This window comes from Bacillus sp. BS98, assembly GCF_008432245.1.
Taxonomy (GTDB): domain Bacteria; phylum Bacillota; class Bacilli; order Bacillales; family Bacillaceae_G; genus Bacillus_A; species Bacillus_A toyonensis.
In genome coordinates this window covers 5148884-5200216 of record NZ_CP043830.1, presented here as the reverse complement: position 1 = coordinate 5200216, position 51333 = coordinate 5148884, and the positions used below count along the sequence as shown (strand labels likewise).

Sequence of the window (51333 nt, the reverse complement as noted above, 5' to 3'; positions counted from 1 at the left end):
AGGTGTCCCTCCTTTACTAAGATGGTAAAAGAATAAGGTTGCGCAACAAATGTACAACCCAATAAATAGTGAATGTATATTTATACGAAACGTCTTTTAAAACCTAAAAACGTCGTTTGTATATGAGATAGGGTTTTCGACAAAAAAAGCAAATGTGGACAACTATTTACCCACATGTGATTAAAACTGTCCACATGTTATACACAAATTGTGGATAAAATAAACATGTGGGAAACTTATTCAAAGTGAAAACACAACTATAATATCAAAAAAAAGTAGCTATAGCAATGAAATTAAGAAAGTTATCCACAAAATCAATACCTTGTGGAATAAACTTGTCCACAATACGATATACTGTGTAAAAGTAAGAAAAAAGTTTGTGGATATAAAAAACATAAAAAAACATTTATCCACAAGGAAATATAAGAACTGTGAAAAAGAATGTGAACAGGTTCAAAATGAATATTTGATGAAAATTTCGAGAACCATTGACATTTTCCTAGTTGATTAACTATAATTTATAAGACTGTCTTTAACAGATATTCCTCAGGGAGGTGTCATATAATGAAAAGAACTTACCAACCAAATAAACGTAAGCGCAGCAAAGTACATGGTTTCCGCAGCCGTATGAGCACAGCGAACGGACGTAAAGTGCTAGCAGCTCGTCGTCGTAAAGGAAGAAAAGTATTATCTGCGTAGACCACTGATCGTTCAGTGGTCTTTTTTTCTAATAATAGTGAATTTCCGCTGATGAAATACAGGAGTGTCAATTGATATGAAGAAAAAAAATCGTATAAAGAAGAATGATGAATTCCAGGAGGTTTTTCAAAAAGGAAAATCAAATGCGAACCGTCAGTTTGTTGTATACCAACTAAATAAAGAAGAACAGCCAAATTTTCGCATCGGTCTTTCTGTTAGCAAGAAGATAGGAAACGCAGTAGTTCGTAATCGAATTAAGCGTATGATCCGTCAGTCCATTACAGAATTGAAAGATGAGATAGATTCTGGAAAAGATTTTGTTATAATAGCAAGGAAGCCTTGTGCAGAGATGACATATGAAGAAGTAAAGAAAAGCTTAATTCATGTCTTTAAACGCTCTGGTATGAAAAAAATAAAAAAGTAGCGTAAGGAAATGAATTACACTATATACATACCGATACAAGGAGGAGTAGGCTTTGAAAAAGAAATTAGGTTTACTAGCCATGGTTGTTGCGTTAATGGCAATTACTGCTGGCTGTAGTGAAGTAAATCAGCCAATTACACCGAAAAGCACTGGGATTTGGAATGAATATTTTGTATATCCACTATCTCAGTTAATTACGTATTTTGCTGAATTATTCGGTAAGAATTATGGTTTAGCAATCGTCGTTACAACTCTTATCATTCGTTTTGCATTATTACCACTAATGATCAAACAAACGAAGAGTACGAAAGCAATGCAAGCATTACAACCAGAAATGGTGAAGTTAAAAGAAAAACATAGCTCTAAAGATCAAGCAACACAGCAAAAATTACAACAAGAAATGATGCAGTTATATCAAAAAAATGGTATAAATCCATTAGCCGGTTGTTTACCAATATTTGTTCAGATGCCTATTTTATTCGCATTTTATCATGCGATTATGAGAACATCAGAAATTAGTAAACATACATTTTTATGGTTTGATTTAGGACAGGCAGACCCTTACTATATCTTACCGGTTGTTGCAGCGATTACGACATTTATTCAGCAAAAGCTTGCAATGGCAGGAACTGCTGGTCAAAATCCACAAATGGCAATGATGATTTGGCTTATGCCGATTATGATTTTAATCTTTGCAATTAACTTCCCAGCGGCATTATCACTTTACTGGGTTGTTGGTAATATCTTTGGTATCGCTCAAATGTACTTTATCAAAGGGCCAGAAATTAAGGCTAGTAAGGCTGGAGGAGCAGGTAAGTGAGTGTAATTACTGCTAAAGGACAAACAGTCGAGCTGGCAGTAGAAGATGCTTTAAGGCAATTAAACACTTCAAAAGATCAAGTTGATATAAATATTATCGATGAGGGTAAAAGGGGATTCCTAGGCTTATTTGGGAATCGTCCTGCAGTAGTAGAAGTTGTATTGAAGAAAGATCCCATTCAAGAATGTGAAGAGTATTTAAAAAATGTTATTCGCAACATGGGTGTGGAAGTCGAGATTAGTAAAATTGTAAAGGGACGCGAAGTTGAATTTACAATTTCTGGTGATAATGTAGGTGTTTTAATTGGAAAAAGAGGTAATACGTTGAACTCTTTACAGTATTTGACAAAACTTGTCGCGAATCGCCATACGAAACAGTATATTGGTATCACACTAGATGCTGAAAATTATCGTAGTAAAAGAAAAAGTACGTTAGAATCGCTTTCTTATCGATTAGCAAAACAAGTGTCTAAAACGAAAAAAAGAGTTGTTTTAGAGCCGATGCCATCTTTTGAACGAAAAATTATCCATCAAGCATTATCTAATCATCAAGATATCAATACAACTTCTGAAGGAAATGAACCACATCGGCATGTTGTAATATCTTCCAAATGACCGGTTACTCAAATGAGTGCCGGTTTTTTTGAGGGGAAAACAGATGTGGATAACTAAAAACACTAAACTTATCCACTGTGAATAAGTTTAGTGTTTTTTACATGAGGACATAATAAAATGAGTTATTATTCTTTTGTAGATAGGTTCGTTATGGTATTCTAATAATTTAGTGAAGAAAATAATCGTGTTGAAATAGAGATAAATAAGCAAGTGAGGTGAAAGGACATGGAATTTGATACAATTGCTGCGATTTCCACAGCGCTTGGAGAGGGCGCAATTGCCATTGTTCGAGTAAGTGGGGATGATGCGGTTGAAAAAGTTAATCGTATTTTTAAAGGGAAGGACTTAACAGAGGTTCCTTCTCACACAATTCATTATGGTCATATTGTTGATTTAGATACAAATCAAGTTATTGAAGAAGTTATGGTGTCTATTATGCGTGCACCAAGAACTTTTACACGCGAAAATATAGTAGAAATTAACTGCCACGGTGGACTTGTTTCGGTAAATAAAGTATTGCAGCTTATTTTAGCGCAAGGAGTACGATTAGCAGAGCCTGGTGAATTTACAAAACGTGCTTTTTTAAATGGTCGTATTGATTTATCACAAGCAGAAGCTGTCATGGACTTAATCCGTGCAAAAACAGATCGTGCAATGAACGTAGCGATTAATCAAATGGAGGGGCGATTATCTAAATTAATTGGCCGCCTGCGTCAGGACATATTAGAAACGCTAGCTCATGTTGAGGTAAACATAGATTACCCAGAATATGATGATGTGGAAGAGATGACACATAATATTTTAATTGAGAAAGCGACACATGTTCGTGCTGAAATTGCAAAAATATTAGAAACATCGAAGCAAGGGAAGATTTTACGTGAAGGTATTGCTACTGCAATCATCGGTAGACCTAACGTTGGGAAGTCATCGCTATTAAATAGTCTCGTTCAAGAGAAAAAGGCAATTGTAACTGATATTGCAGGAACAACTCGTGATGTTATTGAAGAGTACGTTAATGTGCGTGGTGTACCACTTAAACTTATAGACACAGCCGGGATTCGTGAAACGGAAGATGTTGTTGAACGAATTGGGGTAGAACGTTCAAAAGAAATGATGAGCCAAGCAGATTTAGTGTTAATTGTCGTAAATTATAGTGAGGCTTTAACAAATGAAGATGAAGATTTATTCCGTGCGGTACAAGGAAAAGATTTCATTGTTATTGTGAATAAGACGGATTTACCGCAAGGAATTGATATGGAACGTGTTGCAGAATTGGCTGCGGGAAATCGTGTTATTACAACATCCTTAATCGAGGAGCAAGGAATAGATGAGCTTGAACAGGCGATAGCTGAGCTATTCTTTGAAGGAACAATTGATTCTGCAGATATGACATATGTTTCTAACGCAAGGCATATCGGACTATTAACACAAGCAGAAAAGACAATTGGAGATGCAATTGAGGCAATAGAAAATGGTGTTCCGATTGATATGGTACAAATTGATTTAACGAGAACGTGGGAAATACTTGGTGAAATTACTGGTGATACTGTCCATGAAAGCTTAATTGACCAGTTGTTCTCTCAATTTTGTTTAGGAAAATAATATGGCGATGTTTCAGAAAGATAGAGATTATTAGGAGGAATAAATAATGGGATACAATGCCGGTTCATACGATGTTATAGTAATCGGTGCAGGTCATGCAGGATGTGAAGCTGGTCTTGCGGCAGCACGAATGGGCTCCAAAACATTAATGTTAACAATTAATTTAGATATGGTAGCGTTTATGCCATGTAACCCTTCTGTTGGTGGACCAGCAAAAGGGATTGTTGTTCGTGAAATTGATGCATTAGGCGGAGAAATGGGACGCAATATTGATAAAACGCATATTCAAATGCGTATGTTAAATACAGGTAAAGGACCAGCTGTACGTGCACTTCGAGCACAAGCAGATAAGTTCTCTTACCAACATGAATTAAAGAAAACAATTGAAGAAACACCAAATTTAACTTTGTTCCAAGGAATGGTAGAGCGTTTAATCGTTGAAGATGGCGTATGTAAAGGGGTAATTACGCAAGCGGGTGCTGAATATACAGCAAAAACAGTCGTAATTACAACTGGAACATTTTTACGTGGTGAGATTATTATGGGTGATTTAAAATATTCGAGCGGTCCAAATAATCAGCAACCATCTATTACATTATCTGAGCATTTAGAGGAGCTTGGATTTGATCTTGTTAGATTTAAAACAGGTACACCTCCTCGTGTAAACAGCAATACAATTGACTACAGTAAAACAGAAATTCAACCGGGTGATGATAAACCACGTGCGTTCTCTTTTGAAACGACGAAATTTATTATGGATCAAATTCCATGTTGGTTGACATATACAAGTACGGAAACACATCGTTTAATAGATGAAAATTTACATCGTTCAGCTATGTATTCTGGTATGATTAAAGGAACAGGACCTAGATACTGTCCTTCTATTGAAGATAAAGTAGTAAGATTTAATGATAAACCACGTCATCAAATTTTCTTAGAGCCAGAGGGACGCAATACGCAAGAAGTATACGTACAAGGTCTATCTACAAGCTTACCAGAAGATGTACAGCGTGACATGCTTAGAACAATCCCGGGGCTGGAAAATGTCGAAATGATGCGTACAGGTTATGCAATTGAGTATGATGCAATTGTGCCAACGCAATTATGGCCAACACTTGAAACGAAAAACATTAAAAATTTATATACAGCAGGACAAATTAACGGAACTTCTGGTTACGAAGAAGCGGCAGGACAAGGGCTTATGGCTGGAATTAATGCGGCATGTCGATCTTTAGGTAAAAAAGAAGTTATTTTAGGGCGCGAGGATGCTTATATTGGTGTCTTAATTGATGATCTTGTAACGAAAGGTACAAATGAACCATATCGTTTATTAACATCTCGTGCAGAGTACCGTCTATTATTACGCCACGATAATGCGGATCTTCGTTTAACTGAAGTTGGTCGTGAAATCGGATTAATTAAAGAAGAGCGCTATGAGCGATTTACAAATAAAAAGTTACAAATTGAACAGGAAAAGGAACGTTTAGGTAGCATTATTATTAAACCACGTCCTGAAGTTCAAGAATTAATTCGTAGCATTGGTGGAAGTGAATTGAAAGACGGAATACGTGCAAGTGACTTATTACGTCGTCCAGAGATGACATATGAGCATATTCATCTTTTAGTACCAAGCGAAGTAGAATTAAGTGATGAAGTTACGGAACAAGTTGAAATTCAGACTAAGTACGAAGGATATATTGAAAAATCATTACAGCAAGTAGAGCGTATGAAGAAAATGGAAAATAAAAAAATCCCTGTGGATATTGATTATGATGCAATTTCTAGCCTTGCTTCAGAAGCTAGACAGAAATTGAAAGATGTTCGTCCACTTTCAATGGGGCAGGCTTCACGTATTTCCGGCGTAAATCCAGCAGATATTTCCATTTTACTTGTGTATATTGAACAAGGAAAAATTGCGCGCGTATCGAACCAATAAATAGTAAGGAGCTATCGCTAGATGAACATAGAACAATTTCAATCTATGCTAGAAGAGAAGGGTATTACCCTCTCTTCTAGGCAGTTAGAGCAGTTCAAAATCTACTTTGAAACATTAGTAGAGTGGAATGAAAAAATGAACTTAACGGCTATTACGGAAAAAGAAGAAGTATACTTAAAACACTTTTTTGATTCTATTACAGCTGCTTTTTATTATGATTTTTCAAAACCATTCTCAATTTGTGATGTTGGTGCAGGGGCTGGATTCCCAAGTATTCCTTTAAAAATCTGTTTCCCGCACTTAAAAGTAACAATTGTAGACTCATTGCAAAAACGTATTAATTTCTTAAATCATTTAGCACAAAAGCTAGAATTAAGTGACGTTGCATTTTGTCACGATCGTGCTGAAACATTTGGGAAAAAAGAAGGTGTACGTGAATCATATGATATTGTAATGGCACGTGCAGTTGCGCGTCTTTCTGTATTAAGTGAGCTATGTTTACCACTTGTAAAAGTCGGAGGAACATTCATTGCGATGAAGGGTGCAGCAGCAAACGAAGAAATTGAAAATGGCAAGTATGCTTTAGAGGTGCTTGGCGGAGAGTTAAAAGAGATGTCTACGTTCCAATTACCGTTTGAAGAAAGTGAACGTAATATTTTATTAATCGAGAAAAAGCGCAAGACACCAAAGAAATATCCACGCAAACCGGGAACACCCAATAAATTACCTATTGAAAAATAAATCTTATTAGACGTAAGATTAAATTATATAAATGAAAACGTAAATGTTTCATAGGAAACATTTTATGTAGAATAGTCAATAGGCCTAAAAGGTGGTGGAATATGTATGAAAAATACGTTTTCTCGTTTATTTGGCTTTGGAGATAAAGAGAGCGAATTCGAATTACAAGACGAAAGCCATGAAGAAATAGATAAAAAGGTATATGAAGAAATACAAGAAATTCCGATCGTAAATATTACTCCTAATCGTTATCAACCACGAACGGTTTTTGACGATGCACGTATCGACGAGTTGGCATTAACGATTCGTACACACGGGCTCATTCAGCCGATTGTTGTGAGGCAGTATGAGGATGATAAGTACGAGATTATTGCTGGAGAAAGACGTTTTCGCGCAGCAACGAAGTTAGGCTGGGAAAAGGTCCCTGCGATCATAAAGAACTTAAATGATACAGAGACGGCTTCTGTAGCGTTAATTGAAAATTTGCAACGTGAGGAATTAACAGCAATCGAGGAAGCTGTGGCATATCAAAAGCTGATTGAGTTACATAATTTAACGCAAGAAGCATTGGCACAACGACTTGGAAAAGGACAATCTACAATCGCAAATAAGTTGCGATTGTTAAAGTTGCCTGAAGAAATAAAAAGTGCATTGTTAGAAAAAAGTATTACAGAACGTCATGCTCGTGCTCTCATTCCTTTAAAAAATGAGGAATTACAACTGAAAGTTTTACAAGAAATTGTGGAAAAACAACTCAATGTAAAACAAACAGAGGAACGAATCGCGAAATTACTAGAAGAAGTAAAACCGAAGCGCAAGGCGAAGCAAAAAGCAGTAAGCCGAGACGCGAGAATTGCTATGAATACAATTAGGCAATCATTACAAATGGTGGCTGACAGTGGTTTAAATGTTAATTCTGAGGAAGAAGAATTTGATGAGTACTATCAAATTACGATTAAAGTTCCGAAGAAAAAATAATAATGATGTGTTAGAGACCTTATCCTACTGGAGAGGTCTCTTTTGCTATATTTTCTTGTTAATGAAGAAGGAGTTTAGAAATAAATTTTGAAGTTTAATAAGGACGGAAAAGAAAAACTTTTATTTCATGTTACAATAAACGTAATTGTTACTAGAATAAGATAGAAAGGTTGAAAGTAGGTGACATCATGGGAAAAATCATTGCTATTGCTAATCAAAAAGGCGGTGTTGGAAAAACAACAACATCTGTTAATTTAGGGGCTGGATTGGCGCAAGTAGGTAAGAAAGTCCTTCTCGTAGATATTGATGCTCAAGGAAATGCAACGACTGGTGTGGGAATTGAAAAGTCAGAATTAGACCAATGTATTTACAATGTTCTTGTGGAAGATGCAGATGTTCAGGGAGTTATACGGAAAACCGCAACTGAAAACTTAGATGTTCTACCCGCTACAATTCAATTGGCTGGTGCTGAAATTGAATTGGTACCGACTATTTCCCGGGAAGTACGTTTGCAAAGGGCATTACAGCCAGTTCGTGATGAATATGATTACATTATTATCGACTGTCCCCCGTCTTTAGGGTTATTAACGATTAATGCATTAACAGCAGCAGATTCTGTTATTATTCCTGTTCAGTGTGAATATTACGCACTCGAAGGATTAAGTCAGCTATTAAATACAGTTCGACTTGTACAAAAACATTTAAATAAAGATCTAGCAATTCAAGGTGTATTGTTAACAATGCTAGATGCCCGTACAAATTTAGGGATTCAAGTTATAGATGAAGTGAAGAAATACTTTAGGGATAAAGTATACCGTTCCATTATTCCACGTAATGTTCGCTTAAGTGAGGCACCAAGTCATGGGAAACCGATTATGCAGTATGACGCTAAATCAAGAGGGGCAGAAGTATATATAGATTTAGCAGAGGAAGTGATTGCAGGTGGCTAAAGGTTTAGGAAGAGGGATTAATGTGTTTTTTCCTGATTTAGATGTGAAAGAAGAAGAAACGATTCAGGAGATTATCGTAACTGAATTAAGGCCGAATCCATACCAACCGCGTAAGCACTTTAATAAAGCTGCGATTGAGGAATTAGCGGCTTCTATTAAAGAACACGGCATATTACAACCGTTAATTGCTAGAAAGAGTATTAAAGGATATGAAATTGTTGCAGGTGAAAGAAGATATCGTGCTGCCAAAGAGGCTGGACTTGAAAAGGTACCTGCCGTTGTAAGGCAATTAAACGAGCAGCAAATGATGGAATTTGCTTTGTTAGAAAACTTACAACGAGAAGATTTAAATCCGATGGAAGAGGCAATGGCATACCAGATGTTAATGAATGAGCTAAATGTAACGCAAGAACAATTAGCGAAACGTCTTGGTAAAAGTAGGCCTTACATTGCAAACTATACTCGGTTATTAAGCCTCCCTTCTTTCGTACAAGATATGATTGCAAATGGTCAACTTTCAATGGCTCATGGGAGAACTTTACTTACAATCAAAGATGAAGAACAATTGAAGTCCTTATTGAAACGCATTGAAAAAGAAGGATTAAATGTTCGTCAATTAGAGAAAATCGTCCAAGAGATTAATCAACACGTTTCACGTGAAACAAAACAAGTGAAAAAAGAGCGAAATATATTTTTCGTAGAACGTGAAACGTTCTTAAGAGAAAAGTTTGGCACAGATGTGAAAATTAAAGAGACGAAAAAAGAAAAAGGTAAAATCGAAATTGAATTTTTTAATAAAGAAGATTTAAATCGTATTTTAGAATTATTATCACATAAAAATTAAAAAGCAAACCATCTTATTATTTATAGATGGTTTGCTTTTTTTAATGCAGATAATTTTTGATCCGTCTCTTTTATACTTTGTGCGATTACATCGGCCATTTTCATCACTAAACTTAATCTCGTATTTTGAAGAACAAAAAACTCCATAAAACCATTTAAATTGACGATGCCGTGTATATGCAAATCACCAACTGCAGGTAATTTCTTATTCATCGCAGCACCAGGTTTACTAGGTCCTTTTCCAGTAGTAATTGAACCGATATTTTGAGACTTTCCTAAACATGCATCAACGGCAATTATAAAGGAAGTAGGATTTTCTTTCTGTATATTTTGAATTTTCTCTCCTAGATTCAGTGCATGCACTGGTTCATCTAGTGTGCCGAACACTTGGAAGTTTTTGATTTCTACTTGTTCTAGCTTAGTGCCAACTAATGGGCCGAGTGCATCACCGGTGGAACGATCTGTTCCGATACAAACGAGAATAAGTGGTATATTAGTTTGAATAGGAATATGGGAAAGCAAGAAGTTACTGATTGTCTCGGAGGCTTCTAAGTCTTGGTGCATAACATTTTGAGTTTCTTTTTCGAAAAAAGGTAAGCGAAAACTTCCAATATTCATGAAGCACCCATCCTTTTAATAAATTTTCAAAATATGTTATATGGCGAATAAAATGGAAAACTATAAGTGCGTACTTTTTGCAAAATGTAAATGAAAACGGAAATAATAGTACTAGTATATATATATTCGTTCCATTTTATACCTGGATAGAAGTTAACAAATGCAATTAAAGTTATAAATTTTTTCAGCAATCAGAGAGACTTCTGATACAATAAGAAGAATAACTAAAAAGAAATTTTGGCTGGAGAGGTAGAGATACATGGATTTATTAACGAAGTGGTTTAATTCTACGAAACAGTATTTATTGGATGCTGATCGTTGGGCTCATATTGGAGTTGCGACATTAAAAATATGTATTATTTTAACAATTGGTGCAGTTGTTGTGCGAGTTGCAAGAGCGGTTGTACGAAATGCGTTTCGCATGGGGAGCCGTTCTCCAATCCAAATTTCAGAACGTCGTACAGTTACGGTAGCGAAATTACTTGAAAATATTGTAGCATACGTTGTTATGTTCATTATGCTAATTGCGATTTTAGGTGTGTTTAATATTAATGCATCAGGTTTATTAGCGGGTGCCGGGGTAATTGGTTTAGCAGTCGGATTTGGTGCTCAAAGTTTAGTGAAAGACGTTATTACAGGTTTATTTATTTTGCTAGAAGATCAGTTTTCAGTTGGCGATTATGTTAAAATCGGTCAATTTGAAGGAGTCGTTTTAGAAATTGGACTTCGTACAACGAAAGTAAAGAGTTGGACAGGTGAAATTCATACTTTACCAAACGGAAGTATTGTTCAAGTTACTAACTACTCAGTTAGTAATAGTGTAGCATTTGTTGATGTATCTATTTCATATGAGGCTGACATTGCGAAAGCAGAGCAAGTTATTGAGGATTTATTAATAGAGTTACCTGCACAATACGAAAAAATGGTAACGACGCCTCAATTATTAGGTGTGCAAACATTAGCTGCATCAGAAGTTATATTACGCGTTATTGCTGAAGTAGAACCGATGCAACATGCAGTTATTGCAAGAGCACTTCGTAAAGAGATTAAAAATCGTCTAGATTTACATGGAATTGAAATTCCATATCCACGTATGGTTTTATATAATCGTGAAGAACTGGTTAGTGGAAAAGCACTTTAGTATCGAGAGGGGTTTGGAGAGTGGAGCAAAAGGAATATAACTTGTACGACGTTGTGGAAATGAAGAAAGCCCACCCATGTGGTGAGAATCGTTGGAAAATTATTCGTATGGGAATGGATATCCGCATTAAGTGCGAGGGATGTGACCATTCAGTAATGATTCCTCGAAGAGAGTTTGATCGTAAGGTGAAAAAAATACTTGTGAAGCACGAAGAATAGAGAAAAAGTAACAGTTGCAGTAGGTGGCTGTTGCTTTTTTCGTTTGGAGGAAACTTGTCATTTTTTTCGTTACTATCTATAATGATGAAAGATTGAGACATAGGAGTGAAAAATATGGGATTAACGGCTGGGATTGTTGGATTACCTAACGTAGGGAAGTCCACTTTATTTAATGCAATTACACAAGCAGGAGCAGAATCTGCGAACTATCCATTCTGTACAATTGATCCAAACGTAGGAATTGTAGAAGTACCAGATGAGCGTTTAAATAAATTAACGGAATTAGTAGAACCGAAAAAGACTGTTCCGACTGTATTTGAGTTTACTGATATTGCAGGTATCGTAAAAGGTGCAAGTAAGGGCGAAGGGTTAGGAAATAAATTCTTATCTCACATTCGCCAAGTAGATGCAATTTGCCAAGTTGTTCGTTGTTTTGAAGACGAAAATATTACGCACGTTTCAGGAAAAGTAGATCCAATTGATGATATTGAAACAATCAACTTAGAGCTAATCTTAGCAGACTTAGAGTCTGTTGATAAACGTATCGAGCGTGTTGCGAAATTAGCAAGACAAAAAGATAAAGAAGCAGTATATGAGCATGAAATTTTAGTGCGTTTAAAAGAAGCTTTCGAAGAGGGGAAACCAGCTCGTACTGTTGAATTTACAGAAGAGCAAATGAAGATTGTTAAAGGCCTTCATTTACTTACAACGAAAGAAATGCTATACGTAGCAAACGTAAGTGAAGATGATATTATGGATCCTTCTGAAAATAAATACGTACAAATGGTAAAAGAATTTGCAGCAAATGAAAATTCACAAGTAATTGTTGTATGTGCAAAAATTGAATCAGAAATCGCTGAGTTAGATGAGGAAGAGAAAAAAGTATTCCTGGAAGAACTAGGCATTGAAGAATCTGGTTTAGATCAGTTAATCCGTGCTGCATATGACTTATTAGGACTTGCTACTTACTTCACAGCTGGTGTGCAAGAAGTGCGTGCATGGACGTTTAAACAAGGTATGAAAGCACCACAATGTGCGGGCGTAATTCATACAGACTTTGAGCGTGGATTTATTCGCGCAGAAACAGTTTCTTATGATGATTTAATGACAAACGGTTCTATGACAGCTGCAAAAGAAGCTGGAAAAGTACGTTTAGAAGGAAAAGAGTATATCGTAAAAGACGGAGATGTTATGCACTTCCGTTTTAACGTTTAATTTAATATTTCCTAGGAAAAATAAAGATATGAACTTGGCAAATATATTATGTGTTTGCCAAGTTTTTTACGTATTGGTGAGTTGATTCATATAACTTACTATGATATAATCTAAACTCGTGAGTAATTACTATAAATTAATTGCTCCTTGCCCATTATGGGCCGTTTAGACCAAAAGGAGGTGAAAGTGTAATGAGAAAGTACGAAATTATGTACATCATTCGTCCTGGCGTTGAAGAAGAAGCTCAAAAAGCTTTAGTTGAACGTTTTGCAGGTGTTTTAACAAACAATGGTGCAGAAATCATTAACACGAAAGAGTGGGGTAAGCGTCGTTTAGCTTACGAAATCAACGACTTACGTGAAGGTTTCTACATGATCTTAAACGTGAACTCTAACGCAGAAGCGATTAACGAATTCGACCGTTTAGCTAAGATCAACGAAGATATCCTTCGTCATATCGTTGTTAAAGAAGAAGAAAAATAATTGATATATAAGGGAGAGTGGTTCGATTGATGAATCGTGTTATCCTCGTTGGTCGTTTAACTAAGGACCCTGACTTACGTTACACGCCCAATGGTGTTGCAGTAGCTACTTTTACGTTAGCTGTGAATCGCGCATTTGCGAATCAACAAGGTGAGCGTGAAGCTGACTTTATTAATTGTGTAATATGGCGTAAACAAGCAGAAAACGTGGCAAATTATTTGAAAAAAGGTAGCTTAGCAGGCGTAGACGGACGTCTTCAAACTCGTAATTACGATGGACAAGATGGTAAACGTGTATATGTAACAGAAGTTCTTGCGGAGAGCGTACAATTTTTAGAGCCGCGTAATGGCGGTGGGGAGCAACGTGGTTCATTCAATCAGCAACCATCAGGAGCTGGTTTCGGTAACCAAAGCTCTAACCCATTTGGTCAATCTAGTAATTCAGGCAACTCAGGCAACTCAGGTAACACTGGAAACTCTGGATTTACGAAGAATGACGATCCATTTTCGAATGTTGGTCAACCGATTGACATTTCGGACGACGATTTACCATTTTAATGGTATGAATCGGCTATTTTTAACAAAGAATGGAGGGAATAGACATGGCAGGACGCAAAGGTGGACGTGCGAAACGTCGTAAGGTGTGTTTCTTCACATCTAACGGCATCACTCGCATTGACTATAAAGATGTTGATTTATTAAAACGTTTCGTTTCTGAACGTGGTAAAATTTTACCTCGTCGTGTAACAGGAACAAGCGCAAAATACCAACGCAAACTTACAGTTGCAATTAAACGTGCTCGTCAAATGGCACTTTTACCATATGTTGGTGAATAATAGCGTATGAAATGCACAGTAGAGTCGGACTCTACTGTGCATTTTGCTATGCTTTTCTTTTTTGAAAGAGAGGTTAAATCATGAAACAAACAAAATTTATTACTGAAGGCGCAGCGTTATTAGCTATATACGCGATATTATTGCTTGTGTCTTTATACGTTCCGGTTTTAGGTACAGTTGTAACTTTCGCAGTACCATTACCGTTTATATTGTTTACGATAAAATATAGGTTATCCAATGCTTTTATAATTTTTACAGCTGCGCTTTTTATTACCGTTATTGTGAGCCAGCCCTTGAATCTAGTGAAGACAATAATGTTTGGATTGATAGGGATTGTTTTAGGATCCATGTATAAAAAAAGAAAAAAGCCAATAGAGATCTTGATGGCAGGAACCCTTGCATATTTAATTGGTTTTGTGCTCATTTATGTTGCAAGTATAAAGTTTTTTAACATAGATTTAATGAAGCAAATACAAAATATGTTTAATGAAAGTATGGCGCAAAGTGAAAAGATGGTAAGCGCTGCAGGTATGCCAATTAGTAAAGAACAAAAAGAGTTATTTGGACAATTCAATGAGATATTACAAACACTATTCCCGAGTTTACTTGTAATGGTTTCTGTTTGTTTTTCTTGGATTACAGTGCTCCTATCGGGTAGTGTCTTGAGGAAGTTAAAGTATGACGTTATATCTTGGCCTAAATTTAAAGATATACAATTGCCAAAGAGCATTGTCTGGTATTACGTTATATTTATTTTGTTAGCAACTTTTATAAAGGTAGAACCAGCATCATATTTATATATGGTATTTTCCAACCTATATGTCATATTTGCACTATTGCTCGTACTGCAAGGTCTGACATTTATCACCTTTTTAGCGCATAGAAAAGGATTTACTAAAGGTGTTCCTATTATTAGTTTTATTGTATGCATGTTTATTCCGATGATGTTTCCTCTTGTAACAATCTTAGGTATAATTGACTTAGGGATTTCATTGCGTTCTAAAATAGGGGGATAAAATAATATTCCTTATACTATTTTAATCTGTAAAACTAACTGGAAGGTGAGTTAGTTTTACTTTATAGGAGTTGTATACATGCCTGAATTTTATAAGAAACAGTGGTTTTTATATCCTGTTTATGTATTGGCATTTTTTGTATTTGTGCTAATTTCACTCCTCTGTTACTTTCATTTAATTATGGGAATATCAGCCTTTTTTATCTTTTGTATTGTACTTTTTGTCGTTATACGATTCGAACTTACTTTCCAAAGAAATTTTGAAAAACATACGACAGATATGATTACAAGGGTAAAGAAAGTGAGTAATGAAGCATTTAACCAAATGCCAATTGGTATTTTGTTATACAATAAGGATTATGGGATTGATTGGGCAAATCCTTATTTATCATCATGTTTGGGACAGCATGCATTAGCCGGTTGGCACCTTTACGATGTATCAGAAACATTACTCCTTTTTATTAAGGGGGAAACTTCTGACGATATAGTTTCTTTAAATAATCGAAAGTTCCGTGTTTTTGTAAGGAAAGAAGAAAAGCTAATTTATTTCTTTGATGTAACGGAACAAACAGAAATTGAAAAGATGTATGAAGATCAACGCACTGTTTTAGCTGTTATTTATTTAGATAACTATGATGAAGTTACACAAGGATTAGATGATCAATTACGTACGAATATAACAAGTCTTGTGACGTCACGTCTAAATGAATGGGCCGTTAAGTATGGCGCTTATTTAAAACGTGCATCTTCAGAGAGGTTCTTCGTTGTACTAAATGAAAGTATTTTAGCACAAATGGAGAAAGGCAAGTTTAACATTTTAGATCAAGTGCGTGAAGAAACATCTAAAAGGAATATACCACTTACGTTAAGTGTGGGTGTCGGATCAGGTGATATGCCTTTATCAGAGCTTGGAGCAATGGCTCAATCTGGTTTAGACCTTGCGCTTGGACGTGGTGGGGATCAAGTAGCTATTAAACAAGCGACAGGTAAAGTTAAATTTTACGGCGGTAAAACAAATCCAGTTGAAAAGCGTACTCGTGTACGTGCTAGAGTTATTTCGCATGCATTGAAGGATTTAGTATTAGAAAGTAGTAATGTCATTATAATGGGACATAGGGCCCCTGATATGGATGCAATTGGTGCTGCGATTGGTATTTTAAAGGTAGCTCAATTAAATGAGCGCAAAGGATATATTGTGTTAGATGAAAATGATTCCGATAAGGGAATTAAACGTCTGATGGATAAAGTGAAACAAAATGAAGAACTATGGTCTCATTTTATTACCCCAGATCAAGCGATGGAATTTGCAAATGATGAGTCCTTACTTGTTGTTGTGGATACACATAAGCCTTCTATGGTGATGGAGGAAAAACTGGTTCGTAAAATTGAAAATGTAGTGGTGATTGACCATCATCGTCGTGGAGAAGATTTTATTGAAGATCCATTACTTGTTTACATGGAACCATATGCTTCTTCGACGGCAGAACTTGTTACAGAATTACTTGAGTATCAACCGAAAAATTTAAAGATGACAATGTTAGAAGCGACGGCATTGTTAGCTGGTATTATTGTTGATACGAAAAGTTTTACGTTCCGGACGGGTGCTCGTACGTTTGATGCAGCTTCTTATTTACGCTCGCATGGTGCAGATACTGTACTTGTACAAGAATTGTTAAAAGAAGATATGAATCAGTATTTACGAGTTGCAAAAGCTATTAAAAATGCGTACATTTATAAAAATGGAATTGCTATTGCAAAAGTTGATAGTGATGACTATTACGATCAAGTGCTTATTGCACAATCAGCGGACACGCTATTAACGATGACGGGTATTATTGCATCATTTGTTATAGCGAAACGTGGGGAGAATTTCATTGGAATTAGCGGCAGGTCTTTAGGTGAAGTGAATGTGCAGCTAATTATGGAGAATCTAGGAGGTGGCGGGCATTTGACGAATGCAGCCACACAAATGAAAAATGTTACAGTAGATGAAGCTGAGGAGAAGCTTCGATTTGTTATTGATGACTATTTACAGGGAGGCACACAATCATGAAAGTAATTTTTCTAAAAGACGTAAAAGGTAAAGGTAAAAAAGGAGAAATAAAAAACGTACCAGATGGTTATGCAAATAACTTTTTACTAAAACAAGGATTAGCTGCTGAAGCGACAAACAGCAGTATGAAAACTTTAGAAGCTCAAAAGCGTAAAGAAGAAAAAGATGCAGCAGCAGAGCTTGAGAATGCAAAAGAGCTGAAAGAAACTTTAGAGAAATTAACTGTGGAACTGAAGGCGAAATCTGGGGAAGGTGGCCGTTTATTTGGTTCTATCACAAGCAAACAAATCGTAGACGCAATGCAAAAATCACATAAAATCAAACTTGATAAACGTAAATTTGAAATGGATGATGCAATTCGTGCATTAGGTTATACAAATGTGACTGTAAAATTGCATCCGCAAGTAACAGCAAAAGTAAAAGTTCATGTTAGTGAACAATAAAAATAAATTAAACAAGGAGGATTGCGTATGAGTGATGTAATGGCTGATCGTACCCCTCCGCATAATATAGAAGCTGAGCAGGCAGTCTTAGGTGCCATATTGATTGATCAAGATGCGTTAACGTCAGCATCAGAACTATTGGTACCTGACTCATTTTATCGAACGAAACATCAAAAGATCTTTGAAGTGATGCTTGGCTTGTCTGATAAGGGAGAGCCAATTGACTTAGTAATGATGACGTCAGCGATGGCTGATCAAGGATTACTAGAAGAAGTTGGTGGGGTTTCTTACTTAGCAGAGTTAGCAGAGATTGTTCCAACTGCTGCTAACGTAGAGTATTATGCACGAATCATCGCTGAAAAGGCGCTTTTACGTCGTTTAATTCGAACGGCGACTCATATCGTGTCTGATGGATATGAGAGAGAAGATGATGTGGACGGCCTTTTAAATGAGGCTGAGAAAAAAATATTAGAAGTATCTCATCAAACGAACGCTAAAGCATTCCAGAATATTAAAGACGTTCTTGTGGATGCTTACGATAAAATCGAACTTTTGCATAATCAAAAAGGTGAAGTTACAGGAATACCAACTGGATTTACTGAATTAGATAAGATGACCGCAGGTTTCCAACGAAATGATTTAATCATAGTAGCGGCGCGTCCGTCAGTAGGGAAAACTGCATTTTCATTAAATATCGCACAAAACGTAGCGACGAAAACGGATGAAAATGTAGCGATCTTTAGTTTGGAGATGGGCTCTGATCAGCTTGTTATGCGTATGCTTTGTGCAGAAGGTAATATTGATGCGCAAAGACTTCGTACTGGGTCATTAACTTCTGATGATTGGGCGAAGTTAACAATGGCGATGGGAAGCCTTTCAAATGCCGGTATATATATTGATGATACACCAGGGATTAAGGTAAATGAGATTCGAGCAAAATGCCGTAGATTAAAGCAGGAACAAGGTCTTGGGATGGTTTTAATTGACTATTTACAGCTTATTCAGGGAAGTGGGAAGTCGGGCGAGAACCGTCAGCAGGAAGTATCTGAGATTTCGCGTACATTAAAAGGGATTGCGCGTGAATTACAAGTGCCTGTTATTGCCCTTTCACAGTTATCCCGTGGTGTTGAATCTCGTCAAGATAAACGCCCTATGATGTCTGATATTCGTGAATCGGGGAGTATTGAGCAGGATGCTGATATTGTAGCATTCTTGTATCGTGAAGATTACTATGACCGTGAAACGGAAAATAAAAATACGATTGAAATTATCATCGCAAAACAACGTAATGGTCCGGTAGGTTCAGTAGAGCTTGCGTTTGTTAAAGAATTTAATAAGTTCGTTAACTTAGAACGACGCTTTGAGGATGGGGCATAAAGGCAGTATAAAAAAGAAACACATTTCTTATAATAAGATGTGTTTCTTTTTTTATAGAGTAAAGATAAGGCTTTCATAAGGTGAAAATATAATTCTTACGAACGAAAATGATTTTTAATAAAAAAATGTTCGCTTTTTTGGTTGACTTCTTTTTCGGTTTTGGTACAATTATATTGTTTGAATAGATCGTTTGAAAATTGCGGAGGTGCTTTAATAATGTCTTCAGTAGTAGTTGTAGGAACACAATGGGGCGACGAAGGAAAAGGTAAAATCACTGATTTTCTTTCTGAGCATGCGGAAGTAGTTGCAAGATATCAAGGTGGAAATAACGCGGGACATACAATTGTTTTCGGCGGAGTTAAATATAAGTTACACTTAATTCCATCTGGTATTTTCTATAAAGAGAAAATTTGTGTAATCGGAAATGGCTTAGTAGTAGATCCAAAAGCATTACTTGAAGAGTTAAAATACTTACACGACCGTGGTGTAAGTACTGATAATTTACGTGTAAGTAACCGTGCACACGTTATTTTACCTTATCATTTAAAACAAGATGAGTTAGAAGAGGCTAGTAAAGGTGATAACAAAATCGGTACAACGAAAAAAGGTATCGGTCCTGCATATATGGATAAAGCTGCTCGTATTGGTATCCGTATGGCTGATCTTTTAGACCGTGAAGCATTTAAAGAGAAGCTTGAGCGCAATTTAGTAGAGAAAAATCGTTTATTTGAAAAAATGTACGATACAGAAGGTTTCAGCGTAGAAGAAATCTTTGAAGAGTACTTCGAATATGGACAACAAATCGCACAATATGTATGCGACACATCTGTTGTATTAAATGATGCACTAGATAACAATCACCGTGTATTATTTGAAGGTGCACAAGGTGTTATGCTTGATATTGACCACGGTACGTACCCATTTGTTACATCTTCTAACCCGATTGCTGGTGGTGTAACAGTTGGAACTGGAGTTGGTCCGGCGAAAGTTACTCGCGTTGTAGGTGTATGTAAAGCATATACAAGCCGTGTTGGTGATGGTCCATTCCCTACTGAACTTAATGATGAAATTGGTCATCAAATTCGTGAAGTTGGTCGTGAATACGGAACAACAACTGGTCGCCCACGCCGTGTAGGTTGGTTCGATAGCGTTGTTGTAAGACATGCGCGTCGTGTTAGTGGTTTAACGGATTTATCATTAAACTCTATTGATGTATTAACAGGTATTCCAACTCTTAAAATCTGTGTTGCTTACAAATATAACGGAGAAGTTATAGATGAAGTTCCAGCAAACTTAAACATTTTAGCGAAATGTGAGCCTGTATATGAAGAGCTTCCAGGTTGGGAAGAAGATATTACTGGTGTGAAATCATTAGATGAGCTTCCTGAAAATGCAAGAAAATACGTAGAGCGTGTTTCTGAATTAACAGGAATCCAATTATCTATGTTCTCAGTTGGACCAGATCGTAACCAAACGAATATCGTTCGTAACGTATACGAAGTTTAATTGATATTTTTAAGAAAAACTCATGTCCGCATGAGTTTTTTCTTATCTTTTATAAAAAAACAAAAAAAGTATTGCAAAAATGAAAGATGATATGTTATGATATATCTTGTCGTCACGAAAATATGACGTTGGTGAGTATGAGCCATTAGCTCAGTTGGTAGAGCATCTGACTTTTAATCAGAGGGTCGAAGGTTCGAATCCTTCATGGCTCACCATTTTATTTTTCGTGGCCCGTTGGTCAAGTGGTTAAGACACCGCCCTTTCACGGCGGTAACACGGGTTCGAATCCCGTACGGGTCATGTTTTTTTATGTTTATTTTTGGTCCCGTGGTGTAGTGGTTAACATGCCTGCCTGTCACGCAGGAGATCGCCGGTTCGACCCCGGTCGGGACCGCCACTTTTGTTTATACCACCATTAGTGGTTTTATATATAGTTTTGGCTCGGTAGCTCAGTCGGTAGAGCAGAGGACTGAAAATCCTCGTGTCGGCGGTTCGATTCCGTCCCGAGCCACTCTCAGGATATTAAGTGGGCCCACTTAATATCCTTTTTATTTTGTGTAGTTTTACAAATGTGGGTAGTTATTTTACAATAGGATGAGGAGCCTCTAGCAGTTGAAGCTAGAGGTTTTTCTGTAGATCGTATAGGATTCCGTGTAAAGGTGGATCATACATGAGTCTATGAGAATAGAGGAGAGAACACTTAAATAAAGGTTGCTGTCATATAGGGATATACTATAGAAACATCAATATATTTAAGAATCATTGACCATATTTTTATGAGGAGGAAATAGACGATGATGGGAAAGAAAATTTTAGTAGTTGATGATGAAAAGCCGATTGCAGACATTTTGAAGTTCAACCTAGAAAAAGAGGGTTTTGAAATTGTAATGGCACATGATGGTGATGAAGCAATTGAGAAAGCTAATGAAGAACAGCCAGATATGGTTTTATTAGATATTATGCTACCAGGAAAAGATGGTTTAGAGGTTTGTCGTGAAATACGTAAAAACTCAGAAATGCCGATTATTATGCTTACAGCGAAGGACTCTGAAATTGATAAGGTATTAGGGCTTGAGCTTGGAGCAGATGATTATGTAACGAAGCCATTTAGTACGAGGGAATTACTTGCTCGTGTGAAGGCGAATTTACGCCGCCATCAACAAGGTGGTGCAGCAGAAAAAGAAGAAAATACTGAAATGGTTATTGGACCAATTATTATTAATCCAAATGCTTATAGTGTAACAAAGCGTGAGGAAAATATTGAGCTTACACATCGTGAATTTGAATTGCTACATTATTTAGCAAAACATTTAGGACAAGTTATGACACGTGAACATTTATTGCAAACAGTTTGGGGTTATGATTATTTTGGAGATGTGCGTACAGTGGATGTAACAGTACGTCGTTTACGTGAAAAAATTGAAGATAATCCAAGTCATCCTACTTTAATTGTAACTAGACGTGGGGTAGGGTATTACTTGCGTGACCCAGAGCAGGAATAATATATGAAAAAGGTTGGTTTTTTTCAATCCATTCATTTAAAGTTTGTGCTCATATATATGCTATTAATATTAATAGCGATGCAAGTAATCGGTGTATATTTCGTAAGAGAATTAGAAAAAAGTCTTGTACAAGGCTTTAAGGATTCCCTGACACAACAAACGAATTTACTATCGTATAATTTAAAGCAAGAATTTACAAAAAGTCGTGAAAAAACAGATCCAGAATCATTAGATGACGCTATAAAAAATTCGATTCAAAAGTTTGCATCGGATCGTAAGAAAGATATTCAAGAAGTAAGTGTATTTGATTCTAATAGAAAATTAATGGCGATTTCAGACACGGCTAAGCAAAATAAGATAGGCAGAACATCGACAGATATAGCTGTTCAACGGGTAATTGTACAAAATAAACTAGAATCAAAAATTGAGAAAGATGGAGGAACTGGCCATCGAGTTCAAGTGATGATTACTCCTATTCAAAGCGATAAAGCTGGGGAGGTACTTGGTGTCATTCGTATTGTTGCATCTATGGAAGATGTATACAAACAAATGAAGGATATAAATCAAATTTTTGCTACCGGAACAGTGATTGCTTTGTTAGTAACGGCTGTACTTGGGATTTTACTAGCTCAAACAATTACAAGACCAATTTCAGATATGCGAAGGCAAGCAATTGAAATGGCAAAAGGAAATTATTCGAGAAAAGTAAAGGTCCATAGTCATGATGAAATTGGCCAATTAGCATTATCTTTCAATAATTTATCAAAAAAGCTACAACAAGCTCGTTCTTCAACAGAAAGCGAAAGACGTAAATTATCATCTGTTTTATCACATATGACAGATGGAGTAATTGCTACTGACCGAAAAGGGGATATTATTTTATTAAATGACCCTGCGGAAAAGATGCTAAATGTTTCGCGTGAAACGGCGCTGGATCAATCGGTTTTAGAAGTATTGGGGATACAGGAAGAATTTACGCTCGATCATTTATACGAAGAGCCTGATTCTGTTTTATTAGATTTTAGTACGAGAAATGAACCATACATTTTACGTGCTAGTTTCTCTGTTATTCAAAAAGAGACGGGGAAGGCAAATGGTTTAATTGCTGTATTATACGATGTAACGGAGCAGGAGCGTATAGAAGGGGAACGCCGCGAGTTTGTGGCGAACGTCTCTCATGAATTAAGAACACCATTAACAACGATGCGTAGTTACTTAGAAGCGCTGACAGATGGTGCATGGCAAGATCCAAATATTGCACCGCAATTTTTAACAGTTACACAAGAGGAAACAGAAAGAATGATAAGGCTTGTAAATGCGCTGTTGCAACTATCTAAGCTTGATAGTACAGAACATCGTTTGATGAAAGAGTGGGTCGACTTTACTGACTTCTTTAATAATGTTATTGATCGCTTTGAAATGTCTAAAGAGCAAAATGTAAGTTTCAAACGATCTTTCTCTAAAAAATCTAGATTTATTGATATGGATACGGACAAAATTACACAAGTGTTGTATAACATTATTTCTAACGCATTAAAGTATTCGCCAGAAGGTGGAACAGTAACATATCGCTTACGTGATCGAGGGGAGTTATTAGAGATTAGTGTAAGTGACCAAGGTATGGGTATTCCGAAAGAAAACGTAGATAAAATCTTCGAACGTTTTTATCGTGTGGATAAAGCCCGTTCAAGACAAATGGGTGGTACAGGTCTTGGATTAGCTATTGCAAAAGAAATGATTGAGGCACATGGTGGTTCTATTTGGGCGAAGAGTGAGGAAGGAAAAGGAACGACGATTTATTTCACACTGCCACTGGCACCAGATGAAGAGGACGATTGGGAATGAGTATGGAAAACTTTAAAACGATAGTTCTAATTAATTTAGTTGTTATTAGTCTATTTTTAACTTTTAATTTATGGACATATGTTCCCGATTCCACTTCTGTGCAAAATACAAAATTTGTTCAAGGTAATGAAGAGATAAATCCGATAAAGATTTCAGGAGTTGTTCGCCCATCCTCTGTTATTGTTCATAAAGAAAAAAATCATTACGTAAGTGAGAATACGAACAACGTGAACTCACTTTATAAAATTCTTGAAAATGGAGAATTACATGATTTTAGGGAAATAACAGGCACAGTTCCTAAAGGGGATTTTCTTTCTTATGTACACGGAGAAGAAAAGATTGAATTTGTTTTTCCTACAAATGTGCCACTTGAGACGATTAAAGACATGTTCAATATTAAAGATAAAAATTTAGAATCTAATAGAGGTTTTAATCGCATTGTAATCGATCCTTCTCGAAGCAAGGACCAAGAAATTAAAGTTAATTTTATTTCTTATGATAATCCTCGTAGAATATATCAAGCGATGTTGAGTGGTGCTTATGTAAAGGATGTTATAAACGACCAAAATCGATTTATTACATTAGCAAAACCATATTTTGAATATCAAGTAAATGATACGAAAAAACTGTTTTTACCAGATGGAATTACGGAATTAAATCAGATAGAGTATTTTGTGTCTGGGTTAGATGTGGATTCATTTAAAAATGTTTTATTTAGTGATCCGCGTTATTTAAGTCCTATTACCGAGAAATCAAAGGAAACATTTACAGATGGTATTCGATCTATGGAAATTGATAAGTTGAATTTAATGTTGAAATATAAAAATTCCGCAGTATATAGTGATAAAGTTACAGATAATGCGATGCTTTTGAAGAAAAGCTTCGACTTTGTAAGTGGGCACAGTGGTAACTTAAATTCTTATCGTCTTGATTATATTAATAAGGGGAAAACCTCATTCCGTTTATACGAGGGCGGTTTACCTGTATTTAATGCAGATGGAATGGCTGAATTAAAACAAGCATGGGGTTCAGGCGAAATCATGCAGTATGAGAGATCTCTTTTTGATTTCAATATTCCTTTACCTAGTACACCCACTTCTCTTGCATCAGGTCGTACAGTGATGACATCATTAGAGAATAATCCGGAAATTGACAAAAATTCAATTCAGGATGTTGGTATTGGTTATAAAATGTCATTGAAATCTTCCGTGAACGGAGGTCCTGTGAACGGAGGAGAGATCAGTATTTTACAGCCGATATGGTATGTAAAATGTGATGAAGAGGGTAAACAAAAAATATATGAGTGGAGTGAGGGAGGACTAAATGGATTGGGATCGAATTAAAACGATATTTATTGTGACCTTTTTTGTTTTAGACCTCTTTCTTATCTTTCAGTTCATTCAAAAGCAAGATAGTAATCAGTTGGAAATTGTGACAGAAACAAAAATTGATCAACAATTAAAAGAATCTAAAATTACTATGGGGAGTTTTCCTAAAGAGCCGAAAAAAGAGTCATTTATTATGGCGAAAAATAAAAACTTTAAAGAAGAAGATGTGCAATCTTTAAAAAATCAAACAGCGCATCTGCAAAATGAATATACGATAGAAGGTAAGTTGAAAGAGCCATTTTTAAATGCAAAATCATTATCTAAGGATAAATATAATGATTTCTTAAAAAACAGTGTCCTTGATGGGCAGAAATACGAATTTGGAGCAATGAAAGACTCTAAAATTTATTTCTTCCAAAAGTATAAGGATAAGCCGATTTTCCACAATAATCATGCAATGATTGTTGTGGATTTAAATGAAAAAAACGAGCTTGTTTCGTATACACAAACAATGTTAACGGATTTGAAGGAAATGGGCGAAAGTGAAAAAACGAAAGAACAAGAAATTATCACTGCTCAAACAGCTTTGGAAAATATATATTTAAAAAATAAAATTGCAGAAAATACGCACGTGAAAGAGGCGCAGATTGGATATGCGGCTCTAGCTGAATCATCTTCTAATATACAAGTGCTAGCTCCAACTTGGAACTTAAAGACAGAGCAGAAAAAGGACTTTTTTGTGAATGCAATTGAAGGACAAGTTATGGAATTAGGGGAAACTCAAGTGCCGGAAGAACATAATGGAGTGAGAAAGAATGAGTATGCATTTTAGTGTGCTTGCAAGTGGAAGTACAGGGAATATGCTATATGTAGGAACGGATGAAAAAAAATTACTCGTCGATGCAGGTTTAAGTGGTAAAGCAACAGAGGCTTTATTTAAACAAGCAGAACTGAATATAAATGATGTATCAGGTATTCTTGTCACACATGAGCATAGTGACCATATTAAAGGATTAGGTGTATTGGCGCGTAAATATGATTTACCAGTTTATGCGAACGAGAAAACATGGAATGCAATGGAACATTTAATAGGAAATATTCCAACTGAGCAAAAGTTCATTTTCTCAGTTGGGGATGTGAAAACATTCGGTGATATTGAGGTCGAGTCATTTGGAGTTTCCCATGATGCGGCAGAGCCGATGTTTTATGCTTTTCATAACAATAATAGAAAATTAGCCCTTATTACAGATACAGGATACGTGAGTGACCGTATGAAAGGTGTTATTAAGGGAGCTAATGCTTTCGTATTTGAAAGTAATCATGATGTGGAAATGCTTCGTATGGGACGTTATCCGTGGAGCATTAAAAGACGTATTTTAAGCGACGTTGGTCACGTTTGTAATGAGGATGCTGCGTTAGCGATGGCAGATGTAATTACAGATGAGACAAAACATATTTATTTAGCACATTTAAGCTTAGATAACAATATGAAAGAACTAGCGCGTATGTCAGTATCGCAAGTGTTAGAGGAAAAAGGATTTGGAGTGGGAGAATCCTTTGAAATTCATGATACAGATCCAAAAATGCCTACGAAAATTCAATACGTATAATTCTTCATTTTAGTAAACAATAAAGGTGAATATAGTTGTTTTCAGGAAGATAGGTGAACAAATATGTCCTTTATTGATGAAGAAAAGTATCGTATAAAACGTGCAGGTAAAAAGAAGCATAAAGGTATTGTCATTTCTAGCATAGCAGGAACAATTGTAGGGGCTTCATTATTTGCATTTGGGGCGCCTTTATTTTCGAATCATGCTGGCGCGCTTCCGCAAGCTGAAGCAAGTGGAAGTAACATGGCTGAAGCTCAAGGGATTAAACAGGTTAGCTTTGTAGACGCTGTTGATCGCGCTTCTGAAGCTGTTGTTGGTATTATTAATATTCAACGAGACAATTTTTCAGAGGCAGATTCAGAAGCCGGTACAGGATCTGGTGTCATTTATAAAAAGACAGATGGACAAGCTTACATTGTAACAAATAACCATGTCGTTGCTGGAGCAAATCGTATTGAAGTAAGTCTAAGTGACGGTAAGAAGGTCCCAGGGAAAGTATTAGGAACCGATGTAGTCACAGATTTAGCTGTACTAGAAATAGATGCGAAGCATGTGAAAAAAATAATTGAGATTGGCGATTCTAATAAAGTTCGTCGAGGAGAACCGGTCATTGCGATTGGAAATCCACTCGGACTGCAATTTTCGGGGACCGTTACACAAGGCATTATTTCAGCTAACGAGCGTATTGTTCCTGTAGACTTAGACCAAGATGGTCATTACGATTGGCAAGTAGAAGTATTACAAACAGATGCAGCGATTAATCCAGGTAATAGTGGTGGTGCACTTGTAAATGCGGCAGGACAATTAGTTGGTATTAACTCAATGAAAATTGCTGCAAAAGAAGTGGAAGGAATCGGATTAGCTATTCCGGTTACTAGAGCCGTTCCGATTATGAATGAACTTGAGAAGTACGGGAAAGTAAGAAGACCTTATGTTGGAATTGAACTTAGATCATTAAATGAGATTCCGAATTATTATTGGTCCAAAACATTACATTTACCAGGCAATGTAGCAGAGGGAGTTTGCATTTTAGATGTGAAAAGTCCTTCACCAGGCGCGGATGCTGGTTTGCGAGAACATGATGTTATTGTAGCGGTAGATGGAAAACCAGTAAACGATATTATTGGGTTCCGTACGGCCTTATATGATAAAAAAATTAATGATAAAATGACTCTTACGTTTTATCGTGGTACAAAAAGAGCAACAACAACGGTGAAATTAGGCATTCAAAAATATTAAAAACAGGAGGGCCTACCTCCTGTTTTCTATTGTAGAAAAGTGAGGTGAAGAATATGAATTTACCTTGTTGTTTAGAACATGTTGAATTAGCGTTAGATATTATTGTTGATGAATGTGAAGTTGCACCGGTTATTAACAATGTGGATAACTCAGAAAAAGATAAAAAAACATGTGAATTTTGTCAAAATGAGGCGACATATGTTGTATCGAACACAGATTCTCACACAATATGTGGGTAACGTTTGTGGATATGTGGATAAGTTATGTGGATAACATGTTTGTAAAGTGGGGAATAAATGTGAATATCTCGATTATTTCAATCGGAAAATTAAAGGAAAAGTATTTAAAACAAGGTATAGCAGAATATTTAAAACGATTATCTGCGTACGCAAAAGTAGAAGTAATTGAATTGCCAGATGAAAAAGCACCAGAAAATTTAAGTGAAGCCGAAATGTTAATTGTAAAAGAAAAAGAAGGTATACGTATACTGGATAAAATTTCTGATGATACGCACGTGATCGCATTAGCGATAGAAGGAAAACAAAAGTCATCAGAAGAATTTGCAGTAAGCCTAGATCGTCTTGCTACATATGGAAAGAGTAAAGTTGCCTTTGTAATTGGTGGATCACTTGGACTAAGTTCAGAAGTAATGAAGCGTTCCAATGAATCTCTTTCTTTTTCGAAAATGACATTACCACACCAATTAATGCGATTAGTATTGCTTGAGCAAGTGTATAGAGCGTTTCGTATTAATCGTGGTGAACCATATCATAAGTAAATTTCCATTTGTATATAAAAAGAGTAAAAAAGACCATTGGATAAAAATCACCGATGGTCTTTTAAACATTAATAGGTGGTATGCAGATTTCCTAAAATAAGTATGTTTCTATTTCTAAAAAAGTATGCTGTAATATGAAGAGGAAAAAATTATAAGTAGTCAGAGAAGTGAGGAATTAAAGGTGAAGAAGTTTAAGAAGTTTTACTTAGAGATTACAAGTGTATGTAATCTTGCGTGCAGCTTTTGTCCGCCGACGGAAAGGCAGAAGCAATTCATTTCTGTGGAGGATTTTGCTAAAAGATTAGACCAAATTAAACCTCACACAGACTACATTTATTTGCACGTGAAGGGTGAGCCGTTGCTCCATCCAAAAATAGATCAACTGCTAGATTTAAGCCATGAAAAAGGATTTAAAGTTAATATTACAACGAACGGAACGTTAATTAATAAGAGAAGGCATAGACTGTTAAATAAGCCTGCTCTAAGACAAATGAACTTTTCCCTGCACAGTTTTGATGGACATCCAGGTTCGCAAGATAAAGAGGGCTATGTAAGAAGTATACTTGCCTTCATTAGGGAAGCAACAAGTCAATCAGATTTAATTGTTTCGCTAAGGTTATGGAATTTAACTCAGGATAATAAGACAAATGCTGAAATCCAGAAAAATAGAGAGCTATTATCCATAATTGAAAATGAGTTTGATCTGCCTTATCAAATTGAAGAGAAGCTTACACCAGGAAAAGGTATAAAAATTGCGGAACGTGTCTTTATTAATCAAGATTATGAATTTCAATGGCCGGCATTGCATGAAGAAGAGGATGATGGAAAAGGATTCTGTCATGGTCTTCGAAATCAAGCGGGTATTTTAGCAAATGGAACGGTTATTCCTTGCTGTTTAGACGGTGAAGGGATTATTAATCTTGGGAATATTAATAATGATTCATTTTCTAACATTATAGAAGGTGAAAGAGCAACAAACATTGTCGATGGATTTTCGAAAAGAGTTGCAGTCGAAGAGTTATGTAGGAAATGTGGATACCGTAAAAGATTTGGAAAGTAAATATGAAATAAGCCCTCATAAAGAAGCGAGGGCTTATTTTTTTATTCTTGATAAGAACGCTCTAATTCATCAATTAAGGAGCCAACGTAAGAAACAGCTTTACGGATTGCATCTGGTTTTGACATATCTACTCCGGCATGTTTCATTAATTCAAGTGGTTTCATTGTACCACCAGCGCGAAGTACATCTAACCAGCGATCAACGGCGGGCTGCCCTTCTTCTTTAATCATTTGGGCTACTGCGGTAGATGCAGTTAGACCTGCAGAATACGTGTAAGAATATAAGCCCATGTAATAATGAGGTTGGCGCATCCAAGTTAAGCCGGCACCTTCATCGATTTCTACAGAATCCCCCCAGAATGTAGAAAGGACATTTGTTTTTATTTCGGTTAAACTTTTAGCTGTAAGTGCTTTTCCTTCTTCTGCTAGAGTATATACTCTTCGTTGGTATTCGCCCTCAAGTAAGTGAGTAACAAAGTTATGATAATATGTGCCAAGTAGTTGTAGAATGACCCATCTGCGCATTCTCTTATCGTTAGTTGTTGCAAGTAAATGTTGGGCTAGTAATAATTCATTCATTGTTGATGGTGCTTCAACAAAGTACATAGATGGACGTACATTCATAATGCGCTGGTTTTTATTTGCTAAATAAAAATGCCCAGCATGACCAAATTCATGTGCTAATGTGAAGCATCCGCGCATCGTATTTTGCCATGTAATTAAAATATATGGATGAGAACCATATGGACTTGAACAAAATGCTCCTGTTGATTTGCCTACATTATCTGCAAGATCTACCCATCTTTCTTTGAAGCCTTTTTCGATAATGGAACTATATTCATCTCCTAATACTTTTAAAGAATCTTGAATGAGTTTGCCTGCTTCTTCGTAAGTAATTGCTGGATTAAATTCAGGATCTAAAGGTGCATGTAAGTCGCAGAAAAGCATTTGATCGAGTCCTAATACTTTCTTTTTTAAATCTGCAAAACGGCGCATATGAGGCGCTAATTCTTTATAAATAATATCAAGTTGATTGTTATACATTTCAAGTGGAACTTTTTGCGGCTCTAAAAGCATATGAGTAACGGATTCATATTTGCGTAAACGAGAAAGTGTCACTTGTTTTTTTACTTCAGTAGCATATGTTGTGGCAACTGTATTTTTATATCGCTTCAAAGTGGAAACAAACGATTCATATGCTTTTCTACGTATGTATGCGCTTGGAGAGAATTCATAATTGCTTTCAAATAATGCAAATGACAAAGGGAATTCGTTTCCTTGTTCGTCTTGTATAGGATTGAAATCCATATCGGCCAATTTAGTCATGCCGTAAATTTTGTATGGAGAACTATGAACTTCGCCAAGTGCAGCAAGTGCTTCTTCTGTTTCAGGTGAAAGAGTGTGCTGCCTTTTGCTCAGCACTTCTAGTAATGATTTACGAAAAGGGTTGAGTTTTATCTCCTCAATTAAATATTTTTCAATCGTGCCTTCTTCAAATGAGAGAATTTCATTATGAATAAAGGATAGTGCTGTATGTACTTTCGTTCCTAGAGCAGAAACTTTGGAAGAGTTCGCTTGAATAACTGGATCTGTCCGATCAGCAGATTCTTTTAGGTTTGCATATGAGCTCAGTTTTGTTAATTTCATTAAAAGCTCTTCCTCTATAAGTAAGCAATTTAGTAAAGTAGTGGAGCTAGTATGCAAGCGTCCTTTAAATGCACCAAGTTTCTGTATATCATTTTCTAATACGTTTAATGCAGCGTGCCACTCGGCATCAGATTTATACAAATCAGAAAGATCCCATGTTAGTTCAGTAGGAACTTCTGCGCGAATAAGGCGATTTTCAATTACATTTTTCATTTATTATAGCCCCCTTATTTTAAGTATTTAAAAATATGATACTAGAAAATTCAGTAAAATAAAAATATTTAACGGTTTTATACATAAAAAAGAAGGACAGGCATACACATGCTTGTCCTTCGAGCTCAATATAAGAATTAATATACTTTATCACCGTTGAAAATAGAGTTTTTCACGACAACATAATCTACAGTACGAATAGCATCTAATTTTGTTCCACCAGCGTAAGAGATAGAAGATTGAAGATCTTGTTCCATTTCGATTAAAGTGTCTTCTAAAGAACCTTTATGCTCCACGAACATTTTCTTACCTTCAACGTTTTTCTTCTCACCTTTTTGGAATTCAGAAGCTGAACCGAAGTATTCTTTATAAAGCTTTCCATCTTTTTCGATTGTTTCCCCTGGAGACTCTTCATGACCAGCGAATAGAGAACCGACCATAACCATAGTTGCCCCAAATCGAATAGATTTAGCTACATCACCGTGTGTACGAATACCACCGTCAGCAATAATCGGCTTACTTGCAGCTTTTGCACACCAGCGAAGTGCAGCTAACTGCCAACCACCAGTTCCAAAGCCTGTTTTAATTTTAGTAATACAAACTTTACCGGGTCCAATACCAACTTTTGTTGCGTCAGCGCCAGCGTGTTCTAATTCTCTTACCGCTTCTGGAGTTCCAACGTTTCCAGCGATAACAAAGCTTTCTGGTAAATGTTTTTTAATATGTTGAATCATGTTGATCACAGCATTAGAGTGACCGTGTGCGATATCGATTGTAATGTATTCAGGTGAAAGTTGCTCAGCGGCTAATTGTTGTACGAATTCGTATTCGTCTTCTTTAACACCAACGCTGATTGAAGCAATTAATCCACGTGATTGCATATCTCTAATGAATGAGATTCGTTTCTCTGGTTGGAAACGATGCATGATATAGAAGTAATTATTTTCAGCTAAATAAGTTGCGATTCTTTCATCTATAATCGTTTGCATATTTGCAGGTACGACAGGTAATTTAAATTTATGTTTTCCTAAAGTGACAGTTGTATCACATTCAGATCGACTGTTTACAATGCATTTTGCAGGAATTAATTGAATATCTTCATAGTCAAATACGTTTTCCATCATTTACACCCCTAAAATACGAATATTTTATTTGTTTCGTTTGAAAATGTTCGTCCAAAGGATAATTTACATTATTTTCACTAATAAGTCAAAGGTTTTAATGTTTATATAAAAAAATTAAGTTGATTTAAGTCTACTGTAGGTTTATATCGTCAAAATTTGTTTTAACATAACATGATTTAATGTAAAATTATGTGTGGTATAGGAAAAATCAAATATGTAAATTTAGGAGAGCTGTTAATGAAACGATTAGTGTATATGGACTGGTTGCGTGTGTTAGCGACAATCGCAGTAGTTACAATTCATGTCTCCGCTGGTTATGTTTCCACATTGGATGCAAATAACGTTTCGCGTTGGTTGTCTGGGAATCTTTTTGAGTCACTTTCACGCGCTAGCGTTCCAATCTTTGTGATGATTAGTGGGGCTTTATTATTAAAGGGTACGAAAGATATTTCTATTGGAGAATTTATACAGAAACGTGCAAGTAAGGTAATTATACCTTTTGTAGCTTGGAGTGTTTTATTTTATTTATACGGAGCTTATGCAGGATATTTCCCGCGTTCTATAAAACAGGGGATAAAATATTTTCTAACAGATAGTATTGGTGGACATTTATGGTTCATGTACATGATTGTAGGGATATACTTAATTACACCTTTACTGAAAATTTTTGTGAAGAATGCTCAAAAGAAAGAGATAGAGTATTTTTTAATTTTATGGTTATATGCATCTGTTGTCGTTAATTTGGCAAAATATTATTATCCTATCAACTTTAATATTGAATTATTTTACGTTACAAATTATGTAGGCTATTTCCTTCTTGGTTATTATTTATCCAATTATGATATTGTGAAAAAGTGGAGGAATTTGGCTTACATTGGAGGAATTGTAGGATTTATTATTACATTCTTTGTTACATATTATTATACAGTTCAGGCCAACGGACAATTGGATCAGTTTTGGTATGGATACTTTTCTCCAGGTGTTGTACTTATGGCGATTAGTTTATTTGTATTTTTCAAATATTCTTTCGGAAATTCAGAAAGAAAATTACCATTTGTATTACGCGGTATAAATCAAGCGAGCCTTGGTATTTATATCCTTCACTATTTCTTATTAAATAACTATCTGTACAGAGTATTTCCAAAGGTGAATGAACATGCACATGCAATATTGGCAATACCTATTAATGTAACAATCACAATTGTTCTTAGTATGGTAATTACTTTAGTATTGCAAAGAATACCAGTTGTAAAAAAATTAGTTCCATAAAAGATGAATACAATTTAGAGGGGCAGACTTATAATTAAGGCTGTCCTTTATTATTTAAGAATTATACGTAGATAAATTGAAACTTAAATGAATTGAAAACATTGATTTAATATAGTATCTTGGTATAACTTGACGTTAGATATGGAGAGTATAGTTATTTAAATATAAAATTCAAATGAGGTTAGTATATGAGTAAAAAAGAATTTAGTAATTATGCATTAAGTAAAGAAATAATACGAGCACTTACTGGTTTAGGATATGAACATCCAACAGAAGTGCAAGGAGAGGTTATTCCAGTTGCATTGAAAAAGAAGGATCTTGTTGTAAAATCGCAAACTGGAAGTGGAAAAACAGCTTCATTCGGTATTCCACTTTGTGAAATGGTGGAATGGGAAGAGAATAAGCCACAAGCATTAGTTTTGACGCCGACGAGAGAACTTGCTGTTCAAGTGAAAGAAGATATTACGAATATAGGCCGCTTCAAAAGAATTAAGGCTGCGGCCGTTTATGGTAAGTCTCCATTTGCACGTCAAAAATTAGAGTTAAAACAAAAGACACATATCGTAGTAGGGACTCCTGGCCGTGTGTTAGATCATATTGAAAAAGGTACCCTTTCTTTAGAATGTCTGAAGTATTTAGTCATTGATGAAGCAGATGAAATGCTAAATATGGGCTTTATTGATCAAGTAGAGGCAATTATTGATGAATTACCTACAAAGCGAATGACAATGCTATTTTCGGCAACACTTCCAGAAGATGTTGAAAAGTTATCCCGTACGTATATGGATTCGCCAACGCATATTGAAATTAAGGCTGCCGGGATTACCACAGACAAAATTGAACATACACTTTTTGAGACGAGAGAAGAGGAGAAGCTTTCACTTCTTAAAGATGTAACAACAATTGAGAATCCAGATAGTTGTATTATTTTTTGCCGTACACAAGAAAATGTAGATCACGTATTTAGACAGTTAAACCGTGTTAACTATCCTTGTGACAAAATACATGGTGGTATGGTGCAAGAAGATCGTTTTGAAGTTATGGACGATTTTAGAAAAGGAAAGTTCCGTTATTTAGTAGCGACAGACGTAGCTGCTAGAGGAATTGATATTGATAATATTACACATGTTATTAACTATGATATTCCGTTAGAAAAAGAAAGTTATGTACATCGTACGGGAAGAACGGGACGAGCTGGCAATAAAGGAAAAGCTATTACATTCATAACTCCGTATGAAAATAGATTTTTAGAAGAAATTGAGGCGTACATCGGCTTTGAAATTCCAAAGGCATATGCACCTTCAAAAGAAGAGGTTATGAAAGGGAAGGCAGTATTTGAGGAAAAAATACATGCTAAACCAATTATAAAGAAAGATAAAAGTGCAGACTTAAACAAAGGGATTATGAAGCTGTACTTTAATGGTGGGAAGAAAAAGAAAATTAGAGCGGTAGATTTTGTCGGCACAATTGCTAAAATTAAAGGTGTTACAGCAGAAGATATAGGAATTATTACGATACAGGACAATGTTTCTTACGTTGAAATATTAAATGGAAAAGGACCAATTGTTTTAAAGACCATGAAAAATACAACGATTAAAGGGAAACAATTAAAAGTCCATGAAGCAATTAAGTAAATAAAAAAACTATCCACTGTAACAGGTGGATAGTTTTTTTATTTACGATTCTTTTAAATCGTCCACTAACTTCTCTGCCAATCGTCTGTACATATTACTCATCGTCACGAAGGATGTTAGTAATAAAAACTTTTCTAGCTTTTGATCTTCTAAGGAGGAAATCTCATTTACTTCCCTAATACGGTTATTTACGTCCTGGTTAAAGGTTTCCACATTGGTTTCAGTAAGAGCAAGATAATCTTTATAGAGAGTATTTAATTCGAATGTATCATCGTTTAGTAAAGGTACATTTATATTTTCTAAGGAGCTTTTTATGTCATTAATGGAAAGGGCTCCTTTTAATTGGTAAATCAAGCTAATTAAAATCATATGCTCTTTTGAATACTTTTTATTTTTAATAGGGATGAATAGTTTCCCTTTTGCGTAATTGTTAATCATTGTTTTTGTTAATACTTTTTCATCATCAGTTCTTGTTGTATCCGCATAAGTATTCTCAAATAGTTGAACAACTTGGTCTACATATAAGTCGACATTTGGGATATCCTCAAGTTTAATATTTTTTTCTAAATGTAATGATTCAAGTAATTTATTTATATTTTCCACGTAAAACCCCTCACTTTTATAACTTAGTGGAACTGAATGTTTAGTATATCTTTAAATATGGTATTACGAAACAAGTGAATTGTAAATGTTGACTAGTATAAATAATGTGTATATAATTACATGTAGTTATTAAAACTACATGTAATTATATGAGGGGTGTTTATATGAATACTTATGTAAGAGAACCGGTTAATGCATTTACTCACTTAGGAGGAGCTGTATTAGCATTTATTGCATTATTAGCCATGCTTGTGAAAGTTTCTGTTAAGATGCCATCTTTTGCTGCAATTACAGCTGTTATTTTATTCGGTATTGGGATGATGGTCCTTTATATGGCATCAGCTGTGTATCATAGTGTTGTAGCCAGTGAACGTGTTATTTATTTCTTTAGGAAGTTAGATCATTCTATGATTTTTATATTAATTGCAGGTACATATGCACCCTTTTGCTTAATTACATTAAGTTCGGCAAATGGTTTACTACTATTTTGTTTGGTTTATGCAACTGCGATTTGTGGTATTGTTTTTAAAATGTTTTGGTTTAATTGCCCAAGATGGTTATCGACAGGAATTTATCTTCTGATGGGTTGGTTAATTGTTCTATTCTTTGCACCGCTAGCTGAGAATTTAAGTACAGGAGGTATCCTTTTCTTAATACTTGGAGGTATTTTTTATACAATTGGTGGGTTTATTTACGGTGCTAAGCCAAAATGGTTGGAGTTTAAATATATGGGACACCATGAAATTTTTCATGTTTTCGTATTATTAGGAAGCCTGGCACACTTTTTAAGTGTATATTGTTACGTAATTTAACAAATCAGAATGTTTGGATAGCTTTTACTAAAATTTTGGGGTAATAAAAAATGATATAGAAAAATATAGATGTTGAAGAGCTACATAACTTAAAGGTTATGTAGCTTTTTATATAAAAGAAAATTTAAAATATTTAGAATTTATATCTTGGAATATGATAGGATAGATGTGTATTGAGATTATAAAATTTTATAATTGATGATAAGTGGGGGACTATATATATGGCGATACTTATAACGGGTGGAGCAGGATATATTGGTAGTCATACGTGTATAGAATTATTAAATAATAATTATAAAATTATAGTCGTAGATAATCTTTCAAATAGTTCAATAGAGTCTTTAAACCGAGTAAAAGAAATAACAGGGAAACAATTTAAATTTTATAATGAAAGTGTTTTAAATCGTGAAAAAATGAATGAGATTTTTTTGGAAAATAACATTGAAGCAGTTATTCATTTTGCTGGCTTCAAAGCAGTTGGGGAATCTACTACAATTCCGCTTACATATTATTATAATAATATTATAAGTACGATTATATTATGTGATGTAATGCAAAAACATAATGTGAAAAAATTTATTTTTAGTTCGTCTGCAACTGTATATGGAATTCCAAAAACATCACCAATTACGGAAGAATTTCCATTAAGCGTGACAAATCCATATGGGCAAACAAAGTTAATGATAGAGCAAATTATGCGTGATGTTGCAAAAGCTGATGGTGAATGGAGTATCGCGTTACTTCGTTATTTCAACCCATTTGGGGCGCATCAAAGTGGTCGTATTGGAGAAGATCCAAATGGGATTCCTAATAATTTAATGCCATATGTAACACAAGTAGCGGTAGGGAAGTTAAAGGAATTAAATATATTTGGAAATGACTATCCAACAAAAGACGGGACAGGTGTTCGTGATTATATTCACGTTGTTGACCTTGCAAAAGGACATGTAAAGGCACTTGAGAAAGTGCTTGAAACTACAGGAATAGATGCATATAACCTTGGTACAGGGAAAGGGTATAGTGTATTGGAGATGGTTAATGCTTTTGAGAAGGTTTCGGGCAAAAAAATACCGTATAAAATTATCGGGCGTCGTCCTGGGGACGTAGCGATATGTTTTGCTGATGTATCTAAAGCGAAGCGAGAATTAGGATGGGAAGCGGAATATGGATTAGAAGAAATGTGTTTAGATTCTTGGAGATGGCAGGTAAATAATAAAAATGGCTATCAAATGATTTAAGGAGGATACTTTATTTTTATTGTATTTATGTATAATAAAGGAACCAAAGGTCAGTAATAGTTTTCGTTGAGGAAAAGAAAATGAAAGAGAGTATTACTGACCATAGCACTTCAATAGGAATTTAATCTATTGAATGCTTTTATAAATTGGTGATTTGGAAAGAGAACTTAATGAATTCGAACAAGTTGTTTATGATATACGGTATTACCTTCTTGGCTTGCGTATGGCGGTATGCTTCGTCCAAAACAATTTGCGATAATATTGGAGTGGCTAGGATAAGAAATACGAATTTCATACAAGTCAACAGCGTCACCTAAATCAGCATAAAAAACTGCTAAGTTGTTCCCTTGTAAAATATATGGAAATACTACTTCCGCATTTTCACCAATTAGTACAGGTAATTTTACAGGATTAGAATAGTTAGACCAATCCCAAACCTCTATACTTACATAGTGTGCGTAAAATGCATCTAAATTTACAATGTTTACTACTGCTGAAACAGTTGCAGGCTCTCTTGTTAATACACCTGTGGAGTGAAAAACAGGTTGATTTGGATAATGAAGAGGCATAAATATCAAACCTTCCTTAAAATGATATGATTGTACTATATTTTATGCTAGGCATTAGTAGAATGAGATAGGGAAAATGTATCATTCTATTCATTTTTTATAGAAATTAAAAACGTATGATTGAAAAGTATTCCAACACTTGTATCCTTGTTTGAGTCCGTTTATAATCAAGGAATCCTATTGCATATTTTGATAGGGTTATTTATTATTGAAAGCGTTTTAAGTTTGCTCTTTTTTAAGGTAGGAAGTCTGACTTATTCAGATGAAAAATTATGTATGTAGTTTTAAATGGGAAGAAAAATAATATAGGTATCACTTTAAAGTGTGGGGAGGTTAAAAGTGTGAAAAGATAAGATTTTCACACGAATATATATGGGTTATGTAGGATTATTACTTTCAGGTGCAGCTTTATTTTTAAATAGTCTTGTTATATTAGGAAAAGCAGAGATGAAAAGCGCAGGTGTTTTTAATTTATTTGTGGGGGCATTACAAATTATCATTCCGTTCTATTTGATTATGATTTCTGATCAAAGTAATTGGACGGTATATTCATATGCAGCTACCTTTTTATTTGGATTAACCTATTTATATGTAGGTGTTACTTTTATAAAGGGAATGGATAGTAGTGGTCTAGGATGGTTCTGTATTTGGGTAGCGATTATTGCATTATTCTATATGGTCGTTTCATTTGTTCAATTCAACGATGTTGTTAATGCGTTAACATGGTTTATGTGGGCATTACTTTGGTATTTATTCTTTGTATTAAATACACAAAAAAAGAATATCAATCAATATCTTGGAAGAATTGCTTTCGTACAATCATGGGTAACATTGACACTGCCTTCACTCTTTTATTTTATGGGAGTTTGGGGAGAGGGATTTGTATATGAACTATGGGTTTATGTATCAGTAATTTCTATTTTATATTTCTGTTATTGTATTTTTAAATATCGAGTACGTTAATGCGTCATATGTAGAAAAAACATGGAATCGTTAAACTGATTCCATGTTTTTTTATTTTAGCATTTATAATAAGGGAGGTAGTATTTTACAATTTATGAAAACGGTGATGATGAAGGTGAAAAAAGTATTGGTACTAGGGGGAACAAGATTTTTTGGTAAACATTTAGTAGAAGTGCTGTTGCAAGTTGGACATGATGTAACGATTGCGACGAGGGGAGTTACTAAAGATTCCTTTGGAAGTGCAGTAAAAAGAATCATCGTAGATAGAGAAGACGAAAAAGAACTAGCAAAGCGTTTAGAAGGTAAAAGTTATGATATTGTATACGATAATTTATGCTATAGCTCAAATGCAGCGAAGAGAGCATGTGAAGTGTTAAAAGGAAAAACTAAGAAGTATATTATGACATCTTCAATGGCTGTCTATGAGCCTGCGCTAGGTCTGTTAGAAGAGGACTTTAATCCATATGAGTATGCAATCACGTATGGAGATAGGAATGATTTTAATTATAGTGAAGGTAAGAGATTAGCTGAGGCAGTTGTATTTCAACATGCAGCATTCCCAGTTGTTGCAGTGCGTTTTCCAGTTGTTATTGGAGAAAATGATTATACGAAAAGATTACAATTTTACGTTGAACATGTTGTGAAACAAGAGCCTATCGTTGTGGATCATGTAGATGGAGATTTGGCATTTATACATGAGAAAGAAGCAGGAGAGTTTTTAGCTTGGTGTGGGATGGAAAACATAGAAGGGCCGATTAATGCTTGTAGCAACGGGGTAGTTTCTACCAGAGAAGTTATTCGTTTCATAGAAGAAAATACGGGGATAAAAGCTCTCATTCAAGAAGTAGGAGATAATAAAGCGCCTTATAATGAAGTAATTAATTGTACGTTACATAATGAAAAGGCTCGTGAATTGGGATTTCCATTCCGAGAGTTGAAACTAGAAATGAAAAATATTTTACGCCATTACATAAATACAATGAAGTAATCATAAATCCCCCGGTGGCAATCCGGGGGATTCTGGAGGATTTCGACAATACTGATTTTACATTACCAAATTTACCTTATACGCACGACTAATGTTTTTGTGATTGAATTGCTTGTAAATATTTCTCGTTTACCCGGTCCCAGTTCACTGTATGCCACCAGTTGGTAACAAACTCTGGGCGCCGATTTTGATACTTTAAATAATAGGCATGTTCCCATACATCAATGACGAGTAACGGGATCTTCCCTTCTTGCAAAGGTGTATCTTGATTCGGTGTACTCATAACAGAAAGTTCTTCACCGTCAAGAACAAGCCATCCATATCCACTTCCAAAACGACTAATGGCCGCTTTGGACAGTTGGTCTTTTAAGTTGTCAAAGGTATTGAAATAATAATCAATTCCTTTTGCAACGTCTCCATTAGGATCGCCGCCACCTCGAGGGCTCATCACTTCCCAAAAAAGACTATGACAATAATGACCACCACCGTTATTTCTAACTGCTGTAATAATTTCCATTGGTAAATCATCCAAATTACATAGTAACTCTTCTAAAGATTTATTATGTAATTCAGTATAATTTTCTAAAGTAGCATTTAAATTGTTTACATATGTCGCATGGTGCTTTCCGTGATGGATAGAAAGTGTATTGCTATCAATATATGGCTCTAATTCATCATAGTCATATGAAAGTTTTGGCAATTGAAATGAAGACATAATATTACCTCCTTTCTAGTTTAAAAGTTGGACTAGGTAAAAATATTTTACCTGAGTCAAAAATACACTTATTTTTCATAGAAGTCAAGAGGGATTTCTATAATTTTCTGAAAATATTACAATAAAAGTAACACTTTCACTTTCGTTTGTGACTATTATCCTTTTTGCTTATACTGTAAATTAGTAGCGTTTGTTGAAATAGAAGGAGATTGTTTATGAGTAAAACGAAACAATTAATAGAGGAAGCGAGTAATTTTATTACTACTTGCTATAAAGAGCTTAATAAAGAGCAATTCATAGAAGAGCGTATAAAAGAAATTCACATGGAAATAGAGAGAACGGGAACGTATGAGCATACATTTGAAGAACTTGTTCATGGTTCGCGAATGGCATGGCGTAATAGTAATAGATGTATTGGAAGGTTATTCTGGAGTAAGATGCACATATTAGATGCACGTGAAGTGAATGATGAAGAAGGTGTATATAATGCGTTAATTCATCACATTAAATATGCAACGAACGACGGGAAAGTTAAACCGACAATTACAATTTTTAAGCAATATGAAAGTGAAGAAAATAATATACGAATTTATAATCATCAATTAATTCGATATGCAGGATATAAAACAGAAATGGGAGTAATCGGTGATTCTCATTCCGCTACATTTACGGATTTTTGTCAGGAACTTGGCTGGCAAGGAGAAGGTACGAATTTTGATGTATTACCGCTTGTATTTTCTGTTGATGGAAAAGAGCCTATATATAAAGAAATTCCAAAAGAAGAAGTAAAAGAAGTACCAATTGAGCATCCAGATTACCCAATCTCATCTTTAGAAGTGAAATGGTATGGAGTGCCGATGATTTCAGATATGCGTTTAGAGATTGGTGGTATTTCTTATACGGCAGCTCCGTTTAATGGATGGTATATGGGGACGGAAATTGGAGCTCGGAACTTAGCTGATCAGGATCGTTATAATTTACTTCCAGCAGTTGCAGAAATGATGAATTTAGATACATCAAGAAATAGCACGTTATGGAAAGACAAGGCATTAATTGAGTTGAACATTGCTGTATTATATTCATTTAAAAAACAAGGAATTAGTATTGTTGACCACCATACTGCTGCACAACAATTTCAGCAATTTGAGAAGCAAGAAGCTGCCTGTGGTCGCGTTGTAACAGGAAATTGGGTATGGTTAATACCGCCATTATCGCCAGCTGCCACTCATATTTATCATAAACCGTATCCGAATGATATTTTGAAGCCAAATTTCTTTCATAAATAATATTTAGTATAGGGGGGATTTCCTGTAAAATATAAAATTTTTTTAATTACTGTTATGTAGCAAATGGAAGCCTTTACTCTCGGTTATTTTTGGCAGGAGCTTTTTGAACCAGGGAGTTCCTTATGTTATAATCAAATTTCTGTTTCGAAGACCTTATAGACATATAAGGTCTTTTGTTTTGCTTTTTTATGTAAGAGGAATAGAATATTTCTTTTAAATAAGGGGTTTAGCATATTTTTAGGGACAACATAAGTATGTGGAAAATTGATGAATTATTATATTTATATAATAATTGTGTTTTGGATTTAAACAAGAAAACATAATAAAGTTGTTTTTTTAGATTGCTGAGGAAGGAGGATGTGTAAATGAGGATGAAGAATCAAAAAACAGATTGGCCTGTATTTCTTATTAGTGGTGGTTCGCTTTTATTATTTGTAATCGCAGTTTTCTTAAATAAAGGTTATGTAGAGGGAGCTATTAATCGCAGTTTTGCATTTTCAATTAAGTACTTCGGGGCTTTTTGGCAGATTTTATTGTTAGGTACATTTATTGTTGCGATGTGTATGGCATTCTCGAAATATGGGAAGGTCAAACTAGGTAATTTAGAAAAACCTGAGATTAGTACGGCAAAGTGGCTTGCTATTATTATGTCTACACTACTTGCCGGAGGTGGCGTTTTTTGGGCAGCGGCAGAGCCAATGTACCATTTGATGACGGTGCCACCAATACATGAAGGTATATCTGCTGGAACGAAAGAAGCAGTCATGCCTGCTTTAGCACAAAGTTATATGCATTGGGGATTTTTAGCTTGGACGATTTTAGGTACAATTAGTGCGGTAGTTATGATGTATGGACATTATCATAAAGGTATGCCGTTAAAACCTCGTACGCTTTTATATCCTATTTTTGGAGAGAAATTGCGAAAGAGTTTGCTTGGAACGATGATTGATGCATTTGCAATTATTGCAGTAGCTGCAGGAACAATTGGTCCGATCGGATTTTTAGGCTTGCAAGCAAGTTATGGCTTACAAGCATTATTCGGAATTTCCGACGTGTTTACTACTCAATTAGCAATTATTATTTGTGTGGTAGTTGTTTCTACTATATCTGCGGTAACGGGTATTGATAAAGGGATTCAAATAATAAGTGATTTAAATGTTAAACTAGCGATTTTATTGATGGTGTTTGTGTTATTCTTTGGACCAGGTGGATTTATTATTGATTCATTTGTTTCTTCGTTTGGGTTTTATATAAATGAGTTTATACCAATGAGCACATACCGCGGGGATACAGGTTGGTTAGGATCTTGGACAATCTTTTTCTGGGGATGGTTTATTGGATATGGACCAATGATGGCAATTTTAGTAAGTCGAATTTCAAGAGGAAGAACGATTCGCGAAATCATCGTTGCAATTGGAATTATTGCACCTATTATTACAACGTTCTGGTTCACTATATTGGGGGGATCGGGTGTATTTTATGAATTAATGAAGCCTGGATCTATCTCGAACGCTTTAAGTGAATCTGGTATGCCAGCAGCTATGATTGCAATTACAGAGCAACTGCCACTATCTAATATTATTGGACCGGCATTTCTTTTATTAACGATTTTATTTGTAGTAACAACAGGAGATTCAATGGCTTATTCCATTTCAATGGCAGTGACTGGAGATGGAGATCCTAGAATTAGCTTGCGAATTTTTTGGTCGCTTATTATGGGAGCAGTTGCAGCAATTCTTTTATATATGGGAGAAGGAAGCATTAATGCATTACAATCTTTCATTGTAGTGACAGCTGTTCCGGTATCAATTTTGTTATTCCCGATGCTGTGGCTGGCACCTAAAGTTGCAGGAGAATTAGCATTGAAGCAAGGCATTGTACAAGAAAAAGATAAAACTGCTTTCTTATTCCAGAAAGCTAGTAAATCAAAATAAATGATAAATAAACACTGAAAAGAGGAAGCATTTTAAATGAGATGCTTCCTCTTTTTCGTTTAGTCTAATACTTTTCCCTTTGTTTCTGGCACACATAATAACATTGTAATTAATCCGATTGGATAGATGATGAAAATTAAGGATAATGCTCCAAGTAAATTTCCGCCTGTAGCGAGTAAACCGATAATAACAGGGCCAAATCCAGCTAAACCACGTCCTGTACCGAAAATAAAGTTTTCCGCTGTAGAGCGAGCTTCGGCGGGATAGTTTTCAGCTAAAATGGCTCCGAATCCGCCCATCATTCCATTTGCAAAGAATCCGAGCAATGCACTTCCCCATAATAATAATGTTGAATCTGTGAATAGGAAGAAGTAAATAAGACAGTATATAGTACCACCGATATAATAGATTGCAAAAGTTTTACGACGACCAATTTTATCAGCCAGAATACCAAAGGTTGCAATTCCAATGAGCATGCCAATCGTAGAGATGAACATCCAACCGCTCGCCTTTGCTAATGTATAGTTATATTTATTTGCTAAAATAGTTGGCATCCATGTGAAAATCCCATAATATCCGAAGTTCTGGATAAACGACATAATAATAAGACCAATTGTTGTTATTGTTACTTTTTTATTTGCAAATAACTTTTTAAGTGGGAATTTTTTTAGTTGTTTTAGATGTTCTGCTTCAGTAGTTGTTAAAATACCATCAGCTTCTTTTTGTAACAATTCCTTTTTGTAGCGTTGTTTTTGCTCCCATATTTTCGGTTCACTTAAACTTTTACGTACATAAACAGCTAGTAAAGCTGGAATTAGTCCGAATAAGAAAACAGCTCTCCATCCAAAATACGGGACAATAAATGCTGGAAGAAGTGAAGCTACTAAAACACCAAATTGCCATCCAAGTGCAACGACCGATGTTGCCTTAGCACGCATTTCTTTTGACCATGTTTCAGTTACGATGGCCATTCCAATTCCGAATTCACCACCAACTCCCATTCCAACTAAAAAGCGAAGAATTAATAATTGCCAGTAATCTGCTGCGAAATAAATGAGTGCTGTTGCTAGTGAAAATAGTAAGATGGTGAAGGCCATTGTACGGATACGACCAAATAAATCAGCGATAAACCCAAATAAATAAGAACCAATTAGCATACCAATTGTCGTAGCTAATGTTAAGTTCCCACCTTCAACAGGGCTTAAATGAAACTCTTTTAAAATATAGACGAGTACGAAAGATAAGAGTAGCATATCTAAACCTTCTGCGGCGTATCCTAGTGCAGAACCAAACAGTGTTTTATATCTTTTCTCTTTCGTCTCCTCTGTTGTTTGTACATCAGTGGTGATGTTCATTATTATTCCTCCTTATTTTCTTCTACAGTCGCTATGGAAGAATAACAAAAGGCCTTCTCACCTGATATGATGAGAAGGCCCAAAAAGCATACGTATCTCTAAAAAAGAACATACGTATATAGTATTCCGACTTCCTTCTCAACCTCACGGGGTTGGGTTAAAGGACTGTATGATATTACTTTATTTTTAGCACTCTTCTATTACATTGTCAAATAAAGAGGAGATTTCCATGTGTAAAATATTTCAAAAAACATTTCATTCTTCTTGACGCCTACTTCGTTATTTTCCCATAATAAAACTAACTAAATAAAAAGGAATGAATCAAAGATGTTAAATTTAGTACTCATGATGATTGAACGCGTCGGACTTATCGTTATTTTAGGATTTTTACTCTCTCATATTAAAACGTTTAGGCGCCTTCTCCATAGGCAGGACGGATATGTAGATAAGCTTAAGCTTATTTGTATTTTTTCTGTGTTTACAATTGTAAGCAATTACACCGGTATTGAAATAGCAGGAAATACGATTATGAATGAAAATTGGCTACAAGGTGTTTCTTCATCAAGTACCATTGCGAATACACGTATTATGGGTGTGGGTATTAGTGGTTTACTTGGTGGACCAATCGTAGGAGTTGGGGTAGGAGTTATCGCTGGTATTCATCGTTATATGCTCGGTGGTACGACAGCGCTAAGTTGTGCAATTTCTTCTATTTTAGCAGGGATTATAACAGGGTATATCGGATACATTTTCAAAAAATATAACCGTACAATTACACCTAAGTTTTCAGCAATTTTAAGTGTTGTTATCGTTTCTTTAGAAATGATTATGATCCTATTAATTGTAGAGGATGGAATTAGTATTGTAAAAACAATTGCGATACCAATGATCCTTGTAAATAGTTTTGGAAGTTTTATTTTACTTTCTATGATACAAGCTATTTTGCGTCAGGAAGAGAACGCAAAGGCACTTCAGACCCATAAGGTATTACGTATTGCTGATAAAACGTTACCGTATTTTCGCCAAGGCTTAACAGAAGAATCGTGTAAGCATGTGGCACAAATTATTCACCGCTTTACAGGAACAGATGCGGTATCCTTAACAGATACAGAGAAAATATTAGCTCATGTTGGATTAGCATCAGATCACCATATTCCTTCACATAGTTTAATAACTGGTTTATCGAAAGAAGTGTTAAACACAGGGAAAATAATGAAAGCAAAATCACGTGAGGTTATTAATTGTCAACATGAAGGTTGTCCTTTGCAAGCGGCGATCGTTATTCCACTCACTTCACATGGAAATACGATAGGGACATTAAAACTGTATTTTAAAAATCCTAACCAGTTAAGTCGTGTGGAAGAGGAATTAGCAGAAGGGCTGGCAAAAATATTCTCTACACAACTTGAATTAGGTGAAGCTGAATTGCAAAGCAAATTATTGCAAGATGCGGAGATAAAAGCATTACAAGCACAAATTAACCCGCACTTTTTATTTAATGCGATTAATACAGTATCAGCTTTATGCCGAACCGATGTAGAAAAAGCAAGGAAGTTATTATTACAGCTTAGTGTGTATTTCCGCTGTAATTTGCAAGGGGCACGTCAGTTATTGATTCCACTAGAACAAGAATTAAACCATGTACAGGCATACTTATCACTAGAACAAGCAAGGTTCCCAAATAAGTATGGAGTAAAGCTGTATATTGAGGAAGAGCTAAAGACAACTCTAGTACCACCATTTGTTCTTCAATTATTGGTTGAAAATGCATTGCGGCACGCTTTTCCAAAGAAACAACCAGTATGCGAAGTAGAAGTGCATGTGTTTGAAAGAGAAGGTATGGTTCACTTTGAAGTGAGGGATAATGGGCAGGGAATTGAGATAGAACGTTTAGAACAATTAGGGAAAATGGTAGTTTCATCAAAGAAAGGGACTGGAACAGCTTTATATAATATTAATGAACGTCTAGTCGGTTTATTTGGGAAAGACACGATGCTTCATATTGAAAGTGAATTAAATAAGGGGACGGAGGTTACCTTTATAATTCCAAAAAAAGTAGGGGAGGAAGAACGGGTTGTTAAAAGTATTAGTAGTTGATGATGAGATGTTAGCACGTGATGAGCTAAAATATTTATTAGAAAGAACGAAAGAAGTTGAGATAATTGGTGAGGCTGATTGTGTGGAAGACGCATTGGAGGAACTAATGAACCATAAACCAGATATTGTATTTCTGGATATTCAATTATCCGATGATAATGGATTTGAAATCGCAAATATATTAAAAAAGATGAAAAATCCCCCTGCGATTGTATTTGCAACGGCCTATGATCAATACGCATTACAAGCATTTGAAGTAGATGCGTTAGATTATATTTTAAAACCATTCGATGAAGAACGCATTGTACAGACATTGAAGAAATATAAAAAGCAAAAACAAGCGAAAATAGAAACGAAGCAAGAAATAAAGGGGACAGATGTAACAGCAGAGATGCATAAATTAGCATTGCCAATTGAGGAATCAATCGTACTTGTAAATATTGAAGATATTATATATGTAGGACTCGTAGATGGGAAAGTAACAGTAAAAACAATGAGGGAAACATATGTAACACACGATACACTTGTAATTTTGGAAAAGAAGTTACCACAAACAAGTTTTATGCGTGTTCATCGTAGTTTTATTGCAAATATTAATCATATTACAGAAGTGCAGCCGTGGTTCAATTCTACTTATAATTTAATTATGAAAGAAGGATCAAAAGTACCTGTTAGCCGTACATATGCAAAAGAACTTAAAAAGCTGCTTCGTATTTAAGAAGCAGCTTTTGTATTTCATCCTCTTATTTTTGTAACTGATTCTGTGTATGTGACGCTCTGTTTTGTAAACGCTTACCAAAACGTGTACATCTTATACAATAAAGGTACCAAATCGAAAGAGGTGGCCAAAATGAGTACGAAAAAAGTATATAGTTTTTTATCACAAGCATTCATATTCTCAGCTATTATGTTAATTTCTAATATTATTGCAACACATTTACCAATTCCGATGCCTTCATCGGTAATCGGGTTAGTTATTTTATTTAGTCTATTATGCTTAAAAGTTATTAAATTAGAGCAGGTTGAATCACTCGGAACAGCTTTAACAGGTATTATCGGATTCCTTTTCGTCCCATCAGGTATTTCAGTTATTAATTCTCTTGGTGTAATGGGACAATATTTTGTACAAATACTAACTGTAATTGTTGTCGCAACAATTATTTTACTCGCTGTAACAGGGTTATTTGCACAATTTATTTTAGGAAAAGATGACAAAGAAACAAAAGATACAAAAGAATTGAAAGTAGTCAATAAAGGACGCAAGCACGGAAAAGTTGCGTAACCATTTTAGTATATATTGTTAGGGGGTAATGAACATGGCAAGTACAATGACTCCATATTTCGGAATCGTCGTTTCGTTAATCGCATACGGAATCGGCACATTATTATTTAAGTACTCAAAAGGATTCTTCTTATTTACACCGTTATTCGTGGCAATGGTATTAGGGATTGTCTTTCTAAAGGTAGGTAATTTTACTTTTGAAGAATATAATACTGGCGGAAAAATGATTAGTTTCTTCTTAGAGCCAGCAACAATCGCATTTGCCATTCCATTATATAAACAAGTTGATAAGTTAAAAAAATATTGGTGGCAAATTTTATCGGCTATCGTGGTTGGATCTATTTGTTCAGTAATTGTCGTATTCATTGTAGCAAAGGCAATTGGTTTAGATACAGCAGTAATGAATTCAATGTTACCACAGGCAGCAACAACAGCAATTGCATTACCAATCTCTGAAAGTATTGGTGGTATTCCAGCCATAACATCGTTTGCAGTTATTTTTAACGCAGTTATCGTATACGCATTAGGAGCATTATTTTTAAAAACATTTAGAGTGAAACATCCAATTGCGAAAGGTCTAGCACTTGGAACAGCAGGTCATGCATTAGGTGTTGCGGTAGGAATTGAAATGGGTGAAGTAGAGGCAGCTATGGCAAGTATTGCTGTAACAGTAGTTGGGGTTGTAACAGTTGTCGTCATACCGATGTTCATGCCATTCATTGGATAGTAAAACTTACTTAAAAAATGAGAAAAGCAAGCTATTTGTAGGACACATTCCTACTGATGGCTTGCTTTTTATGTTACAGTAGTGGTAAGACCTATTGTTAGCAAAATGCAAGTTTCCTTAAATCTTCATTAATACTGTGTAGAATACGTTTTGAATTAGGTCATTGTATTGTAAAATAAGAAGTAAGCTACTGTATGGTTTTAGGAATTATATGATAGCTCATCTTCATATGAATGAATAAATTATAGGTAGAAAATAGAGAGAAATCTACTTATTAACGTTTTACTTTATAGGACAGGAGAGAGTACTCGTCGATTATGCAAATAAAAAACCTGTTTCAAAGCAAAGGATTTCAGAGGTTACTCGTATTAGTAATACTTGCTCTCGTGTTATATGGGTTGCAAAGTATGTTGAATTTAATATTAATTACGTTTATTCTTACGTATTTAATGGATCGATTCCAAAAGTTTATTTCTCGCAAATTAGATAATTTTATGCCCATTAATCGAAAACTCATTATAGCATTTCTATACGTAATGTTAATTGGTGGAATTGCTATTACACTATTTAAATATTTACCAGTATTAACGATACAAATTTCACAATTGATTTATCAATTTAACGTATTTTTAAGAAATCCACCGGATAGTGAATTGATTAAGTATGCGGTTAATGCTGTCAATCATATGGAACTTTCGAAATATGTAGGACAAGGCGTAGACATTTTGTATAAATCTATTACGAATGTTGGGAAGTTCGGTCTTCAAGTTTTACTTTCTTTAATTTTAAGTTTATTTTTCTTGTTGGAAAAGGCCCGTATCGTTGCTTTTACTGCAAAGTTTAAAGAAAGCAGGCTTGCAATTTTCTATCATGAAATTGAGTACTTCGGAAAGAAATTTGCACGTTCATTTGGAAAAGTAATTGAAGCACAATTTTTAATTGCGGTTGTTAACTGTGTTTTATCTGTTATTGCATTATGGATATTAGGATTTCCACAATTATTAGG

At 35.3% G+C, this 51333-nt stretch carries 50 protein-coding genes and 4 tRNA genes (1 of these 54 running past the window's edge); 47 read left to right on the top strand and 7 right to left on the bottom strand.

The window, feature by feature from the left end; genetic code table 11:
- Positions 1 to 564: 564 nt before the first annotated feature.
- The 10 genes from rpmH to spo0J all read left to right on the top strand — a co-directional run bounded on the left by rpmH (position 565) and on the right by spo0J (position 9608).
- Positions 565 to 699, top strand: a complete 135-nt coding sequence (gene rpmH, locus F0362_RS27075) for a 50S ribosomal protein L34 (RefSeq protein ID WP_000831901.1) — start codon at positions 565 to 567, stop codon at positions 697 to 699.
- A gap of 76 nt (positions 700 to 775) precedes the next feature.
- Entirely contained in the window at positions 776 to 1123 is a 348-nt protein-coding gene (gene rnpA, locus F0362_RS27070) for a ribonuclease P protein component (protein ID WP_000728890.1), read from the top strand.
- A gap of 52 nt (positions 1124 to 1175) precedes the next feature.
- Positions 1176 to 1943, top strand: a complete 768-nt coding sequence (gene spoIIIJ, locus F0362_RS27065; protein WP_000727742.1) for a YidC family membrane integrase SpoIIIJ — start codon at positions 1176 to 1178, stop codon at positions 1941 to 1943.
- Positions 1940 to 2557 (top strand): RNA-binding cell elongation regulator Jag/EloR, encoded by a 618-nt coding sequence (jag, locus tag F0362_RS27060; RefSeq protein ID WP_000111507.1) that lies wholly within the window; start codon positions 1940 to 1942, stop codon positions 2555 to 2557. Before spoIIIJ ends, jag begins: the two co-directional genes overlap by 4 nt.
- Before the next feature lie 225 nt (positions 2558 to 2782).
- Positions 2783 to 4159 carry a tRNA uridine-5-carboxymethylaminomethyl(34) synthesis GTPase MnmE gene (gene mnmE / locus F0362_RS27055; protein WP_000393771.1) on the top strand — a complete coding sequence of 459 codons (1377 nt, stop codon included), beginning with the start codon at positions 2783 to 2785 and terminating at the stop codon, positions 4157 to 4159.
- Between the two features lie 46 nt (positions 4160 to 4205).
- The gene (gene mnmG / locus F0362_RS27050; RefSeq protein ID WP_000541048.1) at positions 4206 to 6095 is read left to right on the top strand and encodes a tRNA uridine-5-carboxymethylaminomethyl(34) synthesis enzyme MnmG; all 1890 of its coding nucleotides are present in this window, start codon (positions 4206 to 4208) and stop codon (positions 6093 to 6095) included.
- Between the two features lie 21 nt (positions 6096 to 6116).
- Positions 6117 to 6836 (top strand): 16S rRNA (guanine(527)-N(7))-methyltransferase RsmG, encoded by a 720-nt coding sequence (gene rsmG / locus F0362_RS27045; protein ID WP_001019628.1) that lies wholly within the window; start codon positions 6117 to 6119, stop codon positions 6834 to 6836.
- A 105-nt stretch (positions 6837 to 6941) separates the two neighbouring features.
- Entirely contained in the window at positions 6942 to 7814 is an 873-nt protein-coding gene (noc, locus tag F0362_RS27040) for a nucleoid occlusion protein (protein WP_000799019.1), read from the top strand.
- 188 nt (positions 7815 to 8002) lie between these two features.
- On the top strand, positions 8003 to 8764 hold the full coding sequence (soj, locus tag F0362_RS27035) for a sporulation initiation inhibitor protein Soj (RefSeq protein ID WP_000516116.1): 762 nt from the start codon (positions 8003 to 8005) through the stop codon (positions 8762 to 8764).
- On the top strand, positions 8757 to 9608 hold the full coding sequence (gene spo0J, locus F0362_RS27030; protein WP_001051819.1) for a stage 0 sporulation protein Spo0J: 852 nt from the start codon (positions 8757 to 8759) through the stop codon (positions 9606 to 9608). Before soj ends, spo0J begins: the two co-directional genes overlap by 8 nt.
- Before the next feature lie 20 nt (positions 9609 to 9628).
- Here spo0J and yyaC read toward each other — a convergent pair whose 3' ends face one another.
- The gene (gene yyaC, locus F0362_RS27025) at positions 9629 to 10225 is read right to left on the bottom strand and encodes a spore protease YyaC (protein ID WP_149890051.1); all 597 of its coding nucleotides are present in this window, start codon (positions 10223 to 10225) and stop codon (positions 9629 to 9631) included.
- Positions 10226 to 10484: 259 nt separating this feature from the next.
- Between yyaC and F0362_RS27020 the strand changes: the two genes are divergently transcribed.
- From F0362_RS27020 to F0362_RS26905, 24 genes are all read left to right on the top strand, one after another.
- A complete protein-coding gene (locus tag F0362_RS27020) occupies positions 10485 to 11366 on the top strand; it encodes a mechanosensitive ion channel family protein (protein WP_000365117.1) in 882 nt (293 codons plus the stop codon).
- A 20-nt stretch (positions 11367 to 11386) separates the two neighbouring features.
- Positions 11387 to 11584, top strand: a complete 198-nt coding sequence (locus tag F0362_RS27015) for a DUF951 domain-containing protein (protein WP_000435485.1) — start codon at positions 11387 to 11389, stop codon at positions 11582 to 11584.
- Between the two features lie 114 nt (positions 11585 to 11698).
- The gene (ychF, locus tag F0362_RS27010; protein WP_000524664.1) at positions 11699 to 12799 is read left to right on the top strand and encodes a redox-regulated ATPase YchF; all 1101 of its coding nucleotides are present in this window, start codon (positions 11699 to 11701) and stop codon (positions 12797 to 12799) included.
- A 191-nt stretch (positions 12800 to 12990) separates the two neighbouring features.
- Entirely contained in the window at positions 12991 to 13281 is a 291-nt protein-coding gene (gene rpsF / locus F0362_RS27005; RefSeq protein ID WP_001233781.1) for a 30S ribosomal protein S6, read from the top strand.
- A 26-nt stretch (positions 13282 to 13307) separates the two neighbouring features.
- A complete protein-coding gene (gene ssb / locus F0362_RS27000; protein ID WP_000981964.1) occupies positions 13308 to 13838 on the top strand; it encodes a single-stranded DNA-binding protein in 531 nt (176 codons plus the stop codon).
- 44 nt (positions 13839 to 13882) lie between these two features.
- A complete protein-coding gene (gene rpsR, locus F0362_RS26995; protein ID WP_000918874.1) occupies positions 13883 to 14116 on the top strand; it encodes a 30S ribosomal protein S18 in 234 nt (77 codons plus the stop codon).
- An 80-nt stretch (positions 14117 to 14196) separates the two neighbouring features.
- On the top strand, positions 14197 to 15132 hold the full coding sequence (locus tag F0362_RS26990) for a YybS family protein (protein ID WP_149890050.1): 936 nt from the start codon (positions 14197 to 14199) through the stop codon (positions 15130 to 15132).
- A 78-nt stretch (positions 15133 to 15210) separates the two neighbouring features.
- Positions 15211 to 17184, top strand: a complete 1974-nt coding sequence (locus tag F0362_RS26985) for a DHH family phosphoesterase (protein ID WP_001113905.1) — start codon at positions 15211 to 15213, stop codon at positions 17182 to 17184.
- Positions 17181 to 17627 carry a 50S ribosomal protein L9 gene (gene rplI, locus F0362_RS26980; RefSeq protein WP_000864222.1) on the top strand — a complete coding sequence of 149 codons (447 nt, stop codon included), beginning with the start codon at positions 17181 to 17183 and terminating at the stop codon, positions 17625 to 17627. Before F0362_RS26985 ends, rplI begins: the two co-directional genes overlap by 4 nt.
- 27 nt (positions 17628 to 17654) lie before the next feature.
- Complete coding sequence (gene dnaB, locus F0362_RS26975; protein WP_001286243.1) at positions 17655 to 19004, top strand: replicative DNA helicase; 1350 nt, start codon at positions 17655 to 17657, stop codon at positions 19002 to 19004.
- Between the two features lie 216 nt (positions 19005 to 19220).
- A complete protein-coding gene (locus F0362_RS26970; protein WP_000100232.1) occupies positions 19221 to 20510 on the top strand; it encodes an adenylosuccinate synthase in 1290 nt (429 codons plus the stop codon).
- A gap of 139 nt (positions 20511 to 20649) precedes the next feature.
- Positions 20650 to 20725 (top strand) — tRNA-Lys (locus F0362_RS26965).
- Between the two features lie 13 nt (positions 20726 to 20738).
- A tRNA-Glu gene (locus tag F0362_RS26960) sits at positions 20739 to 20810 on the top strand.
- A gap of 21 nt (positions 20811 to 20831) precedes the next feature.
- Positions 20832 to 20907, top strand: a tRNA-Asp gene (locus F0362_RS26955).
- 41 nt (positions 20908 to 20948) lie between these two features.
- Positions 20949 to 21021, top strand: a tRNA-Phe gene (locus F0362_RS26950).
- Between the two features lie 283 nt (positions 21022 to 21304).
- A complete protein-coding gene (gene walR, locus F0362_RS26945) occupies positions 21305 to 22012 on the top strand; it encodes a cell wall metabolism DNA-binding response regulator WalR (protein ID WP_000971864.1) in 708 nt (235 codons plus the stop codon).
- A gap of 3 nt (positions 22013 to 22015) precedes the next feature.
- Entirely contained in the window at positions 22016 to 23857 is a 1842-nt protein-coding gene (gene walK, locus F0362_RS26940; RefSeq protein ID WP_000755358.1) for a cell wall metabolism sensor histidine kinase WalK, read from the top strand.
- Positions 23854 to 25200 carry a YycH family regulatory protein gene (locus F0362_RS26935; protein WP_000061572.1) on the top strand — a complete coding sequence of 449 codons (1347 nt, stop codon included), beginning with the start codon at positions 23854 to 23856 and terminating at the stop codon, positions 25198 to 25200. The genes walK and F0362_RS26935 overlap by 4 nt, the downstream gene beginning before the upstream one ends.
- Positions 25181 to 26017, top strand: coding sequence for a two-component system regulatory protein YycI (locus F0362_RS26930; RefSeq protein ID WP_000383715.1), 837 nt, complete (start codon positions 25181 to 25183; stop codon positions 26015 to 26017). Before F0362_RS26935 ends, F0362_RS26930 begins: the two co-directional genes overlap by 20 nt.
- A complete protein-coding gene (locus F0362_RS26925) occupies positions 26001 to 26795 on the top strand; it encodes an MBL fold metallo-hydrolase (RefSeq protein WP_000061688.1) in 795 nt (264 codons plus the stop codon). The genes F0362_RS26930 and F0362_RS26925 overlap by 17 nt, the downstream gene beginning before the upstream one ends.
- Positions 26796 to 26858: 63 nt before the next feature.
- A complete protein-coding gene (locus F0362_RS26920; protein ID WP_000008023.1) occupies positions 26859 to 28034 on the top strand; it encodes a S1C family serine protease in 1176 nt (391 codons plus the stop codon).
- Positions 28035 to 28087: 53 nt separating this feature from the next.
- Positions 28088 to 28273, top strand: a complete 186-nt coding sequence (locus tag F0362_RS26915) for a CxxH/CxxC protein (RefSeq protein WP_001052826.1) — start codon at positions 28088 to 28090, stop codon at positions 28271 to 28273.
- A gap of 59 nt (positions 28274 to 28332) precedes the next feature.
- Entirely contained in the window at positions 28333 to 28812 is a 480-nt protein-coding gene (gene rlmH, locus F0362_RS26910; protein WP_001027003.1) for a 23S rRNA (pseudouridine(1915)-N(3))-methyltransferase RlmH, read from the top strand.
- 181 nt (positions 28813 to 28993) lie between these two features.
- Entirely contained in the window at positions 28994 to 29872 is an 879-nt protein-coding gene (locus F0362_RS26905) for a radical SAM/SPASM domain-containing protein (RefSeq protein ID WP_000713626.1), read from the top strand.
- A 41-nt stretch (positions 29873 to 29913) separates the two neighbouring features.
- On the opposite strand, the gene pepF is transcribed toward F0362_RS26905, so the two are convergent.
- Together pepF and guaC are read right to left on the bottom strand one after the other, a co-directional pair.
- On the bottom strand, positions 29914 to 31731 hold the full coding sequence (gene pepF, locus F0362_RS26900; RefSeq protein ID WP_000800000.1) for an oligoendopeptidase F: 1818 nt from the start codon (positions 31729 to 31731) through the stop codon (positions 29914 to 29916).
- Positions 31732 to 31868: 137 nt separating this feature from the next.
- On the bottom strand, positions 31869 to 32852 hold the full coding sequence (guaC, locus tag F0362_RS26895; protein WP_000432439.1) for a GMP reductase: 984 nt from the start codon (positions 32850 to 32852) through the stop codon (positions 31869 to 31871).
- 240 nt (positions 32853 to 33092) lie between these two features.
- On the opposite strand from guaC, the gene F0362_RS26890 reads away from it, so the two are divergent.
- Entirely contained in the window at positions 33093 to 34124 is a 1032-nt protein-coding gene (locus F0362_RS26890) for an acyltransferase (protein WP_000827026.1), read from the top strand.
- A gap of 188 nt (positions 34125 to 34312) precedes the next feature.
- Positions 34313 to 35758, top strand: coding sequence for an ATP-dependent RNA helicase DbpA (gene dbpA, locus F0362_RS26885; RefSeq protein ID WP_000037208.1), 1446 nt, complete (start codon positions 34313 to 34315; stop codon positions 35756 to 35758).
- Between the two features lie 42 nt (positions 35759 to 35800).
- On the opposite strand, the gene F0362_RS26880 is transcribed toward dbpA, so the two are convergent.
- Positions 35801 to 36361 (bottom strand): DUF1836 domain-containing protein, encoded by a 561-nt coding sequence (locus F0362_RS26880; RefSeq protein WP_000427895.1) that lies wholly within the window; start codon positions 36359 to 36361, stop codon positions 35801 to 35803.
- A 164-nt stretch (positions 36362 to 36525) separates the two neighbouring features.
- Between F0362_RS26880 and F0362_RS26875 the strand changes: the two genes are divergently transcribed.
- Positions 36526 to 37173 (top strand): PAQR family membrane homeostasis protein TrhA, encoded by a 648-nt coding sequence (locus F0362_RS26875; protein WP_097881248.1) that lies wholly within the window; start codon positions 36526 to 36528, stop codon positions 37171 to 37173.
- Positions 37174 to 37394: 221 nt separating this feature from the next.
- Entirely contained in the window at positions 37395 to 38411 is a 1017-nt protein-coding gene (gene galE, locus F0362_RS26870; RefSeq protein WP_000996154.1) for a UDP-glucose 4-epimerase GalE, read from the top strand.
- 167 nt (positions 38412 to 38578) lie between these two features.
- Here the strand turns inward: galE and F0362_RS26865 are convergent, their stop codons facing one another.
- A complete protein-coding gene (locus tag F0362_RS26865) occupies positions 38579 to 38980 on the bottom strand; it encodes a hypothetical protein (RefSeq protein ID WP_001128273.1) in 402 nt (133 codons plus the stop codon).
- A 372-nt stretch (positions 38981 to 39352) separates the two neighbouring features.
- Between F0362_RS26865 and F0362_RS26855 the strand changes: the two genes are divergently transcribed.
- Both F0362_RS26855 and F0362_RS26850 read left to right on the top strand, forming a co-directional pair.
- Entirely contained in the window at positions 39353 to 39943 is a 591-nt protein-coding gene (locus F0362_RS26855) for an AmiS/UreI family transporter (protein WP_000542573.1), read from the top strand.
- 94 nt (positions 39944 to 40037) lie between these two features.
- A complete protein-coding gene (locus tag F0362_RS26850; RefSeq protein ID WP_000859782.1) occupies positions 40038 to 40931 on the top strand; it encodes an NAD-dependent epimerase/dehydratase family protein in 894 nt (297 codons plus the stop codon).
- Between the two features lie 88 nt (positions 40932 to 41019).
- Here F0362_RS26850 and sodA read toward each other — a convergent pair whose 3' ends face one another.
- Positions 41020 to 41646 (bottom strand): superoxide dismutase [Mn], encoded by a 627-nt coding sequence (gene sodA / locus F0362_RS26845; protein ID WP_000094062.1) that lies wholly within the window; start codon positions 41644 to 41646, stop codon positions 41020 to 41022.
- Between the two features lie 215 nt (positions 41647 to 41861).
- Between sodA and F0362_RS26835 the strand changes: the two genes are divergently transcribed.
- Both F0362_RS26835 and F0362_RS26830 read left to right on the top strand, forming a co-directional pair.
- A complete protein-coding gene (locus F0362_RS26835; protein ID WP_000047638.1) occupies positions 41862 to 42932 on the top strand; it encodes a nitric oxide synthase oxygenase in 1071 nt (356 codons plus the stop codon).
- Between the two features lie 365 nt (positions 42933 to 43297).
- Complete coding sequence (locus F0362_RS26830) at positions 43298 to 44866, top strand: BCCT family transporter (RefSeq protein WP_001242403.1); 1569 nt, start codon at positions 43298 to 43300, stop codon at positions 44864 to 44866.
- Positions 44867 to 44925: 59 nt separating this feature from the next.
- Here the strand turns inward: F0362_RS26830 and F0362_RS26825 are convergent, their stop codons facing one another.
- Entirely contained in the window at positions 44926 to 46221 is a 1296-nt protein-coding gene (locus F0362_RS26825; protein WP_001028012.1) for an MFS transporter, read from the bottom strand.
- 327 nt (positions 46222 to 46548) lie between these two features.
- Between F0362_RS26825 and lytS the strand changes: the two genes are divergently transcribed.
- From lytS to F0362_RS26800, 5 genes are all read left to right on the top strand, one after another.
- Positions 46549 to 48318 (top strand): two-component system sensor histidine kinase LytS, encoded by a 1770-nt coding sequence (lytS, locus tag F0362_RS26820; protein WP_000933603.1) that lies wholly within the window; start codon positions 46549 to 46551, stop codon positions 48316 to 48318.
- Positions 48296 to 49036 (top strand): LytR/AlgR family response regulator transcription factor, encoded by a 741-nt coding sequence (locus F0362_RS26815; RefSeq protein ID WP_000921837.1) that lies wholly within the window; start codon positions 48296 to 48298, stop codon positions 49034 to 49036. Before lytS ends, F0362_RS26815 begins: the two co-directional genes overlap by 23 nt.
- 132 nt (positions 49037 to 49168) lie before the next feature.
- A complete protein-coding gene (gene lrgA / locus F0362_RS26810) occupies positions 49169 to 49600 on the top strand; it encodes an antiholin-like murein hydrolase modulator LrgA (RefSeq protein ID WP_000104898.1) in 432 nt (143 codons plus the stop codon).
- A 34-nt stretch (positions 49601 to 49634) separates the two neighbouring features.
- Positions 49635 to 50327: an antiholin-like protein LrgB gene (gene lrgB / locus F0362_RS26805; RefSeq protein WP_079519763.1), complete on the top strand. Its 693-nt coding sequence runs from the start codon at positions 49635 to 49637 to the stop codon at positions 50325 to 50327.
- A 317-nt stretch (positions 50328 to 50644) separates the two neighbouring features.
- Positions 50645 to 51333, top strand: partial view of an AI-2E family transporter gene (locus F0362_RS26800; RefSeq protein ID WP_001166022.1) — the 5' portion only. It continues 355 nt past the right edge of the window; only the first 689 of its 1044 coding nucleotides appear in the window; it begins with the start codon at positions 50645 to 50647; its stop codon lies off the right edge, out of view.

What these genes read in the sequence shown, in the direction of transcription:
- rpsF (WP_001233781.1), top strand. Translation starts at nt 12,991, where the DNA reads ATGAGAAAGTACGAAATTATGTACATCATTCGTCCTGGCGTTGAAGAA.
- rsmG (WP_001019628.1), top strand. Translation starts at nt 6,117, where the DNA reads ATGAACATAGAACAATTTCAATCTATGCTAGAAGAGAAGGGTATTACC.
- yyaC (WP_149890051.1), bottom strand. Translation starts at nt 10,225, where the DNA reads ATGAATATTGGAAGTTTTCGCTTACCTTTTTTCGAAAAAGAAACTCAA.
- lrgB (WP_079519763.1), top strand. Translation starts at nt 49,635, where the DNA reads ATGGCAAGTACAATGACTCCATATTTCGGAATCGTCGTTTCGTTAATC.
- F0362_RS26990 (WP_149890050.1), top strand. Translation starts at nt 14,197, where the DNA reads ATGAAACAAACAAAATTTATTACTGAAGGCGCAGCGTTATTAGCTATA.
- F0362_RS26825 (WP_001028012.1), bottom strand. Translation starts at nt 46,221, where the DNA reads ATGAACATCACCACTGATGTACAAACAACAGAGGAGACGAAAGAGAAA.
- dbpA (WP_000037208.1), top strand. Translation starts at nt 34,313, where the DNA reads ATGAGTAAAAAAGAATTTAGTAATTATGCATTAAGTAAAGAAATAATA.
- F0362_RS27020 (WP_000365117.1), top strand. Translation starts at nt 10,485, where the DNA reads ATGGATTTATTAACGAAGTGGTTTAATTCTACGAAACAGTATTTATTG.
- F0362_RS26985 (WP_001113905.1), top strand. Translation starts at nt 15,211, where the DNA reads ATGCCTGAATTTTATAAGAAACAGTGGTTTTTATATCCTGTTTATGTA.
- F0362_RS26890 (WP_000827026.1), top strand. Translation starts at nt 33,093, where the DNA reads ATGAAACGATTAGTGTATATGGACTGGTTGCGTGTGTTAGCGACAATC.
- mnmG (WP_000541048.1), top strand. Translation starts at nt 4,206, where the DNA reads ATGGGATACAATGCCGGTTCATACGATGTTATAGTAATCGGTGCAGGT.
- lrgA (WP_000104898.1), top strand. Translation starts at nt 49,169, where the DNA reads ATGAGTACGAAAAAAGTATATAGTTTTTTATCACAAGCATTCATATTC.
- F0362_RS26855 (WP_000542573.1), top strand. Translation starts at nt 39,353, where the DNA reads ATGGGTTATGTAGGATTATTACTTTCAGGTGCAGCTTTATTTTTAAAT.
- walK (WP_000755358.1), top strand. Translation starts at nt 22,016, where the DNA reads ATGAAAAAGGTTGGTTTTTTTCAATCCATTCATTTAAAGTTTGTGCTC.
- F0362_RS26850 (WP_000859782.1), top strand. Translation starts at nt 40,038, where the DNA reads ATGAAAACGGTGATGATGAAGGTGAAAAAAGTATTGGTACTAGGGGGA.
- mnmE (WP_000393771.1), top strand. Translation starts at nt 2,783, where the DNA reads ATGGAATTTGATACAATTGCTGCGATTTCCACAGCGCTTGGAGAGGGC.
- F0362_RS26875 (WP_097881248.1), top strand. Translation starts at nt 36,526, where the DNA reads ATGAATACTTATGTAAGAGAACCGGTTAATGCATTTACTCACTTAGGA.
- ychF (WP_000524664.1), top strand. Translation starts at nt 11,699, where the DNA reads ATGGGATTAACGGCTGGGATTGTTGGATTACCTAACGTAGGGAAGTCC.
- galE (WP_000996154.1), top strand. Translation starts at nt 37,395, where the DNA reads ATGGCGATACTTATAACGGGTGGAGCAGGATATATTGGTAGTCATACG.
- guaC (WP_000432439.1), bottom strand. Translation starts at nt 32,852, where the DNA reads ATGGAAAACGTATTTGACTATGAAGATATTCAATTAATTCCTGCAAAA.
- noc (WP_000799019.1), top strand. Translation starts at nt 6,942, where the DNA reads ATGAAAAATACGTTTTCTCGTTTATTTGGCTTTGGAGATAAAGAGAGC.
- rplI (WP_000864222.1), top strand. Translation starts at nt 17,181, where the DNA reads ATGAAAGTAATTTTTCTAAAAGACGTAAAAGGTAAAGGTAAAAAAGGA.
- F0362_RS26865 (WP_001128273.1), bottom strand. Translation starts at nt 38,980, where the DNA reads ATGCCTCTTCATTATCCAAATCAACCTGTTTTTCACTCCACAGGTGTA.
- F0362_RS26930 (WP_000383715.1), top strand. Translation starts at nt 25,181, where the DNA reads ATGGATTGGGATCGAATTAAAACGATATTTATTGTGACCTTTTTTGTT.
- soj (WP_000516116.1), top strand. Translation starts at nt 8,003, where the DNA reads ATGGGAAAAATCATTGCTATTGCTAATCAAAAAGGCGGTGTTGGAAAA.
- pepF (WP_000800000.1), bottom strand. Translation starts at nt 31,731, where the DNA reads ATGAAAAATGTAATTGAAAATCGCCTTATTCGCGCAGAAGTTCCTACT.
- rpmH (WP_000831901.1), top strand. Translation starts at nt 565, where the DNA reads ATGAAAAGAACTTACCAACCAAATAAACGTAAGCGCAGCAAAGTACAT.
- walR (WP_000971864.1), top strand. Translation starts at nt 21,305, where the DNA reads ATGATGGGAAAGAAAATTTTAGTAGTTGATGATGAAAAGCCGATTGCA.
- F0362_RS26920 (WP_000008023.1), top strand. Translation starts at nt 26,859, where the DNA reads ATGTCCTTTATTGATGAAGAAAAGTATCGTATAAAACGTGCAGGTAAA.
- rpsR (WP_000918874.1), top strand. Translation starts at nt 13,883, where the DNA reads ATGGCAGGACGCAAAGGTGGACGTGCGAAACGTCGTAAGGTGTGTTTC.
- sodA (WP_000094062.1), bottom strand. Translation starts at nt 41,646, where the DNA reads ATGTCTTCATTTCAATTGCCAAAACTTTCATATGACTATGATGAATTA.
- rnpA (WP_000728890.1), top strand. Translation starts at nt 776, where the DNA reads ATGAAGAAAAAAAATCGTATAAAGAAGAATGATGAATTCCAGGAGGTT.
- F0362_RS26915 (WP_001052826.1), top strand. Translation starts at nt 28,088, where the DNA reads ATGAATTTACCTTGTTGTTTAGAACATGTTGAATTAGCGTTAGATATT.
- F0362_RS26925 (WP_000061688.1), top strand. Translation starts at nt 26,001, where the DNA reads ATGAGTATGCATTTTAGTGTGCTTGCAAGTGGAAGTACAGGGAATATG.
- lytS (WP_000933603.1), top strand. Translation starts at nt 46,549, where the DNA reads ATGTTAAATTTAGTACTCATGATGATTGAACGCGTCGGACTTATCGTT.
- F0362_RS26830 (WP_001242403.1), top strand. Translation starts at nt 43,298, where the DNA reads ATGAGGATGAAGAATCAAAAAACAGATTGGCCTGTATTTCTTATTAGT.
- F0362_RS26835 (WP_000047638.1), top strand. Translation starts at nt 41,862, where the DNA reads ATGAGTAAAACGAAACAATTAATAGAGGAAGCGAGTAATTTTATTACT.
- F0362_RS26970 (WP_000100232.1), top strand. Translation starts at nt 19,221, where the DNA reads ATGTCTTCAGTAGTAGTTGTAGGAACACAATGGGGCGACGAAGGAAAA.
- F0362_RS26935 (WP_000061572.1), top strand. Translation starts at nt 23,854, where the DNA reads ATGAGTATGGAAAACTTTAAAACGATAGTTCTAATTAATTTAGTTGTT.
- dnaB (WP_001286243.1), top strand. Translation starts at nt 17,655, where the DNA reads ATGAGTGATGTAATGGCTGATCGTACCCCTCCGCATAATATAGAAGCT.